The organism is Halopseudomonas salina, from assembly GCF_014637955.1.
GTDB lineage: Bacteria > Pseudomonadota > Gammaproteobacteria > Pseudomonadales > Pseudomonadaceae > Halopseudomonas > Halopseudomonas salina.
In genome coordinates this window covers 421,302-478,274 of record NZ_BMFF01000003.1, presented here as the reverse complement: position 1 = coordinate 478,274, position 56,973 = coordinate 421,302, and the positions used below count along the sequence as shown (strand labels likewise).

Here is a 56,973-nt window from a genome sequence, read left to right as displayed (position 1 = left end):
GTCAGCCTGACTGGCAAAGTAAGGACGCGTTCACCACGCTGGGCAAGCCAAACCTGTTCTTTGGCGTGGCGGCAGGCAATATGGACTCGATGATCAACCGTTATACCGCTGATCGCAAGATCCGTTCGGATGACGCCTATACGCCTGGTGGCAAGGCTGGCAGCCGGCCTGACAGAGCCAGTCTGGTGTATAGCCAACGCTGTCGTGAGGCCTTCAAGGACGTGCCCGTAGTATTGGGCGGTATTGAGGCTTCCCTGCGTCGTATAGCGCACTACGATTACTGGCAGGACAAGGTTCGGCACTCTCTGCTGCTCGACGCCAAGGCCGATATTCTGCTTTATGGCAACGCTGAGCGAGCGGTAGTCGAAATTGCCCAGCGCCTCAGCCGCGGCGAAGACATTCAGACGATAACCGATATACGTGGCACCGCTTTCATGCGCCGCGACACCCCACAGGGCTGGTTTGAGCTGGACTCGACACGAATTGACCGACCCGGCAAGGTTGACAAGATCATCAACCCTTATGTGAATACCCAGGACACCAGCGCCTGTGCGGTCGAGCAGGCCAAGGGGCCGGGTGAGGAGGGCGCCGAGGCCACGGAGGACGGGGTGCAGGTCGTGCAACTGCTGCCGCATCCGCGCCTGGAACGCGACAGAACGGTTATTCGGTTGCCGTCCTTCGAGAAAGTCAAAAGTGATCCGGTGCTTTATGCCCACGCCAACCGCGTGCTGCACCTGGAAACCAATCCCGGCAACGCGCGAGCCCTGGTACAGCGTCACGGCGAAAAGGATGTGTGGTTCAACCCACCGCCGATCCCGCTGACGACCGAGGAAATGGACTACGTATTCGGGTTGCCCTATGCCCGTGTCCCGCACCCGGCCTATGGCGATGCGAAGATACCTGCCTACGAGATGATCCGTTTTTCGGTGAATATCATGCGCGGTTGTTTTGGCGGCTGTACCTTCTGCTCGATTACCGAACACGAAGGAAGGATTATCCAGAACCGCTCCCACGACTCGATCATCCGTGAGATCGAAGAGATACGGGACAAGGTGCCGGGCTTTACCGGGGTGATCTCCGATCTGGGCGGGCCGACTGCCAACATGTATCGGATTGCCTGCAAGAGCCCCGAGATCGAGGCCGCCTGCCGTAAACCGTCCTGTGTCTATCCGGGTATCTGCGAGAACCTGAATACCGATCACTCGTCCCTGATCGGTCTCTACCGCAAGGCGCGGGAATTGCCGGGTGTGAAGAAGGTTCTGATTGCCTCAGGCTTGCGTTATGACCTCGCTGTGGAATCCCCAGAGTATGTCAAGGAGCTGGTCACGCACCACGTTGGCGGGTATCTGAAGATTGCGCCTGAGCATACCGAGCAGGGGCCGCTAAGCCGTATGATGAAGCCCGGCATCGGGACATATGACACCTTCAAGCGCCTGTTCGAGAAATACACCAAAGAAGCCGGTAAGAAGCAGTACCTGATTCCGTACTTCATTGCCGCGCATCCGGGTACCTCGGACGAGGACATGATGAATCTGGCGCTGTGGCTCAAGACCAATGATTTTCGGGCTGACCAGGTGCAGGCCTTCTATCCGTCACCCATGGCTACGGCTACTGCCATGTATCACTCGGGCAAGAATCCGCTACGCAGGGTGACCTACAAGAGTGATGGGGTAGAGAGCGTCAAGGGTGAACGTCAGCGGCGTTTGCACAAGGCTTTTCTGCGTTATCACGATCCGAAAAACTGGCCGTTGCTGCGCGAAGCTCTGAAGGAAATGGGTCGAGCAGACCTGATTGGTAACAGCAAGCAGCAACTTATTCCGACGTTCCAACCCGCTGTTGAAGGTTATGCCAGCGCAAGGCGAAAGAACTCCACGGCGGCGGGCAGCAAGGCCAAGCCAGGCGTGATACTGACTCAACATAATGGTTTGCCGCCACGCGATAGCGGCGCACGCAAGAAGCCTGCAGGTAAAAAGAGCGGCAAATCAGCACCCAGAGCGTCAGCCCGCAGGTCGTGAGGAACGGGTGGGCTTTCAGGCAGTCAGGACGTCTTGTTTTCCTGCTTGCGGCCCACCCAGTAATCGACTTGTTCACGCAACTGCGTGAGCTCCACGGGCTTGGCCATGTGCGCATTCATACCCGCGCGACGCGAGCGCTCGCGGTGCTCCGGGAGAATGTGTGCCGTCAAGGCTATGATCGGCACCGGTTGCCTGCCCCCGATTTTTTCCCACTCGCGGATGCGTTTTGCGGCTGCAAAGCCGTCCAGTTCAGGCATTTCACAATCCATCAACACCAGGTCATAGTGCCCTGCCTTGACAGCTTCTACCGCTTCATGACCGTTTTGAACGGCCGTCGCCTGAAGCCCCAGTTTGGCAAGCATGCCTCGGATCACCTTGGTCGAGATGGCATTGTCTTCGGCGACCAGTACCCTGAAATCCCCAAGAGAGCTTTCTGCCGCACTTTCCGGGACCGCTGCATTTATGCGATTTAGCGTAGCGAGATGCTGCTGCCATTCCTCCACTAGAGTGGCTCGCAAGGTGTAACCTGCCACTGGTTTGCTCAGTATGCGGCGAACCCCGGCAGCTCTGGAGATCACTCGGCTTGGCGCATGACTAACGCCGGTGAGCATTATGATCAGTAGGCTGTTGCGTATGGCCGGGTCATCCTTGATTCTACTGGCCAGCTCCAGCCCACTCATGCCTGGCATGGCCTGATCTACCAACAGGATCTCGAATGGGTTGCCAAGGTGAGCTTGGGTACGGAGCAGGGCGAGTGCTTCTTTGCCGCCGCCTAGTGTTTCGACGTGCATGCCCCAGGCGCTGCACTGATTCTGCAAAACCTTACGACATGTGGCATTGTCGTCGACAATCAAGGTACGCCTGTTTTCCAGAGGATGCCCCTCCGCGGGCGATTCAGCCGAGTCATCAGAGGTCTGGGCATCCACATCCAGTGAGAACCATATTGAGTTGCCTTGCTCGGACGCATATTTAATACCGATCTTGCCCCCCATCATACGGACCAGCTGGTTGGCGATGAGCAGTCCCATATGCCCTGACTGATCGGTTTGCTCAAGCAAGCGAACGGTGTCCATGGATGTCTTCAACAGGGACTCGCGCGCCTGGTCGGGCATCGCGTTTCCGGTATCCTGCACAGCGAAGCGCAGCAGGGAGCCTTGCTCTTCCGTATCAAGACGAACTACCAGGAGTATCTCGCCTTCAACGGTGAAGCGTAATGAGTTGTTAAGCAGGTTGGTAAGTACTTGTCTGAGTCGGGTGGGGTCGCCCTCAATGCTGCGAGGTACCTCTGGATGAACATAACTGATGAGCTCGATGTTCTGGTTACCTGCGCGGCTGCGGACCGTTTCCAGGCAGTCATTGATCAGGCCGTGAAGGTCGAAGCGGACTGATTCAAGAATCATTTCGCCTGACTCCAGGCGCGATATATCCAGAATCTCGTTTATGAGATACAGCAAGTCGCTGCCCGATCCGTGGATTGTTTGCACATAATCGCGCTGCTTCGCTGACAGTGCCGTATCCAGTAGCAGCTCGGACATGCCGAGAACGCCATTCATCGGTGTGCGGATCTCGTGACTTATACGTGCCAGAAATTCTGCTTTGGTTCGTCGCTCTGCCTGATACGCATCACTTGACTGCCGGTGGCCGGATTGTCGGGCTAAGCGCCGCTGCAGGCGTTTGTGCAAGCCCCATGCATAGCTGACCAATGCGAGCCAGAGCAACAGAATGACGAAGGCATCGCCAAAGGGATGTGCGGAAGGTCGGTACTCTGCAACAAAGCTGCCAAGCATAAAGAATATGGAGACCACGAATGCCTTATCCACTGGCTGATGGCGCAGCCAGAGAAACAGCATCAATATGGCCGCCAATAGCGGTAGGGTGAGCCTTAGAACAGTTGTGGCGATGTTCAGCAAGCTGACGTCGAGAGCAGCGATCAGTATGACAAGACCCATTATCGAAGAGACCAGCGCCAGGCTCTGGGGTACGCTGCCCTTGGCATGCAGGCTCTCACGTGGCAGTAGACTCAGAAGGATCAATGCCATGATCGGGTAGCTGACGAGTTGCAGAACACCTGCGCTGTGTCCGCGTAGCCCGGGTAACGCTTCCACTATCCAGCTGATTCCGCTCAGTGCACTGGCACCTAGCGTCAGGGCAGCCAGGGCGAGTAAAAGATGAAAAGGATCGCGACTCACAACGCCGTGCAGCAGACCATGGACTGCCAGCGCGAGCAGCAGTCCGATCAATATGCCCTGGAGTGCCTGGCTGGCACTCTGTCGGGTTGCCGCATCCCTGACGCTGGATACTTGCACCACTGTGGTGAGTGGGAAGTCGTTTTGCAATCTGAGGTAGGCGTGATACCCGGCGCCTTCGCTGGTGCCCAGAAGGAAAGCGAAACCTGGATGTGGCAGGTTACCCGAAGACTCAGGGATGCTGGCCCCTGCCAGATATTCCTCGATAAGGTTGTCATTGCGTAAGAGAAAGAGCTCGGCTCGCGATAACAGGGGGTTTTCCAGCAGTAGCTGCTGGTCAATCCCACCCTGCAGGGAGATCTGTATCCACAATGCACCGTCTCCGGGTACCTGCAGAGGCCCGGGCGCACGTGGTGCAAACCGGTGTATGTAGCGCGCTGACGCGACATCCTTGAGCGTCAGTTGGCCACTCGTGTCGACAAAAGTGCTGTAAACAGGGTCTTTGGTTTCGGTCGCGGCGACCCACCCGGCCATGGCCAGGACCAGCGCTGCGAGAACGGCGAGAAACCAGCTCGTCTGCTTCAAATTGATGGCATCCTGTCCATAGGCAAGCGAAAGGCAGATTGTCTCTGCGAATGGCCATTATAGCTCAAGGCCTGACCTCCCGGAACGGGATCTTCAGCTGCGCCTCTGCCGCATCGTGACGGCGGCCACCTATGGTAAGCGGGAGGCTCTCCCACGGAATGGACCTCAGCTCTCCTGCTGCTCTCTTGCTATTGCCCGGTAGCCAATATCAGTGCGATAGAAACTGCCTTCCCAGCCGGGTTTTTCAGCCAGGAGGTAGGCATTTTTTTGCGCTTGCTCCACGGTTGCACCCAGAGCGGTAGCGCACAGCACCCTGCCACCACTGGTAACGATCTGATCTCCGACAAGGGTTGTACCTGCGTGAAATATCTTCCCATCTGGGCTATTCGACGCATCCAGGCCGCTTATAACCGCGCCCTTGGTGTAATCCCCCGGATAACCGCCTGCTGCCAGCACCACTCCGAGACTGGGTCGGGGGTCCCAGTTTGCTTCTGTCTCGTTGAGGCGACCAGCCAGCGCGGCTTCCGTCAGATCAACCAGGCTCGACTGCAAGCGAAGCATGATGGGTTGGGTCTCGGGATCGCCAAAACGGCAATTGAATTCGATAACCCGTGGCGTGCCCGCCGGGTCAATCATCAAGCCGGCATACAGAAATCCGGTATATACATTGCCCTCCGCAGCCATGCCACGGACAGTGGGCCAGATAACCTCATCCATCACCCGCTGGTGCACACTGGGAGTGACTACCGGAGCGGGTGAATAAGCCCCCATGCCGCCGGTATTCGGACCAGTGTCGCCATTGCCGACACGTTTATGGTCCTGGCTGGTTGCCATTGGCAGAACATGCTCGCCATCCACCATGACAATAAAACTGGCTTCTTCTCCTTCCAGAAAATCTTCGATTACCACTCGTGAGCCGGCTTCGCCAAAGGCGTTACCCGACAGCATGTCACGCACGGCGTCTTCCGCTTCAGTCAGCGTCATCGCCACAATGACGCCTTTGCCTGCAGCCAGTCCGTCAGCCTTGATCACGATAGGGGCACCCTTGCGGTGCAGGTACTCCATGGCTGCTTCGACATCGGTGAAATTGGCGTACTCGGCTGTAGGGATCCGATGCCTCGCCAGGAAATCCTTGGTAAAGGCCTTTGAGCCCTCGAGCTGAGCTGCCCCTGTGGTAGGCCCGAAACACTTTAGACCGCGCTCGCGAAACAGGTCGACCACGCCGGCCACCAGTGGCGCTTCAGGACCGACGATGGTGAGTTGCACGTTTTGCGCGGCGAAGTCGGCAAGCCGATCAAGCTCCAGAACATCAATGGCGACGTTCTCGCACTTTGCTTCGGTGGCTGTGCCGGCGTTACCTGGCGCCACGTACACGGTCTCCACACGCGGATCCTGGGCCACTTTCCAGGCCAATGCGTGTTCACGTCCGCCACTACCGATAATTAGGATGTTCATGAGTCTCTCCCTTGGAGAGAGCGGCAAGCTGCAAGCTACAAGCTACAAGCAGAAACGGAGATCCTGGCTTGTGGCTTGCCGCTGGAGGCTTGCGGCTCGTTATTAATGTCTGAAATGCCGCATGCCGGTAAATACCATGGCCATGCCGGCCTCGTCGGCGGCAGCAATCACTTCGGCGTCGCGCATCGACCCGCCGGGCTGAATCACTGCGCTGATGCCGTTTGCGGCAGCATTATCGATGCCGTCACGGAACGGGAAGAACGCATCTGACGCCATCACGGCGCCCGTTACCTGCAAGCCGGCATGTTCGGCCTTGATCGCCGCGATGCGCGCGGAGTTCACTCGGCTCATCTGCCCGGCACCGATGCCCACCGTCTGGCGCTGACTGGCATAGACAATAGCGTTGGACTTGACGAATTTGGCAACCTTCCAGGCAAAGACCAGATCATTGATTTCCTGCTCGGTGGGCGCGCGTTTGGTCACTACCTTGAGGTCAGCTGCGGTGATCATGCCGATATCACGGCTCTGTACCAGCAAACCGCCATTGACGCGCTTGAAATCCCAGTCAGCGGTGGGTTGCGCGTTCCATTCACCGCACTCGAGCAGACGCACGTTGGTCTTCGCACTGACCACTTGACGGGCGCCGGCACTGATGCGGGGCGCGATAATGACCTCGACGAATTGGCGCTCGACAATCGCCTGGGCAGTCTCAGCATCCAGCTCCCGGTTGAACGCGATAATGCCGCCGAAGGCTGATTCGGAATCGGTAGCGTAAGCCAGCTCGTAAGCCTGGCGAATACCACCTTCGGCATCAGGCACCACGGCCACGCCGCAGGGGTTGGCATGCTTGACGATGACACAGGCCGGTTTGGTGAAGCTTTTCACGCACTCCAGCGCAGCGTCGGTATCTGCCACGTTGTTGTAGGACAGTGCCTTGCCCTGCAGCTGCACGGCCGTCGCGATGGACGCATCGGCTGGGTTAGCCTCGCGGTAGAAAGCGGCTGCCTGGTGTGGATTTTCACCGTAACGCATGTCCTGCGTCTTGATGAACTGGCTATTGAAGGTGCGTGGAAACGCGGAACGGTTTTCGGTGCTGAGTGTGTCGGACTGACGGTCAATGGTACCCAGATAATTGGCGATCATGCCGTCGTAGGCTGCGGTATGTTCGAAGGCCTTAAGTGCCAGATCGAAGCGCTGGGCATAGGTCAGGCCGCCGGCTTTCAACGCCTCGATGATGCCAGCGTAGTCGCCTGCATTCACCACAATCGCAACATCCTTGTGGTTCTTTGCCGCTGACCGGACCATTGTAGGCCCGCCAATGTCGATATTCTCGATGGCGTCGGGTAGGGTGCAGTCGGTGTTGGCAACGGTAGCGGCAAAAGGGTAGAGGTTGACCACTACCATGTCGATGGGCTGGATGCCATGCTGCTGCATCACCTCGCCGTCGATGTCACGACGGCCAAGAATCCCGCCGTGAATCTTCGGGTGCAAGGTTTTCACGCGCCCATCCATCATTTCCGGGAAGCCTGTGTAGTCAGCAACTTCCACTGCGGCCAGGCCCTGCTCGCGAAGGAGCTTGAAAGTGCCACCGGTGGACAGGATCTCCACACCCTGAGCGCTCAGCTCGCGGGCGAATTCGACGATTCCGGTCTTGTCGGACACGCTGACGAGCGCGCGACGAATCGGCAGGCGGGTGGTTTGGTCAGTCATGGGGTATCCAGTTATGGTCAATTGAGAATAGTCGTCGGTCGCGTTTGAGCTCCGAACAGTAAACCCTTGCAGCAGTCTTACGGTGTTTCAGAGAAGCCCGTATTGCTTCAGCTTCTTGCGCAGTGTGCCCCGATTGAGGCCCAGAATTTCGGAGGCGCGTGTCTGGTTGCCCTTCACATGTTCCATCACGCTCTCAAGGAGAGGGGCTTCGACCTCGCACAGTACCATGTTGTAAACATCGGTCACGTCCTGGCCATCCAGGTGCTCGAAATAGTTCTTCAAGGCCTGTTCAACGCTGTTGCGCAGTGTGCGACTGCTTTGGCTGAGCTTGTCGGGTTCGATAAAGGGTGTGTCTTGGGGTACGTCGCTCACGGTGTCAGGTCCAGTCATCACTGATGCGTTCAATAGGCTCATGCCGCAAGGTCTCCTTCCAGCAGGCGGGTAAAAAAGATCTGTATGCTCTGATGCTGCTGCGCAGGACATTCGACCCGGTTGAACCCGCGTCTGAATTCGTCGGCTCCGGGCAGTGTCTGCAGGTACCAGCCCACATGTTTGCGTGCAATTCGTACGCCCTGGTGGTCGCCATAAAACTGATGCAGCGCTTCCAGGTGTTCCAGCAGGGTTTGCCGTTGCCATTCCAGGGGCGGCGGGGGTAACAGCTCATCGTACTCGAGAAAGTGTGATATCTCCTTGAAGATCCATGGGCGCCCCTGTGCTGCACGACCTATCATCACAGCGTCCGCCCCAGTGTGACGCAAAACCTGCAACGCCTTCTGTGGGGAGTCGATATCGCCATTGGCGAAGATCGGTATGCCGGCCTGCTGCTTGATCGCTGCGATGGTGTCGTATTCGGCGCAGCCGGTATAGAGCTGGTTGCGCGTGCGACCGTGCACCGCCAGGGCCTGGATGCCCGATTCTTCGGCTATCCGTGCAATGTTCAATCCGTTGCGCGATTGTGTGCACCAGCCGGTACGAATCTTCAGCGTGACCGGCATATCCACGGCCTCGACTACAGCTTCGAGTATCTCGGCGACAAGCTTTTCATCCCGCATCAATGCGGAGCCGGCCGCCTTGTTGCAGACCTTCTTGGCTGGACAGCCCATGTTGATGTCGATTATCTGGGCGCCAAGTTGCTGGTTCATTCGCGCTGCCTCAGCCATCATCAGCGGTTCGCTACCGGCGATCTGTACGGAGCGTGGCTCATCTTCACCGCTGTGATCAAGCCGGTTACGGGATTTGCGACTGTTCCACAAACGTACATCACTGGTGACCATCTCGGACACTACCAGCCCTGCTCCGAGCTTCCGGCAGAGCTGCCGGAAGGGGAGGTCGGTCACACCCGCCATCGGCGCGAGTATGACCTGGTTGGCGAGCTGGTAGGGTCCGATACGGATCACAGACTGGTTCATCCCTGCAATATCGACTCATCAGTGACGGGCCCGACAAGCAACGCCCTTGCGGGAAGTCATCTGTTGTCGGCGTTATATTTGCGCAAAAAGGGCGCTAATCATACCCGCTCCGGGTGACCATATAAAGACTGGACTGGATGAAATTTGAACAGATCCGCCGACCGGTTCAGGGACTGAGAAAATCCAGCTGGTAGCCGGCGGCCTCTGGCCCGGGATCAAGCATGTCGAGCGCCACGTGAACCGGGGTCTGCGGCGGCATCAGTGTGACTCCCGCAAGCTCGCCTCCCAGGTACTCATCAGGCCTGAACTGTTTGCTGAGGACTTCTTCGCCACGCGTATTGTTGAACGTCATACGCAGGACTGGGAATGGCTGGGCAAAATCAGCCCTGTTGTAGACGATGACATCAATCGCCAGCGCCCGCGGATATTCGGCGTGAGGTCGGACCATCAGATTGCTGCTGCGGATCAGGGATATATCGACGCGTGCCGGCAGTTCGCACCCAGTCAGTAGGCAGAACTGCTCCAGGTAGGGACGGGTTTTTTCTCCGTGGGCCAGCGTACTGAAGTTGTAATACAGCGCCTGTGCCGGCAGGCCAAGCATGGCGAGCAGGCTCAGGGCGACCCAGAGCGATCTGTACCTGCTGCGCCTGGAGCCTGGCTGGGAGTACAACTGAAGGGGCTCATCAACCAGGTCAGGCAGATCAATCAGCTTGCCCAGTTCGGGCTCGCGGCGATCATCAGGTTCATCGGTTTCCTGCTCGGCTTCGTGAACATCTGCCTGCAGGAATTCTGAGGAGGGGCCGGCTGGGCGGTCCCGCAGAAAGATACCCCGGTCTTCCGCTGCCCGTTCAGGTCCTGGAACCAGGATCCTGTTGGCGCCCTCGGAAGAGGCTGAGGGTAGTTCGAAATCCCGGGCGGTGGGCGTCGATATAAAGTCGTCATGCAGATCGAGCTCTTCGCTATCTGCAAGCTCCCGCTCTGGCGACGCTTGTGATGACGAATTTATCCCGGTGTGTTCAGGGTCGTCGAGCAAGTCCCAGGGCCCCGGCTCATCGTCCTGCTCGACAAAAAGGCTGTCAGAATCAGGCTCCGGCGCCTCTTCGATATCGGGTTCTGGAGTGAGTCGCAACTCGGCTTGATCAGGGGAATGTTCGGGCGTGGAGTCCGTCGAACGACCGGTCGGGTTGATTTCATCCAGAATGGACTCGTCAAGCCCCAAGGCCTCGAGATCAAGCTCCAGATCGTCCAGATCCATATCGTCATGGATCATCAGGGTATCGCGGCGCTCATCAGATTTGACTGGCTTATGAGCTGGCGCGGAGGCGGCAAGTGGGGTGACAGTGGGCTGCGGGTCTGCCTTGATGGTCAGGTTAGCGTTGAATACTTTCAGGCAGGCACCGCAACGCACACTGCCAGCCGCTGCCTGCAGGTGCTCCTGAGACAGCCGGAAACGCGTTTGACAAAAAGGGCATTGCGCTACCAGCAGTTCGCTCATGGGGTAACTGGAGATCCTTTAGCGTCGTGAAAGCCGAAATGGCATTGTGCCGTGAACCCGATCAGGTCGCCAAGCGGCGTTTTCCGCTGACACGAATCCAGCCGTCACGATTGGCAACCGGATCGAGTTCGAAATCATCCCGGTAGGCGGCAAGTATGTCCTCGCTCTGCTCGGCAAGAATGCCGGACAGCGCGATCAATCCGCCGGGCTTTACTAGCTGGGCCAGTTGCGGCGCCAGTTGAACCAGTGGCCCAGCAAGGATGTTGGCTACCAATACATCGGCTGGTTGCTGCGGCATATTTTCGGGCAGGTAAAGGGCAAATCGCTCGTCCACAATCTGGTTGCGTTGGGCGTTATCGCGTGACGCTTCGAGTGCCTGTACGTCGATGTCAGTGCCTGTCGCTTTTTTTGCTCCCAGCAGCAGCGCCGCGATGGCCAGGATGCCAGAACCGCAGCCGAAGTCGATCAATTGCTTTTCCTCCAGCCGTTGGCTATCCAGCCATTCCAGACAAAGCGCAGTGGTAGGGTGGGTGCCGGTGCCGAAGGCCAGGCCTGGGTCAAGCAGAAGATTGACTGCATCCGGTTCCGGAGCAGCATGCCAGCTGGGCACTATCCATAAGCGCTGACCAAAGCGCATGGGATGAAAGTGCTCCATCCAGCTGCGTTCCCAGTCCTGATCAGCTATTTCTTCTATCTCGTGCTCCGGCAGCCCGCCCTGCCACAGGCTTTGCAGGGAGGCCAGCAGGGCGTCGCGATCGGTGTCAGACTCGAAAAGCGCCAACAGGTGAGTGTGCGACCAGAGCGGGGTGGTGCCCAGGTCCGGTTCGAAGATGGGCTGGTCCTCGGCATCCATGAACGTTACCGACACCGCGCCAAGTGCCAGCAACTGATCTTCCAGCGGATCGGCCTGTTCGGGACTGATGGCAAGACGGAGTTGTAACCAGGGCATGAAATTTCCTTCGGGAGCTGGATATCTGGGGCGGGCTTGAATGAGCAAAAATAACCCGGGAGCAGACTGGCTGCTCCCGGGGGCAAGGATCATACTCTTGCAGCTTGCAGCCAAGGCTTACTTTATACCCAGCTTGTGCTCGAGATAGTGAATATTGACACCACCCTTGCAGAAGCCCTCGTCACGCACCAGTTCACGGTGCAGCGGGGTATTGGTTTTGATCCCATCCACCACCAGTTCGTCCAGCGCATTGCGCATTCGTGCCAATGCTTCGTCACGGGTGGCGCCATAGGTAATCAGCTTGCCCACCAGCGAGTCGTAGTTGGGTGGCACTTTGTAGCCACTGTAAAGGTGCGAGTCAACTCGAACCCCGTTGCCACCGGGAGCGTGGAAGAAGGTCACAGTGCCAGGGCTGGGCATGAAGGTTTTGGGATCTTCGGCATTGATACGGCATTCTATGGAGTGCCCGCGAATGACCACGTCCTCCTGGGTAATACTCAAGGGCTGCCCAGAGGCGACCAGGATCTGCTCCTTGACGATGTCGATACCAGTGACCATCTCGGAAACAGGGTGCTCGACCTGAACCCGGGTGTTCATCTCGATAAAGAAGAACTCGCCGTTTTCGTAGAGAAACTCGAAGGTGCCGGCACCGCGGTAACCCAGGTCAATACAGGCCTTGACGCAACGGGCCTGGACCATGGCCCGCGCTTCTTCGTCGATACCGGGGGCTGGCGCCTCCTCGATAATCTTCTGGTGACGGCGCTGCAGGGAGCAGTCACGATCGCCCAGATGCACTGCGTGGCCCTGGCCGTCGGAGAGAATCTGAACCTCGACGTGGCGCGGGTTGGTCAGGAATTTCTCCAGATACACAACCGGATTACCGAAAGCGGCGCCCGCTTCGGTCCGGGTCAGGGCAATTGATTTTATCAATTCGGCTTCGTCATGAACGACGCGCATGCCCCGTCCACCACCACCACCGGAGGCCTTGATGATCACCGGGTAGCCCACGCGCCGACCGATGCTCAGGCATTCTGCCTCGTCTTCCGGCAAGGGGCCGTCGGAACCAGGAACAGTAGGCACGCCAGCAGCTACCATGGCAGCAATTGCCGAGACCTTGTCGCCCATCAGGCGAATCACTTCCGCGCTGGGGCCGATAAAGGTGAAGCCGGAATTCTCGATCTGTTCGGCAAAATCGGCGTTTTCTGCGAGGAACCCGTAGCCCGGATGGATACCGTCGGCACCCGTCACTTCGGCCGCGCTGATGATCGCGGGGATGTTCAGGTAGGATTCAGTGGCATTGGCCGGCCCAATACAGACGGTTTCGTCGGCGAGGGCCAGGTGCATGAGTTCACGGTCGGCCGTCGAGTGCACGGCTACGGTCTTCAACCCCAGCTCCTTGCAGGCGCGAATAACGCGCAATGCAATTTCACCGCGGTTGGCTATCAGTACTTTTTGCATCGGAGGCTCCGGGCCGGGCTCAGGCGATGCTGAACAGGGGTTGATCGAATTCCACCGGCTGGCCGTTATCGGCCAGGATGGCCTGAACCACGCCGCTCTTGTCAGCTTCGATATGGTTCATCATCTTCATCGCTTCGACGATGCACAATACATCGCCAGCCTTCACGGTATGGCCAACCTCGACAAAGGAGCCAGCAGCCGGAGACGGCGAGCGGTAGAAGGTGCCCACCATGGGCGAGCGTACCAGGTGGCCAGCTGGCTCTGCTGCAGGGGTTTCAACCAATGAGGCGGGCGCAGTTGGCGCCGCGGCGGGCGCGGCGGCAGGGGCCGGAGCTGGCTGCGGGTAATATTGTGGCTGAGCTACTTGCTTGCTGTGGCGGCTGATCCTTACCGATTCTTCGCCTTCATGTATTTCCAGTTCGTCGATACCGGATTCTTCCAGAAGCTCGATCAGTTTTTTTACTTTGCGGATATCCATTGGTGCTTGCACTCCAGAGCAGTTTTAGTCTTGTTCGGTTTGTTCTATCAAATGTATCGCAGCATCCAGCGCCAGTTGATAGCCTCTGGCGCCCAGCCCGCAGATCACGCCCACAGCTACGTCGGAGAAGTAGGAGTGGTGACGGAAGGGCTCGCGTTTATGAACGTTGGATAGATGCACTTCGATAAATGGGATGCTCACAGCCAGCAATGCGTCACGTATTGCGACGCTGGTGTGAGTAAATGCAGCCGGGTTGATCAGAATGAAATCGATTGCTTCATCTCGAGCAGCGTGGATGCGCTCAATCAGTTCGTGTTCGGCGTTGCTTTGCAGATTGAGTAGATGGTGACCGCTGGCAGCAGCCTGCTCACGCAGTGTCTGCACAATCTGTTCCAGCGTGGCGACGCCATAGACTCCCGGCTCTCGGGTACCGAGAAGATTCAGGTTGGGGCCGTTAAGTACCAGAATGCTCGCCATTGTTATCGATCCACAGGCAATTAAAAAAAACTGACCATCAGGTCATGGGTGAAGTCTGCCGGAATCTGTGCGAGCTGTCCAGAATCGCTAGGTTGCCACCAGATGCCCGCATGATTGCCGCAATTAAGCCTAGATTGCTAATCGGTATTCCTGGCAAGGTGGTTCAGAAAGCCCTCCCGATCGATCTCGCCCTGAATGCGAAGATCCCCCCTCTCGCCGCCATCGGCGGCGTAGAACACGAAGGCAGGGGGGCCAAACAGCCCCTTTTCAGTCAGCCATTGGCGCTGATCGGGGGTGTTGTCAGTCAGATCCAGCTTGATGCGCACGTAAGGCTCCAGCTCCTCACGTACATCAGAGTCATTGAGGACCTGGCGTTCGATGACCTTACAACTGATGCACCAGTCAGCATAGAGCTCTATGACCGCGGGGCTGCCCAGATCCACTGCCCTGGCCAGCTGGGCATTGATTCCGCTCTGATCCCGGACTGTGGTGAAAAAGCCCGGTGCACGGGCACTGCCCTGTCGATCTGTTGCCGTCAAGGGTTCGAGCGGGCGTAAAGGGTCTGAACCGCCGACCAATGCCCCTGTCAGGGCTACCGCAGAATAGATCGCGGCCAGCAGCGCGATGATGTGAGCCAGCCGGCTGGCAATGCGTGGTTCAGTGCGCTCGAATAATCCGAGCTGCACCGCCAGGCCCGCGGCCAAGACGGCCCAAAGCGCCAGACTGATGGAGCCGGGTAACAGACGTTCGAGCAACCAGATGGCAACGCCCAGCAAACCGAATCCGAACAGCTGCTTGACGGTGTTCAACCAGGGGCCGGATCGCGGCAGGAAGGCATTGCCGAATACCGCCACCAGGAGCAGCGGGACGCCCATGCCCAGGGCTAGCAAAAAAAGCCGCAGAGCTCCGCCGGCGGCGTCCCCAGTGGTGCTTATATACACCAGGGCTCCAGCCAATGGCGCCGAAATACATGGCGAAACGACCAGGGTTGAAAGGGCGCCCATGACGGCTGCCCCGGGAATCGATCCGCCACGGGTGCGACTCCCCAGGCGCTCAAGGGGATCACGCAGAAAAGCTGGTAGACGCAGATCGAACAGCCCGAACATGGCGAGGGCAAACAGGATGAAAAAGGCAGCAAAAGTACCCAGCACCCAGGGGGACTGCAGGCGCGCCTGAATGTTCAGTGCGGCGCCGAAAAGGCCGATCAGCGCGCCCACGGCGGCAAAAGTCAGTGCCATGCCCAGCACGTAACTCAGCGCTAGCAATGTTGCGCGTGACCTGTCGATATTGCTGCGGCCCACCACCAGGCTGCTGAGAATCGGTAGCATAGGCAATACGCAGGGCGTAAAAGTCAATCCGAGCCCGGCCAGGAAAAACAGTGCAAGTGCCAGGGCCAGCCCCTCTTGGGACTCCGTTGGCGGCGTGTTACCTGCGGCTAATGGTTGGGCCGCAGCAACCCCCCCGGGTAGCGCAAGAGTCACGGTTTCCGGTGGATAGCAAAGCCCGGCATCAGCGCAGCCCTGAAAGTCGACTTGCAGCAACTGTTCAGGCTTCAACTCCCCTTCCAGTTCGAGAATGACATTGAGGCTGTCGTAGTAAACCTCAACATCGCCGAAAAACTCGTCATGGCGTTGAGTGCCCGAAGGCAGGGCAGGTTCGGCCACGCTGGCGCCGTCCCCGGTCAGTGAAAAACCGAGCCTGTGACGATAAAGATAATATTCGGGCACAATCTCGAACCGAAGACGTATCTCCTGGTCCGAGAGACCGACTATGCCGGGGCGGAACGCTTCGTTCACCGGCAAGAAACGGGTCTGGCCGGCGCTGCCCTGCAACACGCCAGAGCCGGAATCGGCGGAATTGTCGAGCAATCCCCCGTTAGCCAGGCCGGGTATCAGGAAACAGGTGAGCAGCAACAGGCGTAACAGCAAAATATTTGATCCGGGCCAGATAAGATTGGCCTTCATCATAATCGCTACGAGGTTTCTTGCCGAGTGACAAAACGTCATAGGCAAAATCGGGATTTGTGTTTTGTAACCCTTCGCCACGGTAAGAATGGTTTATTCGGGATTCTGACTTGCCCTTCCCGGCCTGAGTCCTCGCGTGCATTGCGGGTAATCGATTGGGTCCCGAAGGCTGTGTTCCGATCCTTACAAGCATCAGGTGCCTGAGTGTGCTGTGTGGGTTGGAGTGCTATGCTCCTGAGCGAGACGTTCAAAGGAGTCAACACATGAAGTTCGGAAAGGGTATGTTCGGCAAAAAATCGACTGCTAGCGCGGCCTCCCGCCCGGCGGATGGGCAAGGGCCAACGCTGGTGGTCAAAGGGCTACTGGCGATTTTGCTGGTCTATCTGGTTGTTTGCGTGTTCGTCGGTTGGTACTGGAACCGAGAGCCTGGCGTCATGCAACTGATTCCTGCCACCTCGGCACAAACAGACAGGGTAGAGGGAGAGATGACAGTCGCAACGGTCGAAGCTCTCATGACCACCTTGCTGGAAAAGCCCGGCGGCTATCTGAGTAATGACATCATGCCTCCTGGTGTCTGGCTGGATAACATGCCCAACTGGGAATTTGGCGTTCTGGTACAGATCCGGGATGTCACCCGTGCGATGCGCCGGGACATGGCGCGGTCGCAATCCCAGTCTGCTGAAGATGAAGATCTGGCCCGTGCAGAGCCACTTTTTCATTTTGACAACAAGAGCTGGATCATGCCCTCTACGGAAGGGGAGTATCGCAGCGGACTCAAGGCGTTGAATTCCTACGCTGCACGCCTCAGGGCTGATGAGGCTGATTTCTATGCACGTGCTGACAATCTTGGTAGTTGGCTCGGGGATGTCAGTACGCGCCTGGGCTCGCTTTCGCAGCGTCTTTCAGCCAGTGTTGGTCAGGCTCCCGTTACCGATGGCAGTCGTCCGCGCGAGCAGACTCCCTGGCTTGAGATAGATGATGTGTTTTACGAGTCCAGGGGTAGTGCCTGGGCGCTGGTTCACCTGCTGCGAGCAGTAGAGGTCGACTTTGCCGATATCATTGCCAAGAAGAATGCCCAGGCCAGTCTGAAGCAGATCATTCGGGAGCTTGAGGCAACCCAGGAATCATTGTGGAGCCCGATGGTGCTTAACGGAGGTGGATTTGGAGTGCTCGCCAATCATTCTCTGGTAATGGCCAATTATCTGTCGCGCGCCAATGCGGCCATTATTGACCTGCGCCGTTTGATGGAGCAGGGCTGAGCACGATGAACCCGCGGGACAGGGCTCATCTGGCCGCCTCGGCAGCCGAGCAGGTGATTCATGTTGATGAAAACGATCGGCCGTTGGGCGTGGTCGCGCGGGGTAGTTTGCATGCCAGGGGGCTGATCCCGCGCTGTACCTTTATTATTGTTTTCAACCGTCAAGGGGAACTCTGTATCCATCAGCGCTCCCCCTGCAAGCGGCTTTATCCCGGCTACTGGGATGTGGCAGCCGGTGGTGTGGTCGCAGCAGGTGAAACTTACCTTCAGGGCGCCAGACGGGAGCTTCAAGAAGAGCTGGGTGTCGCCGACGTCGAGCTCGAGGCGCATTTTTGCTTTTTCTACGAATCGCCACAAAGTAGGCTTTGGGGCCGCGTATTCAGTTGTGTATGGGATGGCCCGATAATCATGCAGCCCGAAGAAGTGGTCGGGTTCCGCTGGATAGACCCCCACCAGGCTTGGAAGCGCAGTGGAGAGAATTACGCTCCGGATTCGCTACGGGCGCTCGAACTGCTCCTCGCAGGACACACAGACATTGAACGCGCTGAATAGACATAGACAGCTGTGCAGGTCTATCGCTGAATAATGTGCCGGAAAACGCGAATTGGGTATCCAACAAAGATGGTCAAGACAGTCAAAGGTATGAATGCATTGGGTGGTCTGGTCTATTCGACTGAGGCTGGGCGAACCTGTCCTGGCTGCCGACAGCCAGTTGCCGCCTGCAATTGCGCGGCGGCCCCTCTTCCAGAGGGAGACGGTATTGCTCGTATCCGCCGCGAAACGAAAGGACGTGGTGGCAAGACGGTCACTACCGTCAGCGGTCTTCCACTCCAGGCCGAGGAGTTGAAGGTCTTGGGTAAAAAGCTGAAAACGCGTTGTGGCTGCGGTGGTTCAGTGAAAGAAGGCACGATCGAAATCCAGGGAGATCACGCTGATCTTATTACAGCCTGGCTAAAAGAGCAGGGTTTTCAGGCCAGGCGCGCCGGAGGCTGATTGGGTAATAGCAGGGCGGGTAACTGAATATCGAAAGCCAGCTGTACAGAACTCACACGAAAGCTAGTCTTGTCAGTCAGACCACTGCGCTGAGAGATTCGCCATGAAAGAGCCCACCCTGCCGCTCGATGAAGCTCAACGACAGGCTGATATGGAAGCGCTGAACCTGCTGGATACCGGGCCAGATCCGCGCTTTGACGCGTTATTGCGTCTGGCTCAGGGTGTGTTTGGCATCCGGACCGTACTTGTGACCCTGGTGGACAACGAACGGCAGTGGTTCAAGGCGCGCCGCGGGACGGCTCTGTCTGGCTCACCGCGTAGTCTGTCCTTTTGCGGGCACGCCATCCATAGCGATGCCATTATGGAGGTCCCCGACGCTCTGAAGGATGAGCGCTTTGCAGACAACCCATTGGTTACCGGCCAGCCACACATTCGTTTTTATGCAGGTATTGCCTTGCACGCACCCGGCGGCAGCCGTGTGGGCACCTTCTGTGTGCTTGACGATAGACCCAACGCATTGTCTGTCAGCCAAAGGCAGAGCATGCAGGACTTTGCCCTGGTTCTGGAGGCGATGTTTGAGACCTCACTGCTGCGGGTCGAGCAAAAGCAGTTGTTGGTCGAGCTTGACGGCGCCAAGCGTCGAGCGTTGCTGGATCCATTGACACAGCTTCTGAATCGCGAGGGCCTGGAGCAAATGCTGCCAGCGCTTGAAAGCCGCGCTCAGAGGGACGCTCTATACGTTGGCTTCATCTACGGTGATCTCGACCATTTCAAGCAGATCAATGATGAGCATGGTCACGGAGTCGGTGACGAGGTATTGGTGGAGGTGGGCCAGAGGTTGGTAGCTGCGATCCGCCCCGAGGACCTGGCAGTGCGTATGGGTGGTGAGGAATTCGCTGTGCTGGCTTTGGTGAAATCCCATGAACAGCTGGACATAGTCGCCGAGCGCGTGCGCGCAACCATGGCCTGTCCGCCATTTCCGGTGGCAGAGTTGATGCTGGATGTCACCATCAGTCTGGGAACCGCTATGGCCGGGTCACTTGAGGCCATGGATGCCCTGCTGCTAATTGACAGGGCCGACAAGGCCCTTTATCAGGCAAAGCAGGCTGGGCGTAATCGTGTGGTGCGCGGGTAGCCTGTCACTCGGCCGGGCTTAGCCACCAGTGCAGGTAACGTCCCATGTCACGGTATGTCGGGTGGCGGCTGTAAAGCAATTCCTGCTCTACAATCTCTGCAGTTTCGAGCTGTGACTGGAATTCGGCTGGCATGTAGTCATAGAAAACCCGGATTCCGCTTTTTTCCAGGCATTGCAGCCGGCTCTGGGCGACCCAGGTGGCGACCAGTGCCGGATCAAGTGGTTGTTGCGGAGTCAGGCTGCGCTTGCTTCCGGCCAGCTGGTTCTTCGCCAGTTTACGAAACTGGCCCTTGATCAGGTTCTTGTAAACCAACGCATCGCGATTGTAGAACGCCAGGGAGATGCGCCCTTCGGGCGTGCAAAGTTGCCTGAGCGCATTGATGGCCTGTGCCGGGTCCTCGAGCCACTCCAGTACCGCGTGGCAGATCACCAGATCATAGGTTTCTCCGTTCGCCGGCAGATCCTGTAACGGGCTCAGCAGGTAGGTAACAGGGTAAGCAGATACCAGGGGCTTGAGTCGTTCCCTGGCGGCGTCGAGCATCTCTGGGGAGGGGTCGGCCAGGGTCACCCGATGCCCCTGGCCCAGTAGCCATTCACTCATATGCCCCAGCCCGGCGCCCACATCGAGTACGCGAAGGGACTGGTCTGGCTCGCAGATTGCCGGCAGCCACTCTTGCAGGTCGCGGGTCAAAACTGCCAGACGCACAGCACCTTTGGGGCCGTCGTAGATCTTTCGGGCAAAATGTGCGCCCATCTGGTCGAAGTAGCGATCTGCCATGGCGGGAAGCTCCGTGATTGCTGCGTCAGATGGGCTGAATTTCAGGCATTAAAAAAGCCAGCTTGTGGCCGGCTTTCAAGGGGGCAAAACACTTATTTTTGGTAAGCGTTTACAGCCTTAACTATTTCCGCGCGGGCTTCATCGGAGCCGCCCCAGCGATCGATCTTGACCCATTTGCCGGGTTCCAGATCCTTGTAGTTCTCAAAGAAGTGCTGGATCTGCTGCATCAGCAGTTCCGGCAGATCAGTATATTCCTTGATGTCGCGATATAGCGCGCTCAGCTTGTCGTGGGGCACAGCGATGAGCTTGGCATCGCCGCCGCCATCGTCGGTCATGTGCAGAACACCTACCGGGCGGCAGCGGATCACTGCGCCAGGCGAGACGGGGTGCGGGGTAACGACCAATACATCCAGTGGGTCACCATCATCGGCCAGTGTGTTGGGGATGAATCCATAGTTGGCCGGATAGAACATCGGGGTTGCCATGAAGCGGTCGACAAACAGAGTATTGCTGTCCTTGTCGATCTCATACTTGATCGGCGCGTGATTGGCCGGAATTTCAATGGCGACATAGATGTCGTTGGGGATGTCTTTGCCTGCGGGGATCTGGTCGTAGCTCATGGGTTACCTGATTCGGGCATGATTGAAAAATTCTGGCCGCGATTATAGAGGCTGCGACAAGGGATACCAAGTGATAAGCGCAGAAAACAACTAAAACAATAGTCGCAGACGCACCCCCACCCGCTACCTTGCGAGGGCATGGGTCGGGGGGGGCGTGAGGGAGTGAAGATATCAGAGCTTGAGGGCGAAATAATGAAATTCCGAGTCAGCCGAAAAGCCCAGGGATCGATAGAGGCCGTGTGCAGTGATGTTGTCTTCCCCGGTCATGACCGTCATGCGCTTGATGCCCTGGGCGCGGGCCATGACCTTGGCCTGGTTGATCATTCTGTCAGCTACCAGTTGGCGGCGGGCTTCTTCGATCACATAGATGCCCTTGAGTACCCAGCTGGGTGACAGGGTAAGTGCCGAGAAGCTCGGGATAAACTGACAGAATCCAAGGACCTTGCCGGTATCCTCGTCCTCGGCCACCAGGATAATGGCCTGGTCGTTTTTCAGCCGGTCTTCCAGAAAACGTCTGGAAGCCTCAGGCTTGGGCAGCTGGCCGTAAAACTCACGGTATTTGATGAAAAGCGGCGTTACTTCGTCAAGCCGGCTAATATCTGCCTGCACAATACGCATACGTGTTTTCCATTAAGGGTCAGATTGTGGCTCATTATTGCATATGAGTCAGTTGCCATTATCCTGCCCCAAAGGTGGCGAATCTTCAATCGGAGAAAACAAAACACCCCGTCCGGGTGAGGCCGGACGGGGTGTCTGAAAGGTCCCGCTGGCGCGGAGCAGAGGCGTCATTCCTTCGCCGGGGCTCTGCGGTATGGGTCAGATTTTGAATTCAGGCAACTTGCGCTCGACTTTGTGATTATTCAATTGCACGTAGGCGGGCATGCCGTTGACAAAGGGTGGGTAGTCCTCGCCCTGGATAAGGGGCGAAAGATAACGACGGCATTCGTCGGTAATATGGAATCCATCCTCGGTAATAAATTCACGGGGCATGAATTTCTCGACGTTGGCGACATCCTTGAGGGGCGCTTCAATGATATCCCACTGGTAAGGGCTGTCCTGCAGGCGACGAATGGCGGGCATGACGGCATTCTTGCCTTCCAGAGCGATGCGTACCGCGGCCTGGCCAAGAGCATATGCCTGCTCCACATCGACGGCTGAAGCCAGGTGGCGCGCAGAGCGTTGCAAATAGTCGGCAACCGCCCAGTGGTATTTGTATCCCAGCTGGTCTTTTACCAGGTTGGCCACGGTAGGTGCCACGCCGCCCAGCTGCGCATGGCCGAACGCGTCAGTGAGTCCAGTTTCGGACAGGAACTTGCCGTCGATATTCTTGATGCCTTCAGACACACCAATCACGCAGTAGCCGTAAGTCTCTACACATTCTTTCACCCGGGCGAGGAAGGCGTCCTGATCAAAGCGGACCTCCGGGAACAGCAGGATGTGAGGAGGCTGGCCTTCACCTTCGCTGGCCAATCCGCAGGCAGCGGTAATCCAGCCTGCATGGCGGCCCATGACTTCGAGAATGAATACCTTGGTGGAGGTGGCGGCCATGGATGCCACGTCAAAGCCCGCTTCGCGAATAGAGGTGGCTACGTATTTGGCAACTGAACCGAAACCTGGGCAGCAATCGGTTATTGGCAGGTCGTTATCGACAGTCTTTGGAACGTGGATAGCCTGAATTGGATAGCCCATGGTTTCGGCCAACTGGGAAACCTTCAGGCAGGTGTCGGCTGAGTCACCACCCCCATTGTAGAAAAAATAACCGATATCGTGGGCGCGGAAGACTTCAATCAGGCGCTCGTATTCGGCGCGATTGGCTTCCAGGCTTTTTAGTTTGTAACGGCACGAGCCGAAAGCGCCGGAGGGGGTGTGGCGCAGCGCGGCGATGTTTTCTGCCGGCTCCATACTGGTGTCGATCAGATTCTCGGTCAGAGCTCCGATAATGCCGTTGTGACCGGCGAATACCTTGCCTATTCGATCGGGATGCTGACGAGCCGTTTCTATTACCCCTGCAGCTGAGGCGTTGATAACGGCGGTGACACCACCGGACTGGGCGTAAAAGGCATTCTTGACGGTCATGCGGACTCCATGTGTAAGGCAATGGCCGGGGTGGGCACGCGGCGCCGGATCGCCTGGATATGGGCGAACCAGAGCTGCGGACAAAAACGGCGAACGGGTTTGGCGTGCAACTATAGCCGAAAGTATGTCCATTTGCATCGCTGTCAGGCGTATGGCGGCGCTGTTGCATGGCGCGTGATAACATCCTCGCATTCTTTTCTGGCACGGGGTCTGGGCGCGACAATGCATCTGCACATTCTGGGTATCTGCGGTACGTTCATGGGGTCGTTGGCTTTACTGGCCCGCGAGCTTGGCCATCAGGTCAGCGGTAGCGACGCCAATGTCTACCCCCCGATGAGTACTCAGTTGCAGGCTCAAGGGATTGCATTGCTTGAGGGATATTCACCCGAGCACCTGCAGCCTGCACCGGATCTGGTGATCGTCGGTAACGCCATGTCGCGAGGTAATCCGGCGGTAGAATATGTGCTCGACCAGGGCTTGCCTTATGTCTCCGGTCCTGAATGGCTGGCTCGACATGTTCTGCAGGACCGTTGGGTGCTCGCCGTAGCCGGCACCCATGGCAAGACGACGACGTCCAGTCTTCTGGCCTGGATTCTCGAACATGCAGGTATGGCGCCGGGGTTCCTGATCGGGGGCGTGCCGCAGAACTTTGGGATCTCGGCGCGTCTGGGGGATACGCCTTTTTTCGTGGTTGAGGCTGACGAGTATGACAGCGCCTTTTTCGACAAGCGCTCAAAGTTCGTGCATTACCGACCCCGTACCGCGATCCTGAACAATCTAGAATATGATCATGCAGATATCTTCCCGGATCTGGCTGCTATAGAACGGCAGTTCCACCACTTGGTTCGTACCATTCCCTCAACCGGCCTTATTGTGCACCCGCACGGCGATGTTGCGTTGCAGAGAGTGATCGATATGGGTTGCTGGACACCCCGGCAGACCACGGGCGGTGAGGGCGAATGGAGAGCCAGCCTCCTGGCGGCGGACGGTTCGCGGTTCGAGGTCTGGCTTGATGGCGCTCTCCAAGGCGTCGCAGAGTGGTCCCAGACCGGAGCCCACAGTGTGGCTAACGCCTTGTCGGCCCTGGCGGCTGCACGGCACGTAGGCGTAACGCCCGCCCAGGGGATTGCTGCACTAGGCGAATTTCGCAGTGCCAAGCGGCGCATGGAGTTGTTGGGCACTTTTGAAGGCGTGAGTCTGTACGACGATTTTGCTCACCATCCCACAGCCATTGCCACGACGCTTGCCGGCTTGCGAGCGGGCATAGGTGATGCACCGCTGATCGCGATCATCGAGCCACGTTCCAACACCATGCGTCTTGGCAGCCACGCTGCGGCACTAGCCGCGAGTGTGGCAAGTGCCTCGGAGGTCATCTGGTTTCAGCCACCCGGGCTGGACTGGTCACTGCAGTCAGTAGTGGACGCCAGTCCGGTGCCAGCTCGCGTCGAGACCGACATTGACGACATTATCCAATCGGTGCTGGCTCGAGCCGTGTCAGGTACGCGGATAGTGATCATGAGCAATGGCGGTTTTGGTGGCATCCATCAGCGCATGCTGGGTGCGTTGGAGGTGAAGTGTGGATAACCGTCGGGTAACACTTGCCGTCACCGGTGCCTCCGGAGCTCAGTATGCGCTGCGTCTGCTCGAGTGCCTGGTCAAGGCTGACGTGGAGGTCTATTTCCTGATTTCCCAGGCAGCGCAGCTGGTGGTGGCGACCGAGACAGATATCAAGCTTCCACCCAAGTCACAGGCCCTGGAGCTGTTTCTTACCCAGCGCTACAGTGCGCGCGAGGGGCAGATACGCGTGTTTGGCAAGCAGGACTGGATGTCTCCTGTCGCATCAGGCTCTGGGGCGCCCAGTGCGATGGTGGTCTGTCCCTGCTCAACTGGGTCGCTGTCGGCTATCGCGACCGGCGCCAGCAATAATCTGATCGAGCGTGCCGCTGATGTGGCGTTGAAAGAGCGTCGCAAGCTGATATTGGTGCCCCGTGAGGCGCCCTATTCGACGGTGCATCTGGAGAATATGCTGAAGCTGAGCCAGATGGGCGCGGTGATACTGCCGGCCAGTCCGGGGTTTTATCACAAGCCCGAGTCGGTTGATGATCTGGTGGATTTTGTAGTGGCGCGGATTCTAAACCAGTTGGGTATCGAGCAAAACCTGTTGGCACGTTGGGGAGAGTAATTACTGCCGGCCAGTAGCCGGCAGCGGTGCAAGCGTCAGACGAAGTACAGTGACAGCGCTTCTGCGATGAAGGCCGGCTTGTCGTTACCTTCGATTTCCAGTGTAGAGCGTGCCTTGATCAACCACTGACCGGGTTTCTTCTCGGTTACGTCGATTACCGTGCTCTGCAGGCGGACGCGGGACCCCACCCGTACCGGTTGGATGAAACGCAGGCTGTCCAGGCCGTAATTGACCGCCATCTTCAGACCTTCAGGGCGAATCAAGAGTCCGGCTGACAGCGTGGGCAGCAAGGACAGGGACAAGAATCCGTGGGCGATCGTGCCGCCAAAGGGCGTTTGTTTTGCCTTCTCTTCATCGATGTGGATGAATTGATGGTCGCCGGTGCAGTCGGCAAATTGATTGACGCGCTCCTGATCAATGGTCATCCATTCTGAATGGCCGAGATCCTTGCCAATGTAGGAGGTCAGTTCGGAAACGGGTACGGCGGTCATGGCGTTCTCCATGGCTGTTGTTGTAGTGCCCCATGCGGAGCTGTGTGAAACAGGCGCTTGCAATGAGTGCAGGCGAAACTATAGACACAAGTTCAAGTCATTTGCCATGGTTACAAGGGTTGCTGACCGGGTCAATCGGCACACGGCTGAATAGGTTTGCTGAATGCCATAACCGCCGCACAGAGACGCCGGCGGTCCATTTTCTTTCCAGCGCGAGGCGGGCATGACTGAGAGACACCCCTTATTTCCACTCCAGAGCATTCTCTTGCCCGGGTGCGTTATCGATTTGCAGATTTTCGAAGCGCGTTATCTGGATATGCTCAGCCGGTGTTTCAAGCAGGGCGAGAGTTTTCTGATTGTGGCCCTGGAATCCGGCCCTGAAACCGGGTCTGGCGACCTTCGTTTCAATGCCCTGGGCTGTGAGGCGCTGATAACCGATTGGCAGCAGCGCGACAATGGACTGCTGGGTATTCGCGTGGAAGGCGGCCGGCGCGGGCGCATCGACTCCGCTGATGTGGCTGCAGACGGACTGGTCAGTGGAGAGATCAGCTGGTTGCCGGAACAGGCAGATGCGCCCGTGCTGGAGCAGCATGATGATCTGGTGGTGTTGCACGATGCGTTGATGCAGCACCCTCTGGCCGAGGGCCTGGGATTGCCCGAAGTGGCCGGGAGCCAGCAACGCCTGGGATACCAGCTGGCTTTTCTGTTGCCCTTCTCGCTGGATCAGAAGGTCGCGCTGCTGAATCTCGATCATCCCCAGGCGCGGCTCAGTCAGATCAATGAATGGCTAGAAATAATGCAGGCCTGAAAGCACCCCGACCGCGGTCGCCAATGGCAACCACAGCAGCAGATTATTGGCCGGGAACGCAGGACATTCAACGGGGCCTGCGCGTTCGACCAGCCAAAGGGACAGAAGCAGGCTGGCTGCCGCCAGCAGAAAGGCGTTTACCAGGCCCATCAGGCTCATGTGCGTGGCAGCAAGGCTTATCGTTCCCAGCAGAATCGCCGGCGGGGCGACTCCAGACATGAACGCCGCGCGTGTCCAGAAAGCATGTGGCCGGTTTTTCAGCAAGGCGGCGATAGCGATGAGCAAAAGACTGGCGGCAAGTGTGGTTGCCTGCCAGGTTGCATCAAACGCCAACACGAGCAATCCACACATCAGTGAAGCCACAAGAGTCAGGGCCAGGGATCGCCAGCCCCGCGACATTGCCAGACTCAAGGCGAGCAGGCTGAAAAGGGCGGCAGGGTAGACCGGACTGGCCAGCGCCGCCATTGCGTCCAGCAGGCCCGCGTTAACGTCTGCCATGGAAAGCCAGACGGCCAGGCTCTGATCAAGAATTACCAGCCTTTCGCTGTGCATCGCCAACGCCACCAATGCGACCAGGCATAACAGGCCCGCCAGGATGTTGCTCCAGCGCTGCTGCGCCCGAAGAATCAGAACGACAGCCAGTAGTAACCCCGCAAGCAGTCCCAGTAACGTTAACGCATGCTGCCAGAAAAACTCCGGTACCGGCCATTTGACTGCTCGGCCTGCCAGAAAGCCCGGTGTGACATAAACCGGTGCCCAGGCCAGGGCAGAGAGCAGGTTGATAGCGACGAAGCGGACGGTGGGCATGTCGAGCATGCCTGCGATCATGGGAATTATAGGGCGGATCGGGCCCACGAATCGGCCTATGAAAATCCCGAACAGACCATAACGTCTGAAAAAGATTTCTCCGCGGGCAATCCACTGTGGGTGACGGCGAAAGAGTCCCAGACGCCGGATATCCTGGTGAAAAAAACGTCCCAGCGCAAAGCTGAGCATGTCGCCCAATACTGCGCCGCAGAAAGCCCAGGACAAGGCTGCGACAAAGGACATGCCGCCGCCTCCAGCCATGGCCGTGACTGCGAGGAGCAGAAATACACCGGGTATTACCAGTCCTGCGACGGCGAGAGACTCCAGCAACGCGATCAGAAATATGGCCAGGCCGAGCCATTGTCGATGGTCTCCAAGCCATTCAATCAGGCTGCCCGTCAGCAGATTGTCCATGGTCCTTGCATCCTCGCGGTTGCGAAGGCCTTTGGGCCGGTCGGGTATCTGTGTTGGCGTGATCCAATCATATTGCAGATCATAGCAGCTCTGCCCTGTCCAGTGCCGGGGCAGGCAGCTATAATGCGGCCTTTAGTCTCGGCAACAGGTAATCGGTGGCAGGCATGGGCGCAGAACAGGTAGCAGATTACATGCAGGGGCTCGGTCTCAAGGCCCGGCAGGTATCCCGGGTGATTGGCCGTGCCAGCACAACGGTGAAGAATCGCGCGTTGCTGGCAACGGCAGATGCCATCGAAGCGGCACAGAACCAGCTGGTGGAAGCCAATGAGCTGGATCTTCAGTCGGGTCGGGACAATGGTCTGGACGCAGCGATGCTCGACCGCCTGGCACTGACGCCTGCGCGTATCCAGGGAATGCTCGAAGGCCTGCGTCAGGTCGCGGCGCTAGACGACCCTATTGGCGCCATACGCGATATGAAGTTTCTGCCCTCCGGAATTCAGGTAGGCCGAATGCGCGTGCCCCTGGGCGTCATCGGTATCATTTACGAATCGCGGCCCAATGTGACAGTGGAGGCAGCCAGCCTCTGCCTGAAGTCTGGCAACGCCTGTATATTGCGCGGTGGCTCCGAGTCGATTCACTCCAATCGAGCTATAGCCCGCTGCCTTGCTCAGGGCCTGGCCGCGGCCGGGTTACCTGCCGAGGTGGTGCAGGTTGTGGAAACGACCGATCGTGCCGCTGTGGGCGCACTGATCACCATGCCGGAATTTGTCGATGTGATTGTGCCGCGCGGTGGCAAGGGGCTGATTGAGCGGATCAGTCGTGATGCGCGTGTCCCGGTCATCAAGCATCTGGATGGAATTTGTCACGTGTACGTGGACGATCGGGCCGACCTGGACAAGGCGGAGGCGATTGCCGTTAACGCCAAGACTCATCGATATGGCGTTTGTAATGCGATGGAAACCCTGTTGGTACATGAGAGCATTGCTGCCAGCTTTCTGCCCCGGGTGGCGAAGGTGTACGCCGAAAAGCAGGTAGAGTTACGCGGTTGTGCCGCCACCTGTGCGATTCTCCCTGAGGCCCTGGTGGCTACCGAGGAAGACTGGTCGACCGAGTATCTGGCACCGATTCTGTCGATCCGCGTCGTCGCCGATATGGATGCAGCTATCGAGCATATCAATACCTACAGTTCCCAGCACACCGATGCCATGGTCTCGGAAGATTTCACCCGGGCTCGGCGGTTCCTGGCCGAGGTGGATTCCAGTTCGGTGATGATCAACGCATCGACGCGCTTTGCCGATGGCTTTGAATATGGACTCGGAGCCGAGATCGGTATCTCTACTGACAAGATTCATGCCCGTGGTCCGGTTGGCCTGGAAGGCCTCACGAGCGAAAAATATGTGGTATTCGGCGACGGACATATCCGCCAATGATGTGCGGATGAGTCAGCGTATCGGTCTGCTCGGAGGCACCTTCGATCCGATCCACTACGGTCATCTGCGCGGTGCGCTGGAAGCCGCTGAATGCCTGGGTCTGGATGAGCTTCGGTTGATCCCCAGTGCACGCCCGCCGCATCGTGAACAACCGGGGGCCACTGCCGGGCAACGCCTGGAAATGGTCCGGCTGGCCGCCCAGGGTGGTTGTGGTTTGCGGGTCGATGACCGTGAACTGCAGCGTGACCGCCCGTCATATAGCGTAGAAACGCTTGAATCGCTGCGCAGCGAGCTTGGCGATACTGTTACCCTGTACATGATTCTTGGTTGGGATGCCTTCGGCGGATTGCCGGGCTGGCATCGCTGGGAAGAATTGCTGGAACTGAGCAACCTGGTGGTATTGCAGCGTCCGGATTACGATCCGGAGCTGCCTGAGGTGCTCAAGGATCTACTGGCTGCTCGCAGCGTCAGTGATCCCGCTGGCGCCAACGCGAAGGCAGGGCAGATTATCTGCCTCTCGCAGACACCGCTGGCGATTTCGGCCACTCACATTCGCCAACTGGTTGCGGCAGACCGATCACCGCGTTTCCTGTTGCCCGATGCCGTACTCGATTATATTGAAAACCACGGGCTGTACCGGCCCTGACACCAAAGGATTAGAACTACCTATGCAGATCGACGAAATGCTCAAAGTGATAGAAGATGCGCTGGAGGAGCTCAAGGCCAAGGATGTGGTGCGCATCGACGTCCGCGAACTTACCAGTGTCACCGATTACATGATTATCGCCAGCGGTACCTCGAACCGGCACGTCAGTGCGCTCAGTGATAACGTGTTGGAGAAAGCCAAGGCGGCCGGTAATCGTCCCCTGGGTATTGAAGGCAAGGAGTCCGGTGAATGGGTGCTGGTAGATCTGGGCGACATAGTCGTGCATGTGATGCAGCCCGCAACCCGGCAGTTCTATGACCTGGAACGCCTGTGGCAGAGCGCTGAGTCTCGCCGGGCCCAGCAGCAGCAACCCGCCGAGTAAGTTGCATTGCGTATACGCTTAATCAGTGTAGCGTCACGCATGCCGGGCTGGGTCGAGCAGGGTTATCACGAGTATGCCAAGCGCATGCCCGCTGATCTGCCGCTGGACCTGGTGGAGGTGCCGCTGGCAACGCGTGGCAAGAATGCGGACATTGCCAGGTTGATGCGCCGTGAGGGTGAGCAGATGCTGGCGGCCACCCAGCCAGGCGATCGCATTGTCACCCTGGAGGTAACCGGTCGCAGCTGGAGCACTGAAGACCTTGCTGCCCATCTGGAGGCCTGGCGTCTGGAAGCGCGCAATGTCAATCTGATGGTTGGCGGACCGGAAGGTCTGGCCGCTGAGGTGGCGGCGCGCAGCGAGCAGCGCTGGTCACTGTCAGCGTTAACCCTGCCGCACCCTCTGGTAAGGATACTATTGGCGGAACAGCTGTACCGAGCCTGGACAATTCTAAATCGCCACCCCTACCACAAGTGATACATGGCCAGACCTATTCACCTGAAGGACCATTCCAGTGACGCCGGTGTTATCCAGAGGAGGGTAGTGCTTGCCTCCGTGTTCGTCGCAGCGTTGACGATGGCACTGGTTGGTCGTATGTACTTTCTGCAGGTCACGCAATACGAGCATCATTCGACCCTGTCCGAGAATAACCGGGTGCATATTCAGCCGGTGCCGCCGAGTCGTGGCCGGATATATGACCGTAACGGAATAGTGCTCGCTGAAAATCGCCCCAGCTTCAGTCTCAGCATCACCCGGGAACGGGTACCCAATCTGGATGACACCTTCGTGCTTCTCGGCTCGCTGCTGCAGCTGAGCGAAGAGGACCTGGAGCGCGCGGAACGCAAGTTGACCCAGGGAAGGCGGCCCTTCGAAGCCGTGCCGGTCATGTTTGGCCTGACCGAAGAGCAGATAGCGCAAATTGCCATCAACCAGTTTCGGCTGCCTGGCGTCGAGGTGCAGACCAGCTTTGTACGGCATTACCCCTTTGCGGAGCATTTTGCTCATGCAGTAGGGTATGTCGGGCGCATCAACGAAAAGGAAATGACCACCATTGATCAGGTGGCCTATGCCGGTACCCACTATATAGGCAAGACCGGTATCGAGCGGTTCTACGAAGATACCCTGCACGGTACCGTGGGTTATGAGGAAGTGGAAACCAACGCGCGGGGGCGTGTTCTCAGGGTGCTCAAGCGCACAGATCCGCTGCCTGGCAAGGACATTACCCTGCACCTGGATAGCCGCTTGCAAGCGGTGGCGGAAAAGGCGCTGGGTAATAGACGCGGCGCCGTCATAGCGATCGAACCTGAAACTGGTGGGGTGCTCGCGTTTGTCAGCCAGCCGGGTTTCAATCCCAACCTCTTCGTGACCGGCATCAGCCATGCTGATTACGGTGCCCTGCGCGACTCCCTCGATCAGCCCCTGTTCAACCGGGTTCTGCGCGGCCTGTATCCACCCGGCTCGACGATCAAGCAGATCATTGCCCTGGCCGGACTCGACAGTGGTGTGACTACACGGGAAAGCCGCGTTTATGACCCAGGCTTCTACCAGTTACCCAACCACAGCCACAAGTACCGCAACTGGAACCGCTCGGGGGATGGCTGGGTGTCCATGGCCTATGCCATAGCGCGCTCCAACGACACGTATTTCTATGACCTGGCAAACAAGCTGGGCATCGACCGGATGCATGAATACATGACCCGTTTCGGCCTCGGAACACGCGTTTCCCATGACATGTATGAAGAGTCTGCGGGGCTCATGCCCTCGCGTGCCTGGAAGCGCGAAGCCCGTCGCCAGCCCTGGTACCCAGGCGAAACCTTGATCACCGGCATCGGTCAGGGATACATGCTGACTACGCCATTGCAGCTTGCCCAATCGGTTGCTTTGATGGCCAATCGGGGCGTTTGGCGTCGACCGCGTCTGCTCATGCACGCCGAAGGCGAGCCGCCTCAGGTGGATGACACGCCGGCTGATATCGAACTCAAGAACCCGGATGACTGGGACTTCATTGTCGATGCTCTGCAGGATGTAATGCATGCACCGCATGGCACATCGCGCAGCGCTGCTGTAGATGCGCCATACCGCATGGCGGGTAAAACCGGCACTGCTCAGGTGGTAGCCATTGCCCAGGGTGAAAAGTACGATTCGGAAGCGCTGCAGGAGCGCCACCGTGATCACGCCCTGTTCGTGGGCTTTGCACCGGCTGAAGCGCCAAAAATTGCGGTGGCAGTGATGGTTGAAAACGGGGAGTCGGGCGGACGTGTTGCAGCGCCCGTCGCGCGCCAGCTCTTCGACGCATGGCTGGTGCCTGACCCCGAACCGACCGCTTTCACCGAGGAGGTAGCAGAATGAGAGGTATTCTCTCTGCAGTGGCCGCCGGCGGCGGCGGTTTGCAAAGGCGCGATCCATTCTGGCAACGGATTCACGTGGATCCCTGGTTGCTGCTGCTGATCATGGTGCTTGCCGCTGTTGCCGGCTTCGTGCTGTATTCCGCCAGTGGTAAAAGTCTGGCGATCTTGTATCGCCAGGGCGCTGCCTATTGCGTGGGGTTGGCCGTGATGCTGGCCATTGCCCAGTTCAAACCGCGCTTCATGGAGCGTTGGGTGCCAGCGGCCTATGTAGGCTGTCTGCTTTTATTGCTTGCCGTTCTGGTGGTGGGTACCGAGGCCAAGGGCGCTCAGCGTTGGCTGACCATCCCCGGGGTGATCCGTTTCCAGCCCTCGGAGATCATGAAGCTGGTCATGCCGATGGCGGTGGCCTGGTATCTGGCGCGACGTAATCTGCCGCCGAGTTTCCGGTATATCTGCGGTACCTTGGTGATTGTCCTGGTCCCCATGGTTCTGATTCTCAAGCAGCCGGACCTGGGTACGTCCCTGCTGGTGGCATTGTCAGGATTCTTTGTTCTGCTGCTGGCGGGTTTACGCTGGCGCTATATCATCGGGGCGGGGGTGTTATTAGCGCCCGCCGCCATGGCCATGTGGTTTTTCGTTCTGCACGAGTATCAGAAGCGTCGGGTGCTGACTTTCCTGAACCCGGAAAGTGATCCCCTGGGTGCGGGCTGGAATATCATCCAGTCCAAGGCTGCCATCGGTTCCGGTGGCGTATTCGGCAAGGGCTGGCTGCAGGGTACCCAGTCACACCTGGACTTTCTGCCCGAAGGGCATACCGATTTCATCATCGCGGTATTGGCCGAAGAGTTCGGCATGGTTGGCGTGTGTCTATTGTTGGTCGTGTACCTGCTGATCATCGCGCGGGGGCTGTTCATCACTCTGCAGGCCCAGGATACCTTCAGCAAGCTGTTGGCAGGTAGTATCACACTCACATTCTTCATATATGTGCTGGTCAATATCGGCATGGTCAGTGGCCTGTTACCGGTAGTCGGGGTACCCTTGCCGCTGATCAGCTATGGCGGCACCTCATTGGTAACGCTTCTATCCGGATTCGGCATTCTGATGTCGATTCAAACGCATCGAAAATGGATGGCCCAGTAATGCAGGCAAATTTATTCCGTCGTCTGAACCTGTTCGTTGCCGCTGTTCTGACGTCCAGCGGCGCGCCGCTATGGGCGTCCGATTATTCCGCCGAGCATCCGGCGGTAGCACCCTTCGTGCATGAAATGCAGGTCGAGCACGGTTTTCCCGCGGCCTATGTGAGTGGGTTGCTTGCCGATGCCGAACGCAAGCAAGCCATCCTGGACGCTATTTCCAGACCAGCCGAACGCGTTCGCCCCTGGCATGAGTACCGCGCAATATTCATTACTGATAAACGCATCGCAGATGGCCTTGAGTTCATGCGCACCCATGCTGATGCGCTGGCTCGCGCCGAGCAGCAATACGGTGTGGAGGCTGAAGTGATCACTGCAATCATCGGCGTGGAAACGTCCTACGGTGGTAACAAAGGCAGCCACCGCGTGATTGACGCGCTCACCACCCTGGGATTTGACTATCCGCCACGGGCCGACTTCTTCCGTCGTCAACTCAAGGCATTTCTGGTATTGACCCGCGAACAACAGATGGATCCTCTGACGTTAACGGGCTCCTACGCCGGAGCAATGGGCTATCCCCAGTTCATCCCCAGCAGTTATCAGGCCTTTGCTGTTGATTTTGACGGTGATGACAAGGTTGATATCTGGAATAACCCGGTTGACGCCATAGGCAGTGTGGCCAATTATTTCAGCGAGCATGATTGGCGGTCAGGCGAGGCCGTTGCGGTTCCGGCCACCGTTACTGGAGACGACTTCGCCAGTGGGGTGACGCTGGACCGGGGCCTGGAAGCCCGCAGCAGCGTGGGAGATTTGATGGCGCTGGGCTGGCAGCCCGAGAGTGAACTTGCAACTAATCTGGAGGTCATGGCTTACGAGTTTGACGCCGGAGACCATGTGCAGCACTGGATCGGGCTGAATAATCTCTATGTGATTACCCGTTACAATAGAAGTGTCATGTATGCGATGGTGGTGCATCAGTTGTCGCAGCTGATCAAAGAGGCCGGGGTAAATGAATAACATGTCTACATGCAGTCTCCGGGGAGCCCTGGGTGCCGTTGTGCTGGCATTGCTGGGGGCCTGCTCGAGTGCTCCCCAGCAGCCGGTTACCGGCTCTGCTCCCGCTAGCAGACCCGCGGTAGATGGCGCGCCAGACTATCTTATGGACGTTTCGGCCATTCCTGATGCGGTGCCTGTGGTGCACAACGGCCCCTATAAAGCCTCGCCCTACAAGGTACTCGGCAAGCATTACACCCCCATGCAGGATGGCCGGCGTTATCGGGAGGAGGGTGAGGCATCCTGGTACGGAACCAAGTTCCATGGGCAGAAGACAGCCAACGGCGAACTCTATGACCTCTATGGCATGACGGCCGCACACAAGACGTTGCCATTGCCGACCTATGTTCAGGTCACCAACCTTGCAAATGATCGCAAGATTGTCGTGCGGGTGAATGACCGCGGGCCTTTTTATTCCACGCGGATAATCGATCTGTCCTATGCGGCGGCCAAGAAGCTCGGCTTTGCTGATAAGGGCACGGCGCGGGTGCTGGTTGAAGGTATTGACCCGGTTGTCTGGCATCAGCAACGGAATCCGGGTTATCTGGTGACCGCGCAGGCGGCCGAGCCGGAGCCAGCGCCTCAGTATGCAACGCAGGAACCCGTTGCCGAGGAAAAGGTGTTTCTCCAGGTGGGCGCGTTTTCTTCCATTCAGGCGGCCGAGCAGCTTCGGGCACAATTGCAGAGCCAGACCAGTAATCCGGTATTTCTCAGTACCACGGAAAATAATGCCACGACGTTACACCGGGTTCGCATCGGACCGCTGGTCTCGCAGGATCAGGCCCGGCAGCTGCTAGATATATTGCAGCGTGCCAATCTGGGCACCCCAACGCTGATTTCCGGCAATTGACAATCAATCACCGTACCAACCCATTTCATAGTGAGTACCATGCTTAAAAAATTGACCCACATGTTGCTGCTTTCAGGTTCGCTGGCCTTTTCCGGTCTGGCTTCTGCCCAGGTACCCACGCCTAACGTCGCGCCTCAGGGTGCAGCTATTGTTCCATCGGCGCCACAGCTTGCGGCCAGCAGCTATATGCTGCTGGATGCCCGCAGCGGCAAAGTGCTCATGGAGCACAATGCCGACGAGCCGCTGCCGCCGGCCAGTCTGACCAAGATGATGACCAGTTATATTGCCAGCATGGAGATACTGCGTGGCCAGATCAAGGAATCCGATCTGGTGTTGGTGAGCGAGAAGGCCTGGCGCAAGGGTGGCTCGAAGATGTTCATCGAGGTAGGCAACCAGGTACAGGTTATCGATTTGCTGCGAGGCATCATCATTCAGTCCGGGAACGATGCCAGTATTGCCATGGCTGAGCATATTGCCGGTAGCGAGGACGCCTTCGCTGACCTGATGAACAGCCACGCCAAGCGTCTGGGCATGACCAATACACACTTCGAAAACTCCACCGGATGGCCAGCTGAGGGCCACCTTTCCACTGCTCGCGATATGGCAACCATGGCGCACGCCATCATTCGTGACGACCCGGAACATTACAAGTTGTATAAGGAAAAGGAGTTTGTCTGGAACGGTATTACCCAGCCCAACCGCAACCTGATGCTCTGGCGTGACAGCACGGTTGACGGACTCAAGACCGGGCATACCGAGGAAGCCGGTTACTGCCTGGTGGCCTCTGCCGAGCGTGAAGGTATGCGTCTGATATCGGTAGTCATGGGCACGACCAGCGAGCAGGCAAGAGCGGCGGAAACCCAAAAAATGCTGACCTGGGGCTTTCGTTTCTTCGAGACCAAGTCTTTCTATGAAGCCGGGCAGGTGCTGTCTCAAGCCAGGGTTTGGGCCGGTGCAGAGAATCAGGTTGCGCTGGGTCTGACTGATGGGCTGGTGATGACCTTGCCCAAAGGGCAGGCGGAGAAACTGGAAGCGGGTATCACCATCGATTCGTCGATCAAGGCGCCAATCGCCGTGGGCGACGTATTGGGTCAGGTCGAGGTCAGGCTGGGTGATGAGATTGTGCACAGTGCGCCGCTTGTGGCCTTGGCAAATGTCGAACAGGCAGGCATTTTTGGCCGTTTGTGGGATAACCTCAGGCTGTTTTTCTACGGCTTGTTCAACTGAGAGGGGCCTGCCCATGGCAACGACAAATACTGACGCACCGCGCATCGAATTTCCCTGCCGGTATCCCATCAAGGTAATCGGCAATGCCGGTGAAGGATTTGTAGCGCTGGTGGCGGATATTGTCGAACGTCACGCGCCGGGCCTGGACCCTGCAGCCATCGATATCAGGGAGAGCAAGAACGGTCGGTTCCTGTCCCTGCGCATGGAAATCATGGCCACCGGCCCTGAGCAGTTGCAGGCCCTGAATGCGGAGCTGAAGGCCACAGGCCGGGTGCAGATGGTCCTGTGAGTGACGCGCCTGTGGTTCGTCGCCTGGGGCTAGTTGATTATCTGCCTACACTTGAAGCGATGCGCCTTTTTACTCATGAGCGCGATGCAGGTACCCCGGATGAGATCTGGTTGCTGGAGCACCCACCGGTGTTTACCCAGGGCCAGGCGGGGAAAGCCGAGCATGTGCTGGCCGCTGGCGATATTCCGGTGGTGCAGGTTGAGCGCGGCGGACAAGTGACCTACCACGGCCCGGGGCAACTGGTTGCATATCTGATGCTGGATATTCGTCGACGGGATATGGGTGTTCGTGACCTTGTAACCGCCATGGAGCGGAGCCTGGTGGATACCTTGGCCGGTTACGGTATCCAAGCCGCTCCGCGTCCTGACGCCCCCGGCGTGTACGTTGGGGCCGCAAAGATCGCCTCTTTGGGCCTGCGCATTCGCCGGGGCTGCTCGTTCCACGGTCTGGCATTGAATGTGGATATGGATCTGCAGCCATTCCAGAGGATCAACCCCTGTGGCTATGCAGGTCTGGTGATGACGCAGATGAGTGAGGAGCTTGAGGCGCGGCCGGGTATTGATGAGGTGGGCCAGCGCCTGGAGCAGGCGCTGTTGCAGGAGCTCAGCTGACGGAGCGGGTGGGTATCAGTTGTGGCACGGGGCCTTGTCCAGGCACCGCAGTGGGCTCTGCCAGCCCCAGATTGTTTTTCTCGAAAACCCGGTCTGCGCGGTAACTCGAGCGCACCAATGGGCCCGATGGCACCTCCATGAATCCCTTGGCCAGCCCAATCTCGCGATAGCGGTTGAACTCCTCAGGCGTGACCCAGCGCTTTACCTTGAGATGATTCTTGGTGGGCTGCAGGTATTGGCCAAGCGTCACGATATCGACGCCGATTGCCCGCAGATCATCCAGGGTAGCCAGTATCTCTTCATCTGTTTCACCCAGACCGAGCATCAAACTGGTCTTGGTGATCACCTTGGGGCGATGGCGCTTGGCATGCTCCAGAACTTTGAGGGTCTTGGCATAGCCAGCTCGGGGGTCACGGACTTCACGGGTGAGTCGCTCGACTGTTTCCACGTTCTGGGCAAAAACCTCCAGCCCTGAATCTACCACGGCCTCGATAGCCGTATGCACACCGTCAAAGTCAGGTGTCAGGGCTTCAACCACCACCTGCGGCGTGCGTTGTTTTATCGCACGGACAGCGGCGGCGTAGTGGCTGGCTCCGCCGTCCGGCAGGTCGTCGCGATCTACCGATGTGAGAACGATATAGCGCAGGCCCATCAGCTCTACCGACTTGGCCGTGTTTTCCGGCTCATCGATATCCAGCCAGCCATTGGGGTTGCCGGTGTCGACTGCGCAGAAGCGGCAAGCGCGGGTGCAGACCGACCCCATCAGCATGATGGTTGCTGTGCCATTGGACCAGCATTCGCCCATGTTCGGGCAGTGGGATTCCTGACACACCGTACTCAGCTTGTGGGAAGCCACATTCTGTTTGACGGCCTCGAAGCGCTCTCCGGTCGGGGCGCGTGCGCGTAGCCATCTGGGTTTGGGTTCGAACACCACAGGCTCGACGCTCGTAGCGCGCCGTTTCTGGCCGTCCTTTATCGCGGCAATACCCTGAGCGTTGCGAAACTTCTCGCCGCTACCGACGCGTTTTGAGGGGTGGTCGCTCATGAAAGGTAGCTGCTCCTGTACCGGGCCCAAGACGATGTAAACGCCGGGTCATGGTGAGGGGAGCCGGCTTTTACCCAAGATAGATTGGTGTAATCTTATCACAGGCGCTGTCAAGGGCGCCTGTGAGTATCGGCTGAAGCCGCTATTGATATGTACGCAATTTTTCCAGGAGTGATTTGGACGGGTAGCCGTCAGCCGGCAGCCCCAGGGCAATCTGGAAGTTTCTCAATGCCTTGCGGCTATTGGCGCCAATGATGCCGTCAACGCCGCCCGGGTCGAAGCCCACCTCTTTGAGTCGTCTTTGCAGTTCGAGCCGCTCACTGCGCGCCAATGGTTGGTCACCCTTGGGCCAGCTTGCCGTTATTTCACCCCGGCCCTGCATGCGCTCGGTTAACAGCCCGATTGCCAAGGCATAACTCGACGAGTTGTTGTAGCGCAGAATACTGCGGAAGTTGCCCAGAACCAGAAACGCCGGCCCCCGGTAACCCGCGGGTAGCAGGAGCGAGGCGGGCTGGCTCCCGTCAGCAAAGGTCAGCGGTCCCCCCTGGGCGCTTTTTACCCCTAACGCTGCCCATTCGGCGACAGTCTTGCGTATCGCCGTGTCTGCCAGCGCGTAATCAAAGTCTTCGGTCAGCGAAACTTCTGCACCCCAGGGTTGCCCACTATCCCAGTTGGACACTTTCAGATAGTTGGCGGCGGACCCCAAGGCATCGGCTGAGGAGTTCCAGATATCGCGTTTGTTGTCGCCGTCAAAATCCACGGCATGGCTGTTATAGGTCGTCGGTATGAACTGGGTCTGTCCCATGGCGCCTGCCCAGGAGCCAAGCATGCCGTCCGGGGCGATGTCGCCGCGCTGCAGTATTTCCAGGGCAGCCAGGAGCTGCGCGTGGGCAAAATCGGGCCGGCGGCCCTGATGCGCCAGCGTAGCCAGGGCGCGAATGACGTAGTTGTCGCCCATATTGCTGCCGAAGTTACTCTCCAGGCCCCAGATGGCGACCAGAATATGTCGATCGACCCCGTATGCCTGTTCAATGGCCCCCAGCGTTGATGCATGTTCATCCAGCAGGCGCTGCGCTCGACTTATACGCGTACTGGAGAGGGCGCCGTCCAGGTACTCCCAAACAGGGCGAGTGAATTCGGGTTGGCTGCTGTCGGCGCGCAGTATGCCCGGATCAGGCACAACACCAGCAAATGCACGGTCGAAAAGTGCCTCGTTGATGCCTGCATCGAGCGCCTGGCCTCTGAATTGCTGCTGCCATTGGCTGAAAGTCTGGTCTTGGGCGACAGGTTCGACGGCCGGCGTTTCCGCGAGGCCTGGAGCGCTGGCTGGAGCCGTTGTGGTAACCGGGCTTTCGGCATGAGCCTTCTGGATGGGTGTGTCGGCACAAGCTGCCAGCAGCAGGGCCAGGGTGGCTGTGGCCAGATAGCGAGTGGTGAAGGTCGGGCGAGGAGTGTTCATAGGCATTGAGATGTTCCGACTTGGATATATCGTGCAACTCTACCATGGCAAACAGTTGGTTCGTGACCGCTGATGGTCGTATCAGCGCGCATGGATACGACTCTGGCACGGTGTTAGTATGGCCGGCCAGACCAATCCGAGGGTCAGTCGATGCCGGTCCCGTCGCTTGAAGATAGCACTATCGAGAAACGTCGCTTGCGGGTCAGCGCCCGGGGCCTGCATCAGTGGCCCCAGGAAGAACCTGAAGATGCCTTCCAGATTCAGCGTTTTCAGCAGTGGGTTAATGGTCTGTCGGACGAAGGCCGCCTGAAACATCCGTTCTACTCCCTGGTGCTACCGGTCAGATCAGGATTCAGTGCGCGGATGGCCTACTACTTCGCCATTGGCGACTATGAGCAGGCCGATCTGCAACTGATCGACGCAATGATTCGCCCCGGCGACCGGGTAATGGAGTGCGGGGCTGGGGCCGGTGTCACCGGGTCCTTCGCGGGGATGCGCTCGCAGCAGCCTGTAGTGATTGTCGAGCCCAATCCGGCCATGTACGACCAGATACGAAACACCTTCGCCGCCAACGGCCAGACGTTGGAGCTTATTGAAGCGGCCGTGGTTGCTGACGCCTACCAGGCCGAGCATATCGAGCTGGGGATCTACGATGAATACTGGTGGAGCAGCGCACTGACACCCGCCAAGGCTGATCGCAGACTCACCGTGCCGGCCAGATCCCTTTCTTCCTTGCTTGGTGATCATGAGCCTACCGTACTGGTGCTGGATATCGAGGGTGGGGAATGCGGGTTATTTCCGGCTGAACTGCCAGCTTGTTTGCGCATGATTCTTATCGAAATTCACACGCCGGACATTGGTGAATTGCCCACGGTCGAACTGGTTAATCTGATCCAGAGTCAGGGTTTCAGGCTGTGTCGATTGCTGGCACAGACTTGGTTATTTCTCAGAACCTGATTCGGAATCATAGGGAAAAAGGACGATATTTGATAACATCGGAAACCATTCCGGCCGACTAATCCAACGGGCACTTGCTTGGCACTCATTATCAACGAATGTCGTGATCGGTGTTGACAGCGCTTCAGAATAACAAGGAGTAGTATGTTTTTCCGTTCATGGTCCTTGCACTACAGAGCCCCTGTTCTGGTGCTGCTGGCAGTGCTTTTTGCGCTAGGTTGGTTGTGGAGTACACCCTACACAATGTCGGGTTTTGACACTGCGACAAAATGGGATGACAGCAAAGAAATAAGCTCAGAGCCCGTTATGGAGCGGCGCTTTGTATCCAGCGACCTGGATGATTTCGTGCATTCTTCTTCAATCACCGCGCTACCTGGTGGCGATCTGCTAAGTGTCTGGTTTGCCGGCTCCCGTGAGGGAGCCGCTGATGTCCAGATTCGCGGTGCACGCTTTGATGCGGGTACGGGTGAATGGAGCAATGAAGAGGTTTTTGCAACCCGAGATATAACGCGCGCTGCGGTGGGCAAACCGATCCGTAAACTGGGCAACCCGGTTATAGCACTCGCGCCTGATGAGCGTCTCTGGCTGTTCTACGTGTCGGTCTCACTGGGTGGCTGGGCAGGCAGTGCGATCAATGTGATGGTGTCGGAAGATCAGGGCGTGACCTGGTCAAAGCCGCGTCAGTTGATCACCTCGCCATTTATCAACATCAGTACCCTGGTACGTAGCGCTCCGGTCTTTCACAAGGACGGTTCAATCGGCCTGCCGGTCTACCACGAGTTTCTGGGTAAATTTCCCGAGTATCTCTACCTCGACGCTGACGGCCGTGTGGTAGACAAATTCCGCATGGCGGACGGGACCCACTCGCTGCAACCTACGGTAGTGCCTCTGGACGAGCGGCGGGCAATTGCGCTGTTGCGCTACGCTGGAGAATCGGAGGAGGGTCATGTGCTGGCCACAGTAACCGCGGACGCAGGGCAGACCTGGAGCGAAGAGCGCTCAGTGGAGCCCTGGAACCCCAACTCGTCACTGGCGGCCGTGCGTTCACACCGCAATACGCTCCTGGTCGCTCAGAACAATCTCACTGATGGCCGGTTTCGTTTGACTCTGGACGAGGCCAGTTTCAGTTTGAGTACCTGGTCGTTGATCAATACGATCGATGAGTCGTCAGACGCAGATGGCGATCCCATTCCCCTGGAAAAGTATGAGCCGTTGATGCGTGAGAAGTTTCTCGAGGCCAGTGGTCCCAAGCGAGACGTTCTGCTCGACGAGTATATGCAGTTGCTTGAGGGGCGCGTTTGTCGCCGGGGACTGTGCAATTTCGACTATGAGTATCCCTACCTGATCCGCTCGGATGATGGACGTTTCCATATGGTGTATTCCTGGAACAACAGCTTTATCAAGCACGTTACTTTCAACAGGGCCTGGTTGGAGGCGCAGGAATGATTATTGCCAATTGGCAGGCGGTGCTCACTTTTGCGCTCATACTGTTTCTGCTGTTACCGCTGCGCCGGTTATCGCCAGCCTATCGCCTGGCGGTGTTGCTGGGGCTCGTGCTGGTGGCCTTGATACCGCTTTCCACCGGTTTGACGCTGGCTGGGCTGTTGCGCGGCTTGACGGATGATCTGGCGATGACCAGCATTGTCTGGCTGGTGGCTGCATCCATAATCAGACTGGGTTACCTGCCGCCCGTTCCGCTTGCTGCAAAATGGCCGCTCTGGCTATGCTTTGCCGTTCTCGGTCTGGTTTTGTATCCCGCAGCACTGGGTGTTGGCATGGTCGATACCTACCGATGGGGCTACAGCCCACGAGCGCTGCTAGTGCTCGTGGCTGCGCTGACGGTGCTCTTTGTGCTGCTGCGAAATACCCTGGGTGTGGTTATGCTGGCGTTTGCCACCCTGGCCTTCATTGTCGATTTGAAACCATCGGACAACTACTGGGATTATCTGATCGACCCCTTTATGGTGATCTACAGTCTCTCGGCGCTGATAATGTCGGTATTCCGCAGACGGGAACGGGATACCCAGCATGCTCCAGATTGAGTGCGCTCTGCATCTAAAAGCAATTTGAAGCCCCGTATAAAATTTTGGTTCGATGGCTGGGTGGCAGAAATTGAAAGAGGTGTTATTGAGGATCCCGTCTAATCTCCGCAGTTTGCTGATCATTTATCTGGTGGGTCTGCTGTTATGCCTCGGTTTGCGCCTCGCGCTGTGGGTGACTTATCCCGACTCGTTTGCAGGGATAACCATTCTGGAGGGGCTAAGGACATTATGGGTTGGCGCGAGGTTTGATCTGGCAGTCCTCACCCAGCTCAATGCCCTGATACTGCTGGCTCTACTGGTTCCGTTCCGATTTGCCGCCCATCCCTTATGGCGCCAGGGCTGGATGCTGCTTGCAATCCTGCCTCTTCTACTGGTTCTTGTGCTGGGCATAGCCAGCATCGCTTTCTATGGGGAGGTGCAACGTCATCTAGGAGCGGAGTTACTGTTCATGGTCAACGACTGGCCCTTCGTCGTTGACTTGCTGGTTTCGTCCAGACGCGAAGAATTCATCGCCCTGCTCATGGTTTCACTCCTCGGCGGTTGGGCCTGGTGGAAACTGATCAGATCCGACGTGATGGACGGACCGGCGCCACGCTGGCCCCACGCATGGCTTACCCTGGTTTTGGTGCTGCCCCTGCTTGTTTTGCTCGGACGTGGTCTGGTGTTGGATGGCAAGACGCTCAATGTCGTTGACGCCCATGCCCTGGGTGATGCCCGACTGGCTAACCTGGCAATGAATGCGGCGTTTTCTGTTATTCATACCAGTCGTAACCTCGACAAGGTACTGAAAAGCCCGGTTTCGGATTCCACTGAGGCGGCGCTGAGAAAAGAGCTCAATATTTCTCAAGCCAACCCCTTCGTGCGTCAATACGGCGACCAACCTACGCCCCACTCCAGCCCGAATATTGTCCTGATCGTTCTGGAGAGTTGGAGCAACGATTATATCGACGGGCTTTCTGGCAAAGATCTGGGCGTAACGCCCAATATGGATGCCTTGCTGGAGCAGTCACAGGTATATACCAACCACTATGCGGCCGCCCAGCGCAGCATCCAGAGCCTGCAAGCCATACTGACCGGCGTCCCTGTCCTACCCGGGCAACCGCGTCTGTCCGAGGGGCTGGAGCAGGTGGATATGTCGCGAGTAGGCAACCTGGCCGCCGAGCGAGGCTATGAGAGCGTGTTCGTGCAGTCTTCCACACGTCGCTCCTTCCGGATGAACGCCGTTGCGGCCAGCCTGGGTTTCTCTGAATATTTCGGACAGGAAGACATACCCCTGGTAATGGACTACCCCGAGCCCACGCCACGCTTTGGCTGGGACCACGACACATTACAGTTCTTTCATCAGCGGCTGGACAGAATGGCGTCAAAGGGGCCCTTCATGGGCGTGGTCTTTACCGGCACTACCCATGAACCTTTCGCCGATCCCGGCAAGCAATTTCATCGCTTTCCCCATGATAGCGCCAGCGAGAATGGCTACCTCAACACCCTTGCCTATTCCGATTGGGCTCTGGGGGAGTTCATGGCCAAGGCGAGGGCGAGCGACTGGTATGACGATACCGTGTTCCTGATAACCTCTGATCATGTATTGCGGGCATCCGCCGGCAGTCTGCGCAGTCGTTTCCACGTTCCGCTGGTTGTTTATGCTCCAAAGCTGATTTCAGCGCACCGATCCGACAAGCTTGTTTCCCATTACGATATCTTGCCAACCGTAGTCGATCTGATGGGCTCCACAGAGCCATTTGTTGCTTTTGGGGAATCGATATTTCGCGACGCCCTTCCTGATGAAGCCTGGGTAAATCAAGGCGAAATGGTCGGCTTGCTGCGCACCAATAGCGAGCTGGAGTTCACTCCGGCGCGCCTTGCCGTATCCTTTTCCGCAGAATCGACCGCAGCTCGATCCCTCGCCCCGGATCAATATTCGCTCGAGCTCCGCGCCGCTTTGCTGACGCACCTGGTGATCGACAAGCTCAATCTGAATAACTGGACACGGGGACTGGATCGCTAATTCGGGCTGAAACCTGATGTGGCTAGCCGACGGTTATCATCCGGGACCTGGTCTGTGGTATCTGATCGAAAGACACCGGGTGATAGCGTCTGGCTATTTTGTATGCTAAGGTCCGGCCTTTTATTTTACTCGTTGCGAACATGTTCATGTCTTTTATCTCCGGCGTTACGCCACCATAGCGTCCCACACCCCGGCCTTTTCGTGGCTTCCTTCCTGCGCGCGCTTGCGTGCAATAATTTTCGCGTAAAAAAAACAACAAGACGCTCTAACTGAACCGGACAGCCGGATCAGAACGCGTCTTTTTGTGTTTGGGTTTTACCAGCCCGTAACATTGGATCAAAAATTGAACATTCCAACCACGACTCTCGGCAGTGCGTTTGCGCACAATTTTCTCGGCAATGCGCCTAAGTGGTACAAGCAGGCTATCCTTGCATTTCTTGTTCTGAACCCGGTATTCCTCTGGCTGCTCGGCCCGTACGTAACAGGCTGGATTCTGGTCGCGGAATTCATTTTCACCCTGGCCATGGCGCTCAAGTGCTACCCGCTTCTTCCGGGAGGATTGCTCGCCGTAGAAGCTTTACTGATCGGCATGGCCACCCCCGAGGCGCTCTACGCCGAGATGCTACTGAATTTCCCGGTGATCCTGCTGTTGATGTTCATGGTGGCCGGCATCTACTTCATGAAAAGCCTGTTACTGCTGGTTTTTACCCGAATACTGCTTGGCGTGCGCTCCAAGTCCTCCTTGAGTTTGCTGTTCTGCCTGACCGCGGCATTGCTCTCAGCCTTTCTCGATGCCTTGACCGTCACCGCCGTTATTATCAGCGTGGCAGTGGGGTTCTATTCGGTTTACCACAAGGTAGCCTCCGCTCCCCACAAGACCCAAACAGAGAAAGTGGTTCATCCAGATGACGAGGCCCTTGAGCTGCATCGTGATGATCTGGAGTCATTTAGGGCTTTCTTGCGCAGCTTGCTTATGCATGGCGCAATTGGTACCGCCTTGGGTGGCGTATGCACGCTGGTGGGGGAGCCGCAGAACCTGCTGATCGCCAAAACAGCAGGCTGGGATTTTGCAGAATTCTTTATGCGTATGGCGCCGGTAAGTTTGCCTGTCCTGGCCGCAGGCTCGCTTACCTGCGTGTTGCTGGAAAAAACCGGCTGGTTCGGGTACGGGGCAAAGATTCCCCGTAATGTGCGTCGTGTGCTCGAGGAATTCGCCGCAGAAGAACAGCGCAAGCGAGGGAAAGCGCAGCAGGCTCAGCTCATTGTTCAGGCGTTTGCGGCTCTGGTACTGATCCTTGGTCTGGCTTTTCATGTTGCTGAAGTCGGTCTGATCGGTCTGCTGGTGATTATTGTGATGACCAGCTTCAATGGCGTTACCGACGAGCACCAGATTGGCAAGGCGTTCCAGGAAGCTCTGCCGTTCACTGCGCTGTTGGTGGTGTTTTTCGCCATTGTTGCGGTCATCCATCAGCAACATCTGTTCAGCCCGATCATTGCCATGGTGCTGGCGCTGCCCCTCGACGAACAGCCCGGCATGTTCTTCCTCGCCAACGGACTGCTGTCCATGATCAGCGACAATGTCTTTGTTGCCACGGTATATATCAGTGAAATCAAGCAGGCGCTTGATTCAGGGCAGATCGATCGGGAGCACTTCGAACTGCTGGCTGTTGCGATCAATACGGGTACCAACCTGCCAAGCGTAGCTACACCCAATGGTCAGGCGGCTTTTTTGTTCCTGCTGACCTCTGCCATCGCGCCACTGGTGCGTTTGTCGTACGGACGGATGGTCGTCATGGCGCTACCCTATACTGTGGTTCTCGGGGGGGTAGGTTATATCGCGGTAGCAAACTGGCTCTAAAGCCCGTGTTTAAGGAGTAAGCAAAATGAAATTAGCGAACCTGAATGGCGTTACGCCACCTTAATGTACGCATTCTCTGACGCCGCAGTTATTTTAGGTCCAACTGATGACTGGGCACGATATATGTCGCTGGAAATGGGATGAAAGTCAGAGGGAGCGTCCGGAGTGATAAATGATCGCTTCTAGCCGCTCCTGCTAAAGCAGTCAGGAGCTCGTAATGTCCTCGTCACCTATGTATGAAGAAAAACAAAACACGGAGCTGAACGAAAGTTCTTTTCATAACACGGTAAAAACAATGTTTGATCGTGCTGATATTCAGATCAACGGCGACCGTCCGTGGGATATACAGCTCAATCACCCCGGCGTCCCCGAGCGTGCGCTGTCCAAAGGCAATCTGGGCTTGGGTGAAGCCTATATGGATGGCGACTGGGACTGCCCGCATCTGGACGAGTTTTTCTGTCATCTACTCGACGCCCGTCTTGATAAGGAAGTGCAGCCACTGCGCCTGGTGATTCACAGTTTGCGTGCCCGCCTGCTTAACCTGCAGACCATGAAGCGAGCGTGGCAGGTCGGCGAGCAGCATTACGATCTAGGCAATGATTTCTATGCCGCCATGCTCGATGAGCGAATGACCTACACCTGTGGTTACTGGAAAGATGCAGAGACGTTGGAGCAGGCGCAGACCAACAAGCTCGACCTTATCTGCCGCAAATTGCAGCTTGAGCCCGGAATGCGTGTATTGGATATTGGCTGTGGCTGGGGGAGCTTCATGAGCTATGCAGCTGAGCATTACGGTGTGGAGTGCGTGGGTGTAACAATTTCCAGTGAGCAGGCCGCCTGGGTGAAGGCTCGCTACCCTGACCTGCCACTGGACTTCAGGTTGATGGACTATCGCGATCTGGAAGAGAAATTCGATCGCATAGCTAGCGTAGGCATGTTCGAGCATGTGGGTCGTAAGAATCATCGTATATTCATGGAAGTAGCCCACCGCTGCCTTGAAGATAACGGCCTGTTTCTCCTGCACACAATTGGCAAGAACACCCGCAAGTCTGCCCCGGATCCCTGGATCGACAAATACATTTTTCCCAATGGAGACCTGCCCTCCATCGGACAGCTGGGAGATGCTGCAGATGAACTTTTTGTAGTTGAGGATATGCACAACTTTGGCGCCGATTACGACCGTACCCTGATGGCATGGCATGAGAATTTCGAAAAAGCCTGGCCGCGATTTTCCAATCAGTTGGGCGAGCGCTTTCACCGGATGTGGCGGTATTACCTTTTGTCTTGCGCTGGAGCATTCCGGGCGAGAGATATTCAGCTCTGGCAGTGGGTGCTCTCCAAGGAAGGCGTAAGCGGTGGGTATCAGCGTGTGTCCGAGTGAGTTCTTGATGGCTTGAACAGAAAGCTAACAGGCTACGTTGTGTGCGAATTGAAAGCATTTGGTTGATAGCCTGCGGCTATCTCCTGTGATAGAGTACGCCCCCTCTAAACGGACCCCTTACCGGACAAGCCGATGAACAGTTTTCCCGGCGCTACGCCGCCATAGGTTTTACCTCCCCAGATGACACTTTGTCATCCGCAAGCTATACCTTTGCTTGTGTGTAGTTGCCCTGGTAAACAGCGCTAAAGTCTGGCGCTATTGTTTACCCAAGGCAGTCTTTATCCGGCCTGATCTTATCTGGCTGTGAATTAAATCCTGAGTTTCCTGATACGACCCTGTTATTTTTGCCGTTGAAAGCTGTGCCCTGGTTGCCCCATTCGGGATCGTCAGGCGAACACGGCATGCAGCAAAAAGTCCGGGCCCTTATTTTCCAAGTGGACGAATTGTATGACCCTGATGCAATCAGTAAGACAAGATTGGTTTTCCAACATCCGTGGCGATATTCTCGCTGGTGTTGTGGTAGCCCTGGCGTTGATCCCCGAGGCGATTGCGTTTTCGATTATTGCCGGAGTGGATCCTAAGGTCGGTCTGTACGCTTCGTTCTGCATCGCGGTGGTGATTGCTTTTACCGGTGGACGTGCAGGTATGATTTCGGCAGCAACCGGTGCCATGGCGCTTTTGATGGTCACCCTGGTACGCGACCACGGGCTTGAATACTTGCTGGCGGCAACGATACTGTGCGGCCTGCTGCAGATTGGTGCCGGCTACCTCAAGCTGGGATCACTGATGCGCTTTGTTTCACGTTCTGTGGTGACGGGCTTCGTCAACGCCCTGGCAATTCTCATCTTCATGGCCCAGCTGCCAGAGCTGACCAACGTTACCTGGCATGTGTATGCGATGACGGCAGGTGGTCTGGCGATCATCTACCTTTTCCCGTACTTACCCAAAATCGGCAAGATGATTCCTTCGCCGCTTGTTTGCATTGTGGTACTGACTCTACTGGCGCTCTATCTGGGACTGGATATTCGTACCGTCGGTGATATGGGCGAACTGCCCGATACTCTTCCGATATTCCTCTGGCCCCAGGTGCCGCTGAATTTCGAAACCCTGATGATCATCTTCCCTTACTCTGCTGCGCTCGCGGTAGTGGGCCTCCTGGAATCGATGATGACGGCCACTATCGTCGATGACCTGACTGACACGCCCAGCGACAAGAACCGCGAGTGCAAGGGTCAGGGTATCGCTAACATTGGTTCAGGCCTTCTCGGTGGTATGGCCGGTTGTGCAATGATTGGTCAGTCGATCATCAACATCAAATCAGGTGGTCGCACGCGGCTTTCCTCCTTTGCAGCGGGTGTCATTCTGTTAGTGATGGTAGTGTTTCTGGGTGATTACCTGTCGTTAATTCCCATGGCGGCACTAGTAGCAGTGATGATCATGGTCTCGATTGGTACCTTCAGCTGGGATTCACTGCGCAATCTCAAGAAGCACCCGTTGTCGACCAATATTGTCATGGTGGCCACCGTGGTTGTGGTGGTTGCTACCCATAACCTCGCTTACGGCGTGTTTGTGGGCGTGCTGTTGGCAGCCATGTTCTTTGCCAACAAGATGGGCCACTACCTGCATATTGGCAGCGATTCGATTGCTGAAGGCATTGAGCGTCGTTATAACGTTGTTGGCCAGGTGTTCTTCAGTTCCAGCGACAAGTTCGTCGGCGCCTTTGACTTCAAGGAAGCCCTTGATAAGGTGGTGATCGATCTGTCCCGCGCGCATTTCTGGGACATTACGGCGGTTGCCGCGCTCGACAAGGTGGTGATCAAGTTCCGCCGTGAGGGCACCGAAGTCGAGATCATCGGACTCAACGAGGCCAGCGCGACCATCGTCGACCGCTTCGGAGTACACGACAAGCCTGACGCCGTTGACCAGTTGATGGGTCATTAAATGAACAAGGAGAATAAACCGATGACCAAGAATACCGTTCTGGCCTGCATCGACGGGTCGCTTTCCTCGACGGGTGTATGTGATTACGCGGCCTGGGCCAGTCTGGCCCTGGACGCCCCGCTGGTCTTTATCCATGTGCTTGACCAGCAGCATGCTCAGCCTCGCGGTGATCTGTCAGGCAACATCGGCCTTGGCAGTCGAGAGCACCTGCTCGACGAGCTGGCCGAGCTGGATGAGAAGCGTGGCAGGTTGATGCGTGAGCAGGGTCGCCTGATGCTGGAGGCTGCAGTTGAGCGCGCCCGCGCCGATGGCGTACCAGAGCCGCTCAGCCGGCAACGTAACGGCGATTTGGTTGAAACCCTGAATGAGCTTGAGCACGAGATTCGCTTACTGGTCATCGGTCGCCAGGGTGAGGTAGGTGATTCCGTGGGCCAGCATGTGGGTAGTCACCTGGAAAGCGTGATCCGCACCATGCATCGGCCGATCCTGGTCACCGCTGGCGAATTCCGCAAACCCGCCAGCGTGATGCTCGCGTTCGATAACAGTGCGACTACACGCAAGGGGGTCGAGATGCTCGCGGACAGCCCCTTATTCGTTGGGCTACCGATCCATTTGGTGATGGTTGGCGCCGATACCAATGATGCCTGGGAAGCAATCAACGCTGCCAAGAACCGGTTGGAAAAGGCCGGTTTTGAGGTTCATGTAAATATCAAGGCCGGTGAAGTCGAGAAGGTGCTGATGGACTACGAACAGGAGCACGATATCGACCTGCTGGTCATGGGTGCCTACGGCCACTCGCGGATCCGTCAGTTTTTTGTGGGTAGTACCACGACCAATATCCTGCAGAAAACGTCCCGTCCCGTCTTATTGCTGCGCTGAGTAGCTGATATGGACTCGACGCTGCGAGCCGAGTTGGATGGGCTGCTTCATCGCCGCATTGCCGAGTTTGAGGCGGGTTGTGCAGCGGGCTCTTCGCGCAGTGAGGCGGTCGAGCTGGACCAAGCCAGGGTCGGTCGCCTGTCACGGATGGATGCAATGCAGCAGCAGGCTATGCTTGATGCCACGAAGATACGTAACCAGCAGGAACTGAAAAGGCTGGTCAGGGCGCTGGCACGCGTTGAGTCAGATGACTTCGGCTACTGCGAAGAGTGCGGCGAACCTATAGCCGCCGGGCGGCTGAGGATTGATCCGGCGGCCCATCTGTGTGTGGAGTGTGCAGCCCAGCACTGAACTTTCGACCCGTGCCCCGAATACACAAAACCTCCGAGGCCAGACAGTGATACGAAGGGAGAGAACGTGAAACTGAAGCGACTTTTACGACCAGTGGGGCGTGCGTTGCCATTTATTGCCGCGATTGCATTGGCCGCATGGGTACTGGATCCGCCCGAGCTGCCTGATTTATCCAATGAGAGTGATGATACCCAAGAGAGGGTGCTGCAGAGCTGGCAACTCGGCGAGGTGGTGGTGCTGGTGCGGCACCTGGAGCGCTGTGACCGTTCGGAGTGGCCCTGCCTGGATGGGCGGGACGGCATCACCGCGCGTTCAGTGGATATCGGCAAAGCGTTGTCAGAGGATTTCTACCAGTTGGGTCTGGATCAGGCGATGTTGTACAACAGCCCGATGACCCGTACCGACCAAACTGCGGATATTCTGTTCGGAGATCATAGCGGTGATCGCAATTGGCTGAATAAATGCCGTAAAAGCGATTCGCTTTTAAAGGATGTCATGCATTTCAAGCAGCCCGGCAAAAACCTTGTACTGATAACACATAGCACCTGTATTGCCCGGTTCGAGGAAGCGCTCGGATTCTCAAGCGACACACCGGATTACGGTACTTCGATCTTCCTCATAGCGAAAACGGATGTTGGCCATCCACGCGTCAAGGGCTTCCTTGATGTAGAAGACTGGGATCGGGTGTTCGAGGCCAACGACGTCCTCTAGTCGCCGAGCCTGCTACGCTGAGGCTCTTGCCGCGGTGGCCGCCAGGGCTGCCGAAGCTGCCGTATACACGGCAAGCAGCGCTACCAGGCCGGCGATGCCGACCCCTGCGTCCAGAAGCAGCCCCAGGGCCACCGGCGCTACCGCAGTGGAGAGCACCATGATGGCCTGCATCACCGACCGTATTGCGCCGATGTGGCGCACTCCATAGCGTTCCGGCCACAGGGCGCCGAGGGTGGCGTTCATCGCGCCCTGGCTCAAGCCGAGTAACCCGAGGAACAGCCAGGGTATCCAATCGGCACCGCTTAAGCCGAGCACCAGCAGGCCGGAGAGCAGCGGTATCAGCGCCACCGGCAAGAGCTTTTGCGCGCCGACACGATCAATCAGCACGCCGGCCAGAAACAGACTCAGGAAGTGTCCGGCGCCGTAGCTGATGAACGCACGGGCAAAGTCTTCCAAGCTCCAGCCACGGAGCGTTGTGATCGCCCCCTGGTGGAAGAACAATGCCGTGACGATAAACGGGACTGCTATCGAGGCAGGTAAAAGCAGATAGAATCCGCGGTCGCGCAGCACCTCAGCACGGGTCCAACCAGTCAGGGTATGCTCGGCGTGATCACCGCTTGCCTGTGGATGACTGGCATTACGGCTTAGCCAGAGCATCAGGGGCAATAGTACGATGAGCAGGATAACCGCCGAGGCGATCCAGCTTCCACGCCAGCCAACAGCTACCACCAGTGCCGAGATCAGCAGCGGTAACACCGCCTCTGACAAGGGAAAACCGCTGGCGCTGAAAGCCACTACCTTGCCTCGATTAAGACTGAAATAACGTCCGGCCGTGGTCATGCCTATATGCGAGAGCATGGCCTGACCGCCAAACCGCACTAGAAGAAACCCGAGCGCCAGCATCCACAGGTACCCGGCCAGGCCCAGCATCAAACAGCCAGCGCTGAGTACCAGGATGGCCATCAGTGTGACCCGGCGCAGCGACCAGTGATCGAGCAGGGAGCCGAACCGCAGCAGCAGCGCGGCCGAGCACAGGGTGGCGAGGCTATAGGTCAGTCCGTAAAGTGAATGAGAAAGGCCGAAAGCGTTGCGCAATTGATCGCCGAAAAGGCCGAGCAGGAACGTCTGGCCGAACCCCGAAGAGGCCGTAGCGAGCAGCGCAAATAGAGCCAGGGAGGGGTTTTCCTGAAGAAACGGCAGAAGGCGCCTGAACAGCATGGGTAGGTCCTGCGGATATTAGTGTGGAGCGGGTGCAGTCAGGGTTAACCGGACCCCGGCGACAGCCAGCACCATGGCGCTGAGACCATCCCAGGCGGAGCCGGGCTGTTGCCCCTTTATCTGTTCATCAATCTGTTGCGCCGCCTGCAGCCACTGATCCCAGGCGGTCGCGGAATGCCGCTGCAGCGCTTGGCCCAACACAGGCTTGCGTTTGTCCCAGACCGGCGGGCGTTGGCTGGCGAAGACCCGGTCGAGGGGGATCTGCTGTTTGAGTCCATGGGCCATGCTGGCCAGGCTACGGATCTCCCGGGCCAGTGCCCAGAGTATTATGGGGGCTTCGACCCCTTCACCGCGTAAGCCCTGCAGAATTCTGAGCGCTTGTGCGGCCTGGCCCAGCAGCATGGCATCGACCAGCGAAAACACATCGAAACGGGCGCTGTCGGCAACTACCTTCTGGACCGTCTCCAGATCGAGATGACCGGCGTCACAGTACAGTTTGAGTTTCTGGATTTCCTGCTCGGCTGCGAGCAGATTGCCCTCGACCCTGGTACTCAGCAGATCGAGTGCTTCTGCACTGGGCGTAATACCCTCGGCAGCCAGCCGCTCGCGCATCCAGCCGGGCAATTGCTGGGCATCCACTGGCCATATCTGGAGAAAGCGGCTGTTGGCATGCTCGGTCAGTGCCTTGGCCCACTTGGTGCGCTGGGTACTGCCATCGAGTTTGGGCAGGCTGATCAGTAATGTGGTGTCAGGCGGTGGGCTGTCGAGCCAGGCCAGTATTGCCTTGGCGCCCTCATCCCCGGGTTTGCCGCCCGGTATGCGCAGCTCGACAAGGCGTTTTTGAGCAAAGAGTGACAGGCTGTGGCTGGTGTCATGTAGCTGGCCCCAGTCGAAGGAGCGGTCCACATGGAAGACCAGCCGTTCCTCACTGCCATCGCGCCGGCACGCAGCCCGGACCTGGTCGGCCGCTTCACCGGCAAGCAGCGGTTCGTCGCTGCTGATTGCATACACCGGGGCCAGGCTTTCCTTGAGTTGGCGCGCCAACTGGCCAGCGTTGAGTTTCATCCGGCCTCAGGGCGTCTGTTGGCTGTCAAGCGCCTGCTCGCGGGCCGAGAGCTCGCTTTCGCTCAGGCTGGACAGGCGAAACAGCAACTGCCGGGTAAGATCATTGCGCATCTCGCGGCGCAGCAGATCTTCTTCCTCGCTGGTACCGGTCAGGTTATCGCTATCGTTGACAAAGAGTCGCTGGGATTTGAGTGTTGCCGGGCCTACCAGAGCCCGGCCACGCTCGTCGCTGATCTGGAAAGTGAGACTGGTCTCCAGCTCGAATTCGGCTGGTGTAGCACGGCTCGTATAGCTGACGGCAGTCTTGTCCTCACGCTCTTCGAGCAGTTGCAGATGATAGGGAGCGGTTTGGGTTATTTCCACGCCATCGATTTGCAGTGCCTGGCGGATATTGCGATACAGCTGGCCGTAGCTGTTGCGCGCGCTTAGCTGCAGCTCCTCGAGTTGGACGTTATCCACGCCAGTACCGCGTAGGTGGAACCCACAACCACTGAGCGCGAGACTCAGGGCTATCAGCATGCAGCCAAGCAACTGGCGATGATGGTTCGTTAACATGTTGGCTCTCCGTTGCATGTCAGTTGGCGACAATATTGACCAGCTTACCGGGCACCACAATCACCTTGCGGATGGTCAGGCCTTCGGTAAAGCGCAGGACGTTTTCATTGGCGCGCGCGATTGCTTCTATTGTTTCCCGCGTTGCCGCGGCTTCGACTTCGATATGCCCGCGCAGCTTGCCGTTCACCTGAATCACCAGTTGCAGGGTGTCCTGGACCAGAGCGGACTCATCCAGCACCGGCCATTGTGCCTGTACTGCCAGATCCTCGTGGCCAAGTGCATGCCAGAGACCATGGCTGATGTGCGGGGTAATCGGCGCTAACAGCAGCACGACCGCCTCAAGGCCTTCCTGCAGCAGGGCGCGATCCTGATTGCTGGCCTGCGGCGCTTTCTCCAGCACATTCATCAGGGTCATGATGGCGGCGATCGCGGTATTGAACTTGTGATTCTGGCCGATATCCTGGCTTGCCTGACGGATCGCCAGATGAATCGCACGGCGCACGGCTTTCTGGTCATCATCCAGGCGCGTCTTGTCCAGCTTATGCGTTGGCCCTGCAGTAACGTGTTGATGCGCCAGACGCCAGACCCGGCGCAGGAATCGATGCGCACCCTCGACTCCGGTATCCGACCATTCCAGACTCATATCCGGCGGCGAGGCGAACATCATGAACAGACGACAGGTGTCGGCACCGTACTGATCGATCATCGATTGCGGGTCAACGCCGTTGTTCTTGGATTTCGACATCTTCTCGACGCCGCCAATTTCCACCGGTTGTCCGTCACTGGCCAGGCGGGCCGCGACGATCTTGCCCTTGGCGTCACGTTCGACTTGAACGTCCGCTGGGTTGAACCAGACCTTGGAGCCGTTTTCGGCCAGACGGTAGTAGGTTTCGGCAATTACCATGCCCTGGGTCAACAGGTTCTTGAACGGCTCATCGGAGTCGAGCAAGCCTTCATCGCGCATCAGTTTATGGAAGAAGCGGGCGTAGAGCAGGTGCAAAATGGCGTGCTCGATGCCCCCGATGTACTGATCGACCGGCAGCCAGTAGTTCGCAGCGGCGGGATCGACCATGCCCTGTTCAAAGTGCGGTGAGGCGTAGCGGGCGAAATACCAGGAGCTTTCGACAAAGGTGTCCATGGTGTCGGTTTCACGCTTGGCCGGTGCGCCGCAGGTAGGGCAGCTGCATTCGTAGAATTCGGGCATGCGGGCAAGGGGGCTGCCATTGCCGTCGGGCACTACATCTTCGGGCAGTATGACGGGCAACTGGTTCTCGGGTACCGGCACATCTCCGCAGGTGTCGCAGTGGATGATCGGGATCGGGCAGCCCCAATAGCGTTGACGGCTGATACCCCAGTCACGCAGACGATATTGAGTGCGTGGTGCGCCCAGGTCTTTCTGTGACAGCACCTCACCGATGGCTTCCAAGGCACTGGCAAAGTCGAGCCCATCGAACTCTTCTGAGTTGATCAGTTCACCCTTCTCGCCATAGGCATCCTGCCATGGTTCCGGCGTTTCATCCCCAGCGCTGGTGCGCACAACCGGTTTGATGGGTAGCCCGTACTGGTTGGCAAAATGGAAGTCGCGTTCATCGTGGGCAGGCACGGCCATGACGGCACCCTCGCCATAGGTCATCAGCACGTAATTGGCGACCCACACCGGCAGCTTTTCGCCGGTCAGGGGGTGCTCGACGAACAGGGACGTCGGCATACCCTTTTTTTCCTGGGTGGCGATATCGGCTTCAGCCACGCCGCCACGCTTGCATTCATCGATAAAGCTTTGCAGTTGTGGGTTACCTT

52 protein-coding genes (2 of these 52 running past the window's edge) are annotated in these 56,973 nt (G+C 57.6%); 29 read left to right on the top strand and 23 right to left on the bottom strand.

Features of this window, described 5'->3' with window-relative positions; translation table 11 throughout:
• On the top strand, positions 1-2,015 hold the 3' portion of the coding sequence (locus IEV54_RS09615; RefSeq protein ID WP_150278511.1) for a YgiQ family radical SAM protein. Its footprint begins 223 nt before the window's first position; the window shows 2,015 of its 2,238 coding nt (coding positions 224-2,238); its start codon lies off the left edge, out of view; the stop codon is at positions 2,013-2,015.
• 23 nt (positions 2,016-2,038) lie between these two features.
• On the opposite strand, the gene IEV54_RS09610 is transcribed toward IEV54_RS09615, so the two are convergent.
• The 11 genes from IEV54_RS09610 to dsbD all read right to left on the bottom strand — a co-directional run bounded on the left by IEV54_RS09610 (position 2,039) and on the right by dsbD (position 16,184).
• Entirely contained in the window at positions 2,039-4,786 is a 2,748-nt protein-coding gene (locus tag IEV54_RS09610) for a hybrid sensor histidine kinase/response regulator family protein (RefSeq protein ID WP_150278313.1), read from the bottom strand.
• 165 nt (positions 4,787-4,951) lie between these two features.
• The gene (gene purD, locus IEV54_RS09605) at positions 4,952-6,241 is read right to left on the bottom strand and encodes a phosphoribosylamine--glycine ligase (RefSeq protein WP_150278314.1); all 1,290 of its coding nucleotides are present in this window, start codon (positions 6,239-6,241) and stop codon (positions 4,952-4,954) included.
• Between the two features lie 102 nt (positions 6,242-6,343).
• Positions 6,344-7,951, bottom strand: coding sequence for a bifunctional phosphoribosylaminoimidazolecarboxamide formyltransferase/IMP cyclohydrolase (gene purH / locus IEV54_RS09600; protein WP_150278315.1), 1,608 nt, complete (start codon positions 7,949-7,951; stop codon positions 6,344-6,346).
• A gap of 87 nt (positions 7,952-8,038) precedes the next feature.
• Positions 8,039-8,365 carry a DNA-binding transcriptional regulator Fis gene (gene fis / locus IEV54_RS09595; protein ID WP_223825487.1) on the bottom strand — a complete coding sequence of 109 codons (327 nt, stop codon included), beginning with the start codon at positions 8,363-8,365 and terminating at the stop codon, positions 8,039-8,041.
• Positions 8,362-9,360, bottom strand: a complete 999-nt coding sequence (gene dusB, locus IEV54_RS09590; RefSeq protein WP_150278316.1) for a tRNA dihydrouridine synthase DusB — start codon at positions 9,358-9,360, stop codon at positions 8,362-8,364. Before dusB ends, fis begins: the two co-directional genes overlap by 4 nt.
• A 166-nt stretch (positions 9,361-9,526) precedes the next feature.
• The gene (locus IEV54_RS09585; protein ID WP_150278317.1) at positions 9,527-10,855 is read right to left on the bottom strand and encodes a zinc-ribbon and DUF3426 domain-containing protein; all 1,329 of its coding nucleotides are present in this window, start codon (positions 10,853-10,855) and stop codon (positions 9,527-9,529) included.
• Between the two features lie 61 nt (positions 10,856-10,916).
• Positions 10,917-11,804: a 50S ribosomal protein L11 methyltransferase gene (prmA, locus tag IEV54_RS09580; RefSeq protein WP_150278318.1), complete on the bottom strand. Its 888-nt coding sequence runs from the start codon at positions 11,802-11,804 to the stop codon at positions 10,917-10,919.
• A 117-nt stretch (positions 11,805-11,921) separates the two neighbouring features.
• Positions 11,922-13,262 carry an acetyl-CoA carboxylase biotin carboxylase subunit gene (gene accC, locus IEV54_RS09575; protein ID WP_150278319.1) on the bottom strand — a complete coding sequence of 447 codons (1,341 nt, stop codon included), beginning with the start codon at positions 13,260-13,262 and terminating at the stop codon, positions 11,922-11,924.
• A gap of 19 nt (positions 13,263-13,281) precedes the next feature.
• The gene (gene accB, locus IEV54_RS09570; RefSeq protein WP_150278320.1) at positions 13,282-13,740 is read right to left on the bottom strand and encodes an acetyl-CoA carboxylase biotin carboxyl carrier protein; all 459 of its coding nucleotides are present in this window, start codon (positions 13,738-13,740) and stop codon (positions 13,282-13,284) included.
• 24 nt (positions 13,741-13,764) lie between these two features.
• The gene (gene aroQ / locus IEV54_RS09565) at positions 13,765-14,217 is read right to left on the bottom strand and encodes a type II 3-dehydroquinate dehydratase (RefSeq protein WP_150278321.1); all 453 of its coding nucleotides are present in this window, start codon (positions 14,215-14,217) and stop codon (positions 13,765-13,767) included.
• 137 nt (positions 14,218-14,354) lie between these two features.
• Positions 14,355-16,184 carry a protein-disulfide reductase DsbD gene (gene dsbD / locus IEV54_RS09560; protein WP_223825488.1) on the bottom strand — a complete coding sequence of 610 codons (1,830 nt, stop codon included), beginning with the start codon at positions 16,182-16,184 and terminating at the stop codon, positions 14,355-14,357.
• Between the two features lie 278 nt (positions 16,185-16,462).
• Here dsbD and IEV54_RS09555 point away from each other — a divergent pair, with 278 nt between their 5' ends.
• The 4 genes from IEV54_RS09555 (at position 16,463) to IEV54_RS09540 (ending at position 19,567) form a co-directional block, all read left to right on the top strand.
• Positions 16,463-17,440: a DUF2333 family protein gene (locus IEV54_RS09555; RefSeq protein ID WP_223825503.1), complete on the top strand. Its 978-nt coding sequence runs from the start codon at positions 16,463-16,465 to the stop codon at positions 17,438-17,440.
• A gap of 5 nt (positions 17,441-17,445) precedes the next feature.
• A complete protein-coding gene (locus IEV54_RS09550; RefSeq protein ID WP_150278323.1) occupies positions 17,446-17,991 on the top strand; it encodes an NUDIX hydrolase in 546 nt (181 codons plus the stop codon).
• Positions 17,992-18,060: 69 nt separating this feature from the next.
• Positions 18,061-18,432 carry a translation initiation factor Sui1 gene (locus IEV54_RS09545; RefSeq protein WP_150278324.1) on the top strand — a complete coding sequence of 124 codons (372 nt, stop codon included), beginning with the start codon at positions 18,061-18,063 and terminating at the stop codon, positions 18,430-18,432.
• A 103-nt stretch (positions 18,433-18,535) separates the two neighbouring features.
• Entirely contained in the window at positions 18,536-19,567 is a 1,032-nt protein-coding gene (locus tag IEV54_RS09540) for a GGDEF domain-containing protein (protein ID WP_150278325.1), read from the top strand.
• Positions 19,568-19,571: 4 nt separating this feature from the next.
• Here IEV54_RS09540 and IEV54_RS09535 read toward each other — a convergent pair whose 3' ends face one another.
• From IEV54_RS09535 to IEV54_RS09520, 4 genes are all read right to left on the bottom strand, one after another.
• Positions 19,572-20,345, bottom strand: a complete 774-nt coding sequence (locus tag IEV54_RS09535) for a methyltransferase domain-containing protein (protein ID WP_150278326.1) — start codon at positions 20,343-20,345, stop codon at positions 19,572-19,574.
• Between the two features lie 92 nt (positions 20,346-20,437).
• A complete protein-coding gene (gene ppa, locus IEV54_RS09530) occupies positions 20,438-20,965 on the bottom strand; it encodes an inorganic diphosphatase (protein WP_150278327.1) in 528 nt (175 codons plus the stop codon).
• A 171-nt stretch (positions 20,966-21,136) separates the two neighbouring features.
• Complete coding sequence (locus IEV54_RS09525; protein WP_150278328.1) at positions 21,137-21,583, bottom strand: GNAT family N-acetyltransferase; 447 nt, start codon at positions 21,581-21,583, stop codon at positions 21,137-21,139.
• Positions 21,584-21,781: 198 nt separating this feature from the next.
• On the bottom strand, positions 21,782-23,041 hold the full coding sequence (locus IEV54_RS09520; RefSeq protein ID WP_150278329.1) for a 6-phosphofructokinase: 1,260 nt from the start codon (positions 23,039-23,041) through the stop codon (positions 21,782-21,784).
• A 222-nt stretch (positions 23,042-23,263) separates the two neighbouring features.
• On the opposite strand from IEV54_RS09520, the gene mpl reads away from it, so the two are divergent.
• Both mpl and IEV54_RS09510 read left to right on the top strand, forming a co-directional pair.
• On the top strand, positions 23,264-24,625 hold the full coding sequence (gene mpl / locus IEV54_RS09515; protein ID WP_150278330.1) for a UDP-N-acetylmuramate:L-alanyl-gamma-D-glutamyl-meso-diaminopimelate ligase: 1,362 nt from the start codon (positions 23,264-23,266) through the stop codon (positions 24,623-24,625).
• Positions 24,618-25,223 (top strand): flavin prenyltransferase UbiX, encoded by a 606-nt coding sequence (locus IEV54_RS09510; RefSeq protein WP_150278331.1) that lies wholly within the window; start codon positions 24,618-24,620, stop codon positions 25,221-25,223. The genes mpl and IEV54_RS09510 overlap by 8 nt, the downstream gene beginning before the upstream one ends.
• 35 nt (positions 25,224-25,258) lie before the next feature.
• Here the strand turns inward: IEV54_RS09510 and IEV54_RS09505 are convergent, their stop codons facing one another.
• Entirely contained in the window at positions 25,259-25,714 is a 456-nt protein-coding gene (locus IEV54_RS09505) for a MaoC family dehydratase (protein WP_150278332.1), read from the bottom strand.
• Between the two features lie 223 nt (positions 25,715-25,937).
• On the opposite strand from IEV54_RS09505, the gene IEV54_RS09500 reads away from it, so the two are divergent.
• A complete protein-coding gene (locus IEV54_RS09500; protein WP_150278333.1) occupies positions 25,938-26,522 on the top strand; it encodes an LON peptidase substrate-binding domain-containing protein in 585 nt (194 codons plus the stop codon).
• Here the strand turns inward: IEV54_RS09500 and IEV54_RS09495 are convergent.
• Positions 26,502-27,743, bottom strand: coding sequence for a DedA family protein (locus tag IEV54_RS09495; protein ID WP_150278334.1), 1,242 nt, complete (start codon positions 27,741-27,743; stop codon positions 26,502-26,504). The two genes, IEV54_RS09500 and IEV54_RS09495, sit on opposite strands and share 21 nt — an antisense overlap.
• A 164-nt stretch (positions 27,744-27,907) precedes the next feature.
• Here IEV54_RS09495 and IEV54_RS09490 point away from each other — a divergent pair, with 164 nt between their 5' ends.
• Genes IEV54_RS09490 through lipB form a run of 11 tightly spaced genes read left to right on the top strand, consistent with a single transcriptional unit; the run spans position 27,908 to position 37,709 of the window.
• Positions 27,908-29,173, top strand: coding sequence for a glutamate-5-semialdehyde dehydrogenase (locus IEV54_RS09490; protein WP_223825489.1), 1,266 nt, complete (start codon positions 27,908-27,910; stop codon positions 29,171-29,173).
• Between the two features lie 7 nt (positions 29,174-29,180).
• Entirely contained in the window at positions 29,181-29,819 is a 639-nt protein-coding gene (nadD, locus tag IEV54_RS09485; RefSeq protein ID WP_150278335.1) for a nicotinate-nucleotide adenylyltransferase, read from the top strand.
• Between the two features lie 22 nt (positions 29,820-29,841).
• Complete coding sequence (gene rsfS, locus IEV54_RS09480; RefSeq protein ID WP_150278336.1) at positions 29,842-30,201, top strand: ribosome silencing factor; 360 nt, start codon at positions 29,842-29,844, stop codon at positions 30,199-30,201.
• Positions 30,202-30,207: 6 nt separating this feature from the next.
• Positions 30,208-30,675 carry a 23S rRNA (pseudouridine(1915)-N(3))-methyltransferase RlmH gene (gene rlmH / locus IEV54_RS09475; RefSeq protein ID WP_150278337.1) on the top strand — a complete coding sequence of 156 codons (468 nt, stop codon included), beginning with the start codon at positions 30,208-30,210 and terminating at the stop codon, positions 30,673-30,675.
• A 3-nt stretch (positions 30,676-30,678) separates the two neighbouring features.
• Positions 30,679-32,547 (top strand): penicillin-binding protein 2, encoded by a 1,869-nt coding sequence (gene mrdA / locus IEV54_RS09470; RefSeq protein ID WP_150278338.1) that lies wholly within the window; start codon positions 30,679-30,681, stop codon positions 32,545-32,547.
• A complete protein-coding gene (gene rodA / locus IEV54_RS09465) occupies positions 32,544-33,686 on the top strand; it encodes a rod shape-determining protein RodA (protein WP_150278339.1) in 1,143 nt (380 codons plus the stop codon). Before mrdA ends, rodA begins: the two co-directional genes overlap by 4 nt.
• Positions 33,686-34,696: a lytic murein transglycosylase B gene (mltB, locus tag IEV54_RS09460; RefSeq protein WP_150278340.1), complete on the top strand. Its 1,011-nt coding sequence runs from the start codon at positions 33,686-33,688 to the stop codon at positions 34,694-34,696. Before rodA ends, mltB begins: the two co-directional genes overlap by 1 nt.
• The gene (locus IEV54_RS09455) at positions 34,689-35,582 is read left to right on the top strand and encodes a septal ring lytic transglycosylase RlpA family protein (protein ID WP_150278341.1); all 894 of its coding nucleotides are present in this window, start codon (positions 34,689-34,691) and stop codon (positions 35,580-35,582) included. The genes mltB and IEV54_RS09455 overlap by 8 nt, the downstream gene beginning before the upstream one ends.
• A gap of 60 nt (positions 35,583-35,642) precedes the next feature.
• On the top strand, positions 35,643-36,809 hold the full coding sequence (locus tag IEV54_RS09450; RefSeq protein ID WP_373286441.1) for a D-alanyl-D-alanine carboxypeptidase family protein: 1,167 nt from the start codon (positions 35,643-35,645) through the stop codon (positions 36,807-36,809).
• Positions 36,810-36,822: 13 nt separating this feature from the next.
• Complete coding sequence (locus IEV54_RS09445; RefSeq protein ID WP_150278343.1) at positions 36,823-37,098, top strand: YbeD family protein; 276 nt, start codon at positions 36,823-36,825, stop codon at positions 37,096-37,098.
• Entirely contained in the window at positions 37,095-37,709 is a 615-nt protein-coding gene (lipB, locus tag IEV54_RS09440; protein ID WP_150278344.1) for a lipoyl(octanoyl) transferase LipB, read from the top strand. The genes IEV54_RS09445 and lipB overlap by 4 nt, the downstream gene beginning before the upstream one ends.
• Here lipB and lipA read toward each other — a convergent pair.
• Positions 37,702-38,754, bottom strand: coding sequence for a lipoyl synthase (gene lipA / locus IEV54_RS09435; RefSeq protein ID WP_150278345.1), 1,053 nt, complete (start codon positions 38,752-38,754; stop codon positions 37,702-37,704). The genes lipB and lipA overlap by 8 nt on opposite strands.
• A 142-nt stretch (positions 38,755-38,896) precedes the next feature.
• Complete coding sequence (locus IEV54_RS09430; protein WP_150278346.1) at positions 38,897-40,219, bottom strand: lytic murein transglycosylase; 1,323 nt, start codon at positions 40,217-40,219, stop codon at positions 38,897-38,899.
• A 144-nt stretch (positions 40,220-40,363) separates the two neighbouring features.
• Between IEV54_RS09430 and IEV54_RS09425 the strand changes: the two genes are divergently transcribed.
• From IEV54_RS09425 to pmrG, 10 genes are all read left to right on the top strand, one after another.
• Complete coding sequence (locus IEV54_RS09425; RefSeq protein ID WP_150278347.1) at positions 40,364-41,170, top strand: FkbM family methyltransferase; 807 nt, start codon at positions 40,364-40,366, stop codon at positions 41,168-41,170.
• 144 nt (positions 41,171-41,314) lie between these two features.
• Entirely contained in the window at positions 41,315-42,616 is a 1,302-nt protein-coding gene (locus tag IEV54_RS09420) for a sialidase family protein (protein ID WP_223825490.1), read from the top strand.
• Positions 42,613-43,212: a hypothetical protein gene (locus IEV54_RS09415; protein WP_223825491.1), complete on the top strand. Its 600-nt coding sequence runs from the start codon at positions 42,613-42,615 to the stop codon at positions 43,210-43,212. The genes IEV54_RS09420 and IEV54_RS09415 overlap by 4 nt, the downstream gene beginning before the upstream one ends.
• Before the next feature lie 85 nt (positions 43,213-43,297).
• Positions 43,298-45,217, top strand: coding sequence for an LTA synthase family protein (locus tag IEV54_RS09410; RefSeq protein WP_188434402.1), 1,920 nt, complete (start codon positions 43,298-43,300; stop codon positions 45,215-45,217).
• 349 nt (positions 45,218-45,566) lie between these two features.
• Entirely contained in the window at positions 45,567-47,075 is a 1,509-nt protein-coding gene (nhaB, locus tag IEV54_RS09405; RefSeq protein ID WP_150278517.1) for a sodium/proton antiporter NhaB, read from the top strand.
• A gap of 295 nt (positions 47,076-47,370) precedes the next feature.
• Positions 47,371-48,456, top strand: a complete 1,086-nt coding sequence (cfa, locus tag IEV54_RS09400; RefSeq protein ID WP_229734544.1) for a cyclopropane fatty acyl phospholipid synthase — start codon at positions 47,371-47,373, stop codon at positions 48,454-48,456.
• Positions 48,457-48,912: 456 nt separating this feature from the next.
• A complete protein-coding gene (locus IEV54_RS09395; RefSeq protein ID WP_373286440.1) occupies positions 48,913-50,397 on the top strand; it encodes a SulP family inorganic anion transporter in 1,485 nt (494 codons plus the stop codon).
• A gap of 21 nt (positions 50,398-50,418) precedes the next feature.
• Positions 50,419-51,276, top strand: coding sequence for a universal stress protein (locus IEV54_RS09390; RefSeq protein ID WP_150278349.1), 858 nt, complete (start codon positions 50,419-50,421; stop codon positions 51,274-51,276).
• Positions 51,277-51,285: 9 nt separating this feature from the next.
• Positions 51,286-51,627: a TraR/DksA family transcriptional regulator gene (locus tag IEV54_RS09385; protein WP_150278350.1), complete on the top strand. Its 342-nt coding sequence runs from the start codon at positions 51,286-51,288 to the stop codon at positions 51,625-51,627.
• A gap of 66 nt (positions 51,628-51,693) precedes the next feature.
• Positions 51,694-52,338 carry a lipopolysaccharide core heptose(II)-phosphate phosphatase PmrG gene (pmrG, locus tag IEV54_RS09380; protein WP_150278351.1) on the top strand — a complete coding sequence of 215 codons (645 nt, stop codon included), beginning with the start codon at positions 51,694-51,696 and terminating at the stop codon, positions 52,336-52,338.
• A 12-nt stretch (positions 52,339-52,350) separates the two neighbouring features.
• Here pmrG and IEV54_RS09375 read toward each other — a convergent pair whose 3' ends face one another.
• The 4 genes in view from IEV54_RS09375 to leuS are tightly spaced (at most 19 nt apart) and all read right to left on the bottom strand, a layout consistent with a single transcriptional unit that may run on beyond the window.
• Positions 52,351-53,556 (bottom strand): MFS transporter, encoded by a 1,206-nt coding sequence (locus IEV54_RS09375; protein ID WP_150278352.1) that lies wholly within the window; start codon positions 53,554-53,556, stop codon positions 52,351-52,353.
• A gap of 18 nt (positions 53,557-53,574) precedes the next feature.
• On the bottom strand, positions 53,575-54,621 hold the full coding sequence (gene holA, locus IEV54_RS09370) for a DNA polymerase III subunit delta (RefSeq protein ID WP_150278353.1): 1,047 nt from the start codon (positions 54,619-54,621) through the stop codon (positions 53,575-53,577).
• A gap of 6 nt (positions 54,622-54,627) precedes the next feature.
• The gene (locus tag IEV54_RS09365) at positions 54,628-55,176 is read right to left on the bottom strand and encodes an LPS-assembly lipoprotein LptE (RefSeq protein WP_188434400.1); all 549 of its coding nucleotides are present in this window, start codon (positions 55,174-55,176) and stop codon (positions 54,628-54,630) included.
• 19 nt (positions 55,177-55,195) lie between these two features.
• A protein-coding gene (leuS, locus tag IEV54_RS09360) for a leucine--tRNA ligase (protein WP_150278355.1) crosses the window boundary here: on the bottom strand, positions 55,196-56,973 show its 3' portion. 829 nt of this gene lie beyond the right edge of the window; 1,778 of the gene's 2,607 nt are visible here — the last part of the coding sequence; the start codon falls outside the window, past its right edge; the stop codon is at positions 55,196-55,198.

What these genes read in the sequence shown, in the direction of transcription:
- purD (WP_150278314.1), bottom strand. Translation starts at nt 6,241, where the DNA reads ATGAACATCCTAATTATCGGTAGTGGCGGACGTGAACACGCATTGGCC.
- purH (WP_150278315.1), bottom strand. Translation starts at nt 7,951, where the DNA reads ATGACTGACCAAACCACCCGCCTGCCGATTCGTCGCGCGCTCGTCAGC.
- fis (WP_223825487.1), bottom strand. Translation starts at nt 8,365, where the DNA reads ATGAGCCTATTGAACGCATCAGTGATGACTGGACCTGACACCGTGAGC.
- dusB (WP_150278316.1), bottom strand. Translation starts at nt 9,360, where the DNA reads ATGAACCAGTCTGTGATCCGTATCGGACCCTACCAGCTCGCCAACCAG.
- IEV54_RS09585 (WP_150278317.1), bottom strand. Translation starts at nt 10,855, where the DNA reads ATGAGCGAACTGCTGGTAGCGCAATGCCCTTTTTGTCAAACGCGTTTC.
- prmA (WP_150278318.1), bottom strand. Translation starts at nt 11,804, where the DNA reads ATGCCCTGGTTACAACTCCGTCTTGCCATCAGTCCCGAACAGGCCGAT.
- accC (WP_150278319.1), bottom strand. Translation starts at nt 13,262, where the DNA reads ATGCAAAAAGTACTGATAGCCAACCGCGGTGAAATTGCATTGCGCGTT.
- accB (WP_150278320.1), bottom strand. Translation starts at nt 13,740, where the DNA reads ATGGATATCCGCAAAGTAAAAAAACTGATCGAGCTTCTGGAAGAATCC.
- aroQ (WP_150278321.1), bottom strand. Translation starts at nt 14,217, where the DNA reads ATGGCGAGCATTCTGGTACTTAACGGCCCCAACCTGAATCTTCTCGGT.
- dsbD (WP_223825488.1), bottom strand. Translation starts at nt 16,184, where the DNA reads ATGATGAAGGCCAATCTTATCTGGCCCGGATCAAATATTTTGCTGTTA.
- IEV54_RS09555 (WP_223825503.1), top strand. Translation starts at nt 16,463, where the DNA reads ATGTTCGGCAAAAAATCGACTGCTAGCGCGGCCTCCCGCCCGGCGGAT.
- IEV54_RS09550 (WP_150278323.1), top strand. Translation starts at nt 17,446, where the DNA reads ATGAACCCGCGGGACAGGGCTCATCTGGCCGCCTCGGCAGCCGAGCAG.
- IEV54_RS09545 (WP_150278324.1), top strand. Translation starts at nt 18,061, where the DNA reads ATGGTCAAGACAGTCAAAGGTATGAATGCATTGGGTGGTCTGGTCTAT.
- IEV54_RS09540 (WP_150278325.1), top strand. Translation starts at nt 18,536, where the DNA reads ATGAAAGAGCCCACCCTGCCGCTCGATGAAGCTCAACGACAGGCTGAT.
- IEV54_RS09535 (WP_150278326.1), bottom strand. Translation starts at nt 20,345, where the DNA reads ATGGCAGATCGCTACTTCGACCAGATGGGCGCACATTTTGCCCGAAAG.
- ppa (WP_150278327.1), bottom strand. Translation starts at nt 20,965, where the DNA reads ATGAGCTACGACCAGATCCCCGCAGGCAAAGACATCCCCAACGACATC.
- IEV54_RS09525 (WP_150278328.1), bottom strand. Translation starts at nt 21,583, where the DNA reads ATGCGTATTGTGCAGGCAGATATTAGCCGGCTTGACGAAGTAACGCCG.
- IEV54_RS09520 (WP_150278329.1), bottom strand. Translation starts at nt 23,041, where the DNA reads ATGACCGTCAAGAATGCCTTTTACGCCCAGTCCGGTGGTGTCACCGCC.
- mpl (WP_150278330.1), top strand. Translation starts at nt 23,264, where the DNA reads ATGCATCTGCACATTCTGGGTATCTGCGGTACGTTCATGGGGTCGTTG.
- IEV54_RS09505 (WP_150278332.1), bottom strand. Translation starts at nt 25,714, where the DNA reads ATGACCGCCGTACCCGTTTCCGAACTGACCTCCTACATTGGCAAGGAT.
- IEV54_RS09500 (WP_150278333.1), top strand. Translation starts at nt 25,938, where the DNA reads ATGACTGAGAGACACCCCTTATTTCCACTCCAGAGCATTCTCTTGCCC.
- IEV54_RS09495 (WP_150278334.1), bottom strand. Translation starts at nt 27,743, where the DNA reads ATGGACAATCTGCTGACGGGCAGCCTGATTGAATGGCTTGGAGACCAT.
- IEV54_RS09490 (WP_223825489.1), top strand. Translation starts at nt 27,908, where the DNA reads ATGGGCGCAGAACAGGTAGCAGATTACATGCAGGGGCTCGGTCTCAAG.
- nadD (WP_150278335.1), top strand. Translation starts at nt 29,181, where the DNA reads ATGAGTCAGCGTATCGGTCTGCTCGGAGGCACCTTCGATCCGATCCAC.
- rsfS (WP_150278336.1), top strand. Translation starts at nt 29,842, where the DNA reads ATGCAGATCGACGAAATGCTCAAAGTGATAGAAGATGCGCTGGAGGAG.
- mrdA (WP_150278338.1), top strand. Translation starts at nt 30,679, where the DNA reads ATGGCCAGACCTATTCACCTGAAGGACCATTCCAGTGACGCCGGTGTT.
- rodA (WP_150278339.1), top strand. Translation starts at nt 32,544, where the DNA reads ATGAGAGGTATTCTCTCTGCAGTGGCCGCCGGCGGCGGCGGTTTGCAA.
- mltB (WP_150278340.1), top strand. Translation starts at nt 33,686, where the DNA reads ATGCAGGCAAATTTATTCCGTCGTCTGAACCTGTTCGTTGCCGCTGTT.
- IEV54_RS09455 (WP_150278341.1), top strand. Translation starts at nt 34,689, where the DNA reads ATGAATAACATGTCTACATGCAGTCTCCGGGGAGCCCTGGGTGCCGTT.
- IEV54_RS09450 (WP_373286441.1), top strand. Translation starts at nt 35,643, where the DNA reads ATGTTGCTGCTTTCAGGTTCGCTGGCCTTTTCCGGTCTGGCTTCTGCC.
- IEV54_RS09445 (WP_150278343.1), top strand. Translation starts at nt 36,823, where the DNA reads ATGGCAACGACAAATACTGACGCACCGCGCATCGAATTTCCCTGCCGG.
- lipA (WP_150278345.1), bottom strand. Translation starts at nt 38,754, where the DNA reads ATGAGCGACCACCCCTCAAAACGCGTCGGTAGCGGCGAGAAGTTTCGC.
- IEV54_RS09430 (WP_150278346.1), bottom strand. Translation starts at nt 40,219, where the DNA reads ATGCCTATGAACACTCCTCGCCCGACCTTCACCACTCGCTATCTGGCC.
- IEV54_RS09425 (WP_150278347.1), top strand. Translation starts at nt 40,364, where the DNA reads ATGCCGGTCCCGTCGCTTGAAGATAGCACTATCGAGAAACGTCGCTTG.
- IEV54_RS09420 (WP_223825490.1), top strand. Translation starts at nt 41,315, where the DNA reads ATGTTTTTCCGTTCATGGTCCTTGCACTACAGAGCCCCTGTTCTGGTG.
- IEV54_RS09415 (WP_223825491.1), top strand. Translation starts at nt 42,613, where the DNA reads ATGATTATTGCCAATTGGCAGGCGGTGCTCACTTTTGCGCTCATACTG.
- cfa (WP_229734544.1), top strand. Translation starts at nt 47,371, where the DNA reads ATGTTTGATCGTGCTGATATTCAGATCAACGGCGACCGTCCGTGGGAT.
- IEV54_RS09395 (WP_373286440.1), top strand. Translation starts at nt 48,913, where the DNA reads ATGCAATCAGTAAGACAAGATTGGTTTTCCAACATCCGTGGCGATATT.
- IEV54_RS09390 (WP_150278349.1), top strand. Translation starts at nt 50,419, where the DNA reads ATGACCAAGAATACCGTTCTGGCCTGCATCGACGGGTCGCTTTCCTCG.
- IEV54_RS09385 (WP_150278350.1), top strand. Translation starts at nt 51,286, where the DNA reads ATGGACTCGACGCTGCGAGCCGAGTTGGATGGGCTGCTTCATCGCCGC.
- IEV54_RS09375 (WP_150278352.1), bottom strand. Translation starts at nt 53,556, where the DNA reads ATGCTGTTCAGGCGCCTTCTGCCGTTTCTTCAGGAAAACCCCTCCCTG.
- holA (WP_150278353.1), bottom strand. Translation starts at nt 54,621, where the DNA reads ATGAAACTCAACGCTGGCCAGTTGGCGCGCCAACTCAAGGAAAGCCTG.
- IEV54_RS09365 (WP_188434400.1), bottom strand. Translation starts at nt 55,176, where the DNA reads ATGTTAACGAACCATCATCGCCAGTTGCTTGGCTGCATGCTGATAGCC.